Annotated in this window: 56 protein-coding genes (1 of these 56 cut by a window edge); 17 read left to right on the forward strand and 39 right to left on the reverse strand. The window is 70.3% G+C overall.

All coding sequences use genetic code 11. The features are described from left to right. Positions 1 to 86 precede the first annotated feature (86 nt). Positions 87 to 1,946, reverse strand: a complete 1,860-nt coding sequence (lepA, locus tag H7I41_RS25190) for a translation elongation factor 4 (protein WP_302916260.1) — start codon at positions 1,944 to 1,946, stop codon at positions 87 to 89. Between the two features lie 107 nt (positions 1,947 to 2,053). On the opposite strand from lepA, the gene H7I41_RS25195 reads away from it, so the two are divergent. Further along, a complete protein-coding gene (locus H7I41_RS25195; RefSeq protein WP_264015364.1) occupies positions 2,054 to 2,686 on the forward strand; it encodes a type II toxin-antitoxin system PemK/MazF family toxin in 633 nt (210 codons plus the stop codon). Here H7I41_RS25195 and H7I41_RS25200 read toward each other — a convergent pair whose 3' ends face one another. After that, positions 2,687 to 3,307 carry a GNAT family N-acetyltransferase gene (locus tag H7I41_RS25200; protein WP_264015365.1) on the reverse strand — a complete coding sequence of 207 codons (621 nt, stop codon included), beginning with the start codon at positions 3,305 to 3,307 and terminating at the stop codon, positions 2,687 to 2,689. Next, entirely contained in the window at positions 3,304 to 3,732 is a 429-nt protein-coding gene (locus H7I41_RS25205; RefSeq protein WP_264015366.1) for a CBS domain-containing protein, read from the reverse strand. Before H7I41_RS25205 ends, H7I41_RS25200 begins: the two co-directional genes overlap by 4 nt. A gap of 171 nt (positions 3,733 to 3,903) precedes the next feature. Between H7I41_RS25205 and H7I41_RS25210 the strand changes: the two genes are divergently transcribed. Continuing rightward, complete coding sequence (locus H7I41_RS25210; RefSeq protein ID WP_264015367.1) at positions 3,904 to 4,761, forward strand: ribonuclease Z; 858 nt, start codon at positions 3,904 to 3,906, stop codon at positions 4,759 to 4,761. On the opposite strand, the gene H7I41_RS25215 is transcribed toward H7I41_RS25210, so the two are convergent. From H7I41_RS25215 to H7I41_RS25225, 3 genes are read right to left on the reverse strand one after another with little or no spacing between them, the layout of a single operon-like run. Next, a complete protein-coding gene (locus H7I41_RS25215; RefSeq protein ID WP_264015368.1) occupies positions 4,745 to 5,584 on the reverse strand; it encodes a transglutaminase family protein in 840 nt (279 codons plus the stop codon). The two genes, H7I41_RS25210 and H7I41_RS25215, sit on opposite strands and share 17 nt — an antisense overlap. Continuing rightward, positions 5,584 to 6,564, reverse strand: coding sequence for an alpha-E domain-containing protein (locus H7I41_RS25220; RefSeq protein ID WP_264015370.1), 981 nt, complete (start codon positions 6,562 to 6,564; stop codon positions 5,584 to 5,586). The genes H7I41_RS25215 and H7I41_RS25220 overlap by 1 nt, the downstream gene beginning before the upstream one ends. Before the next feature lie 11 nt (positions 6,565 to 6,575). Next, positions 6,576 to 8,228 (reverse strand): circularly permuted type 2 ATP-grasp protein, encoded by a 1,653-nt coding sequence (locus tag H7I41_RS25225; protein ID WP_302471834.1) that lies wholly within the window; start codon positions 8,226 to 8,228, stop codon positions 6,576 to 6,578. 161 nt (positions 8,229 to 8,389) lie between these two features. Here H7I41_RS25225 and rpsT point away from each other — a divergent pair, with 161 nt between their 5' ends. Beyond that, entirely contained in the window at positions 8,390 to 8,650 is a 261-nt protein-coding gene (gene rpsT, locus H7I41_RS25230) for a 30S ribosomal protein S20 (protein WP_264015371.1), read from the forward strand. Between the two features lie 17 nt (positions 8,651 to 8,667). On the opposite strand, the gene holA is transcribed toward rpsT, so the two are convergent. Genes holA through H7I41_RS25245 form a run of 3 tightly spaced genes read right to left on the reverse strand, consistent with a single transcriptional unit; the run spans position 8,668 to position 12,034 of the window. Beyond that, the gene (gene holA, locus H7I41_RS25235) at positions 8,668 to 9,630 is read right to left on the reverse strand and encodes a DNA polymerase III subunit delta (protein ID WP_264015372.1); all 963 of its coding nucleotides are present in this window, start codon (positions 9,628 to 9,630) and stop codon (positions 8,668 to 8,670) included. Between the two features lie 12 nt (positions 9,631 to 9,642). Then, positions 9,643 to 11,181: a ComEC/Rec2 family competence protein gene (locus H7I41_RS25240; RefSeq protein ID WP_264015373.1), complete on the reverse strand. Its 1,539-nt coding sequence runs from the start codon at positions 11,179 to 11,181 to the stop codon at positions 9,643 to 9,645. Between the two features lie 7 nt (positions 11,182 to 11,188). Beyond that, positions 11,189 to 12,034, reverse strand: a complete 846-nt coding sequence (locus tag H7I41_RS25245) for a ComEA family DNA-binding protein (RefSeq protein ID WP_264015374.1) — start codon at positions 12,032 to 12,034, stop codon at positions 11,189 to 11,191. 156 nt (positions 12,035 to 12,190) lie between these two features. On the opposite strand from H7I41_RS25245, the gene H7I41_RS25250 reads away from it, so the two are divergent. Beyond that, the gene (locus H7I41_RS25250; RefSeq protein ID WP_264015375.1) at positions 12,191 to 13,249 is read left to right on the forward strand and encodes an NAD(P)H-dependent amine dehydrogenase family protein; all 1,059 of its coding nucleotides are present in this window, start codon (positions 12,191 to 12,193) and stop codon (positions 13,247 to 13,249) included. Between the two features lie 13 nt (positions 13,250 to 13,262). Here H7I41_RS25250 and H7I41_RS25255 read toward each other — a convergent pair whose 3' ends face one another. The 8 genes from H7I41_RS25255 to H7I41_RS25290 are packed head-to-tail and all read right to left on the reverse strand — an operon-like array spanning position 13,263 to position 20,170. Then, positions 13,263 to 14,099, reverse strand: a complete 837-nt coding sequence (locus tag H7I41_RS25255; protein ID WP_264015376.1) for a DegV family protein — start codon at positions 14,097 to 14,099, stop codon at positions 13,263 to 13,265. A 2-nt stretch (positions 14,100 to 14,101) separates the two neighbouring features. Beyond that, complete coding sequence (gene octT / locus H7I41_RS25260; RefSeq protein WP_264015377.1) at positions 14,102 to 14,854, reverse strand: diglucosylglycerate octanoyltransferase; 753 nt, start codon at positions 14,852 to 14,854, stop codon at positions 14,102 to 14,104. Beyond that, complete coding sequence (gene gpgP / locus H7I41_RS25265) at positions 14,841 to 15,515, reverse strand: glucosyl-3-phosphoglycerate phosphatase (protein ID WP_264015378.1); 675 nt, start codon at positions 15,513 to 15,515, stop codon at positions 14,841 to 14,843. Before gpgP ends, octT begins: the two co-directional genes overlap by 14 nt. Then, positions 15,512 to 15,880, reverse strand: a complete 369-nt coding sequence (gene rsfS / locus H7I41_RS25270; protein WP_264015379.1) for a ribosome silencing factor — start codon at positions 15,878 to 15,880, stop codon at positions 15,512 to 15,514. Before rsfS ends, gpgP begins: the two co-directional genes overlap by 4 nt. Beyond that, complete coding sequence (nadD, locus tag H7I41_RS25275; RefSeq protein ID WP_264015380.1) at positions 15,877 to 16,515, reverse strand: nicotinate-nucleotide adenylyltransferase; 639 nt, start codon at positions 16,513 to 16,515, stop codon at positions 15,877 to 15,879. Before nadD ends, rsfS begins: the two co-directional genes overlap by 4 nt. 48 nt (positions 16,516 to 16,563) lie before the next feature. Continuing rightward, positions 16,564 to 18,009, reverse strand: a complete 1,446-nt coding sequence (locus H7I41_RS25280) for a vWA domain-containing protein (protein WP_264015381.1) — start codon at positions 18,007 to 18,009, stop codon at positions 16,564 to 16,566. Continuing rightward, positions 18,009 to 18,896, reverse strand: a complete 888-nt coding sequence (locus H7I41_RS25285) for an AAA family ATPase (protein WP_264015382.1) — start codon at positions 18,894 to 18,896, stop codon at positions 18,009 to 18,011. Before H7I41_RS25285 ends, H7I41_RS25280 begins: the two co-directional genes overlap by 1 nt. 26 nt (positions 18,897 to 18,922) lie before the next feature. Further along, positions 18,923 to 20,170, reverse strand: a complete 1,248-nt coding sequence (locus H7I41_RS25290; RefSeq protein ID WP_264015383.1) for a glutamate-5-semialdehyde dehydrogenase — start codon at positions 20,168 to 20,170, stop codon at positions 18,923 to 18,925. Between the two features lie 84 nt (positions 20,171 to 20,254). On the opposite strand from H7I41_RS25290, the gene H7I41_RS25295 reads away from it, so the two are divergent. Both H7I41_RS25295 and H7I41_RS25300 read left to right on the forward strand, forming a co-directional pair. Beyond that, positions 20,255 to 21,148 carry a ribokinase gene (locus H7I41_RS25295; protein WP_264015384.1) on the forward strand — a complete coding sequence of 298 codons (894 nt, stop codon included), beginning with the start codon at positions 20,255 to 20,257 and terminating at the stop codon, positions 21,146 to 21,148. Next, entirely contained in the window at positions 21,084 to 21,932 is an 849-nt protein-coding gene (locus H7I41_RS25300) for an enoyl-CoA hydratase/isomerase family protein (protein WP_264015385.1), read from the forward strand. The genes H7I41_RS25295 and H7I41_RS25300 overlap by 65 nt, the downstream gene beginning before the upstream one ends. Positions 21,933 to 21,935: 3 nt before the next feature. Here H7I41_RS25300 and H7I41_RS25305 read toward each other — a convergent pair whose 3' ends face one another. Continuing rightward, on the reverse strand, positions 21,936 to 23,978 hold the full coding sequence (locus tag H7I41_RS25305; RefSeq protein ID WP_264015386.1) for an NAD(+) synthase: 2,043 nt from the start codon (positions 23,976 to 23,978) through the stop codon (positions 21,936 to 21,938). A 42-nt stretch (positions 23,979 to 24,020) separates the two neighbouring features. Between H7I41_RS25305 and H7I41_RS25310 the strand changes: the two genes are divergently transcribed. The 4 genes from H7I41_RS25310 (at position 24,021) to H7I41_RS25325 (ending at position 26,716) form a co-directional block, all read left to right on the forward strand. Beyond that, positions 24,021 to 24,560, forward strand: coding sequence for a cysteine hydrolase family protein (locus H7I41_RS25310; RefSeq protein ID WP_264015387.1), 540 nt, complete (start codon positions 24,021 to 24,023; stop codon positions 24,558 to 24,560). Between the two features lie 140 nt (positions 24,561 to 24,700). Next, positions 24,701 to 25,186, forward strand: coding sequence for an Hsp20/alpha crystallin family protein (locus H7I41_RS25315; RefSeq protein ID WP_264015388.1), 486 nt, complete (start codon positions 24,701 to 24,703; stop codon positions 25,184 to 25,186). A gap of 70 nt (positions 25,187 to 25,256) precedes the next feature. Then, on the forward strand, positions 25,257 to 26,093 hold the full coding sequence (locus tag H7I41_RS25320; RefSeq protein ID WP_264015389.1) for an NAD-dependent protein deacetylase: 837 nt from the start codon (positions 25,257 to 25,259) through the stop codon (positions 26,091 to 26,093). A gap of 8 nt (positions 26,094 to 26,101) precedes the next feature. Next, positions 26,102 to 26,716 (forward strand): hypothetical protein, encoded by a 615-nt coding sequence (locus tag H7I41_RS25325; protein ID WP_264015390.1) that lies wholly within the window; start codon positions 26,102 to 26,104, stop codon positions 26,714 to 26,716. Here H7I41_RS25325 and proB read toward each other — a convergent pair. The 13 genes from proB to H7I41_RS25390 form a co-directional block, all read right to left on the reverse strand. Beyond that, a complete protein-coding gene (proB, locus tag H7I41_RS25330; protein WP_264015391.1) occupies positions 26,713 to 27,840 on the reverse strand; it encodes a glutamate 5-kinase in 1,128 nt (375 codons plus the stop codon). The genes H7I41_RS25325 and proB overlap by 4 nt on opposite strands. Beyond that, positions 27,837 to 29,282 carry a GTPase ObgE gene (gene obgE, locus H7I41_RS25335; protein WP_264015392.1) on the reverse strand — a complete coding sequence of 482 codons (1,446 nt, stop codon included), beginning with the start codon at positions 29,280 to 29,282 and terminating at the stop codon, positions 27,837 to 27,839. The genes proB and obgE overlap by 4 nt, the downstream gene beginning before the upstream one ends. Positions 29,283 to 29,357: 75 nt before the next feature. Continuing rightward, positions 29,358 to 29,624, reverse strand: coding sequence for a 50S ribosomal protein L27 (rpmA, locus tag H7I41_RS25340; RefSeq protein WP_264015393.1), 267 nt, complete (start codon positions 29,622 to 29,624; stop codon positions 29,358 to 29,360). Positions 29,625 to 29,638: 14 nt separating this feature from the next. Continuing rightward, entirely contained in the window at positions 29,639 to 29,950 is a 312-nt protein-coding gene (gene rplU / locus H7I41_RS25345) for a 50S ribosomal protein L21 (protein WP_264015394.1), read from the reverse strand. 191 nt (positions 29,951 to 30,141) lie between these two features. Then, on the reverse strand, positions 30,142 to 33,075 hold the full coding sequence (gene rne / locus H7I41_RS25350) for a ribonuclease E (RefSeq protein WP_372503803.1): 2,934 nt from the start codon (positions 33,073 to 33,075) through the stop codon (positions 30,142 to 30,144). A gap of 310 nt (positions 33,076 to 33,385) precedes the next feature. Then, positions 33,386 to 33,796, reverse strand: coding sequence for a nucleoside-diphosphate kinase (gene ndk / locus H7I41_RS25355; RefSeq protein ID WP_264015395.1), 411 nt, complete (start codon positions 33,794 to 33,796; stop codon positions 33,386 to 33,388). Positions 33,797 to 33,814: 18 nt separating this feature from the next. After that, positions 33,815 to 34,249, reverse strand: coding sequence for a DUF4233 domain-containing protein (locus H7I41_RS25360; protein ID WP_264015396.1), 435 nt, complete (start codon positions 34,247 to 34,249; stop codon positions 33,815 to 33,817). Then, positions 34,246 to 35,655: a bifunctional tetrahydrofolate synthase/dihydrofolate synthase gene (folC, locus tag H7I41_RS25365; RefSeq protein ID WP_264015397.1), complete on the reverse strand. Its 1,410-nt coding sequence runs from the start codon at positions 35,653 to 35,655 to the stop codon at positions 34,246 to 34,248. Before folC ends, H7I41_RS25360 begins: the two co-directional genes overlap by 4 nt. Beyond that, positions 35,652 to 38,303 (reverse strand): valine--tRNA ligase, encoded by a 2,652-nt coding sequence (locus tag H7I41_RS25370; RefSeq protein ID WP_264015398.1) that lies wholly within the window; start codon positions 38,301 to 38,303, stop codon positions 35,652 to 35,654. The genes folC and H7I41_RS25370 overlap by 4 nt, the downstream gene beginning before the upstream one ends. Positions 38,304 to 38,350: 47 nt before the next feature. Next, positions 38,351 to 38,911: a hypothetical protein gene (locus tag H7I41_RS25375; RefSeq protein WP_264015399.1), complete on the reverse strand. Its 561-nt coding sequence runs from the start codon at positions 38,909 to 38,911 to the stop codon at positions 38,351 to 38,353. A gap of 101 nt (positions 38,912 to 39,012) precedes the next feature. Continuing rightward, a complete protein-coding gene (locus H7I41_RS25380) occupies positions 39,013 to 39,633 on the reverse strand; it encodes a DUF937 domain-containing protein (protein WP_264015400.1) in 621 nt (206 codons plus the stop codon). Positions 39,634 to 39,717: 84 nt separating this feature from the next. After that, positions 39,718 to 40,974, reverse strand: coding sequence for a saccharopine dehydrogenase family protein (locus H7I41_RS25385; RefSeq protein ID WP_264015401.1), 1,257 nt, complete (start codon positions 40,972 to 40,974; stop codon positions 39,718 to 39,720). A 10-nt stretch (positions 40,975 to 40,984) separates the two neighbouring features. Beyond that, on the reverse strand, positions 40,985 to 42,982 hold the full coding sequence (locus tag H7I41_RS25390) for a S9 family peptidase (RefSeq protein WP_264015402.1): 1,998 nt from the start codon (positions 42,980 to 42,982) through the stop codon (positions 40,985 to 40,987). Positions 42,983 to 43,014: 32 nt separating this feature from the next. On the opposite strand from H7I41_RS25390, the gene H7I41_RS25395 reads away from it, so the two are divergent. After that, positions 43,015 to 44,175: an FAD-dependent oxidoreductase gene (locus tag H7I41_RS25395; RefSeq protein WP_264015403.1), complete on the forward strand. Its 1,161-nt coding sequence runs from the start codon at positions 43,015 to 43,017 to the stop codon at positions 44,173 to 44,175. Continuing rightward, entirely contained in the window at positions 44,172 to 44,801 is a 630-nt protein-coding gene (locus H7I41_RS25400; RefSeq protein WP_264015404.1) for a VOC family protein, read from the forward strand. The genes H7I41_RS25395 and H7I41_RS25400 overlap by 4 nt, the downstream gene beginning before the upstream one ends. Here H7I41_RS25400 and H7I41_RS25405 read toward each other — a convergent pair. The 3 genes from H7I41_RS25405 to H7I41_RS25415 all read right to left on the reverse strand — a co-directional run bounded on the left by H7I41_RS25405 (position 44,767) and on the right by H7I41_RS25415 (position 46,179). Beyond that, positions 44,767 to 45,285, reverse strand: a complete 519-nt coding sequence (locus tag H7I41_RS25405) for a transglycosylase family protein (RefSeq protein ID WP_372503804.1) — start codon at positions 45,283 to 45,285, stop codon at positions 44,767 to 44,769. The two genes, H7I41_RS25400 and H7I41_RS25405, sit on opposite strands and share 35 nt — an antisense overlap. Before the next feature lie 169 nt (positions 45,286 to 45,454). Then, complete coding sequence (locus H7I41_RS25410) at positions 45,455 to 45,781, reverse strand: transglycosylase family protein (RefSeq protein WP_302471835.1); 327 nt, start codon at positions 45,779 to 45,781, stop codon at positions 45,455 to 45,457. A 269-nt stretch (positions 45,782 to 46,050) separates the two neighbouring features. Then, positions 46,051 to 46,179, reverse strand: a complete 129-nt coding sequence (locus tag H7I41_RS25415) for a hypothetical protein (protein WP_264015405.1) — start codon at positions 46,177 to 46,179, stop codon at positions 46,051 to 46,053. A gap of 507 nt (positions 46,180 to 46,686) precedes the next feature. Between H7I41_RS25415 and H7I41_RS25420 the strand changes: the two genes are divergently transcribed. Continuing rightward, a complete protein-coding gene (locus H7I41_RS25420; protein WP_264015406.1) occupies positions 46,687 to 46,848 on the forward strand; it encodes a hypothetical protein in 162 nt (53 codons plus the stop codon). Here H7I41_RS25420 and mobA read toward each other — a convergent pair. The 5 genes from mobA to H7I41_RS25445 form a co-directional block, all read right to left on the reverse strand. Continuing rightward, entirely contained in the window at positions 46,835 to 47,440 is a 606-nt protein-coding gene (gene mobA, locus H7I41_RS25425; protein ID WP_264015407.1) for a molybdenum cofactor guanylyltransferase, read from the reverse strand. The two genes, H7I41_RS25420 and mobA, sit on opposite strands and share 14 nt — an antisense overlap. Before the next feature lie 10 nt (positions 47,441 to 47,450). Further along, complete coding sequence (locus H7I41_RS25430) at positions 47,451 to 48,527, reverse strand: 2-oxoacid:ferredoxin oxidoreductase subunit beta (protein ID WP_264015408.1); 1,077 nt, start codon at positions 48,525 to 48,527, stop codon at positions 47,451 to 47,453. After that, a complete protein-coding gene (locus H7I41_RS25435; RefSeq protein WP_264015409.1) occupies positions 48,524 to 50,509 on the reverse strand; it encodes a 2-oxoacid:acceptor oxidoreductase subunit alpha in 1,986 nt (661 codons plus the stop codon). The genes H7I41_RS25430 and H7I41_RS25435 overlap by 4 nt, the downstream gene beginning before the upstream one ends. Before the next feature lie 343 nt (positions 50,510 to 50,852). Beyond that, a complete protein-coding gene (locus tag H7I41_RS25440; protein WP_264015599.1) occupies positions 50,853 to 51,677 on the reverse strand; it encodes a PfkB family carbohydrate kinase in 825 nt (274 codons plus the stop codon). A 108-nt stretch (positions 51,678 to 51,785) separates the two neighbouring features. Continuing rightward, the gene (locus tag H7I41_RS25445; protein ID WP_264015410.1) at positions 51,786 to 52,790 is read right to left on the reverse strand and encodes a LacI family DNA-binding transcriptional regulator; all 1,005 of its coding nucleotides are present in this window, start codon (positions 52,788 to 52,790) and stop codon (positions 51,786 to 51,788) included. Positions 52,791 to 52,885: 95 nt separating this feature from the next. On the opposite strand from H7I41_RS25445, the gene H7I41_RS25450 reads away from it, so the two are divergent. The 4 genes in view from H7I41_RS25450 to H7I41_RS25465 are tightly spaced (at most 5 nt apart) and all read left to right on the forward strand, a layout consistent with a single transcriptional unit that may run on beyond the window. Continuing rightward, positions 52,886 to 54,049 carry a phytanoyl-CoA dioxygenase family protein gene (locus H7I41_RS25450; protein ID WP_264015411.1) on the forward strand — a complete coding sequence of 388 codons (1,164 nt, stop codon included), beginning with the start codon at positions 52,886 to 52,888 and terminating at the stop codon, positions 54,047 to 54,049. Beyond that, entirely contained in the window at positions 54,046 to 55,053 is a 1,008-nt protein-coding gene (locus H7I41_RS25455) for a Gfo/Idh/MocA family protein (protein ID WP_264015412.1), read from the forward strand. Before H7I41_RS25450 ends, H7I41_RS25455 begins: the two co-directional genes overlap by 4 nt. A 5-nt stretch (positions 55,054 to 55,058) precedes the next feature. Beyond that, positions 55,059 to 55,940 (forward strand): sugar phosphate isomerase/epimerase family protein, encoded by an 882-nt coding sequence (locus H7I41_RS25460; RefSeq protein ID WP_264015600.1) that lies wholly within the window; start codon positions 55,059 to 55,061, stop codon positions 55,938 to 55,940. After that, on the forward strand, positions 55,937 to 56,350 hold the beginning of the coding sequence (locus H7I41_RS25465; RefSeq protein WP_264015413.1) for a Gfo/Idh/MocA family protein. It continues 549 nt past the right edge of the window; only the first 414 of its 963 coding nucleotides appear in the window; its start codon is at positions 55,937 to 55,939; the stop codon falls past the right edge of the window. Before H7I41_RS25460 ends, H7I41_RS25465 begins: the two co-directional genes overlap by 4 nt.

Genomic DNA, 56,350 nt, shown 5'->3' on the forward strand with positions numbered 1-56,350 from the left:
GCGGAGCCGGGCACCGGCGGCTGCGCGGGCGACGCGCAGCCGGCGAGCAGCGTCACCGCCGCCAGCACCGCCGCCGCCCGCATCGGCTACTTCTTCGGCTTGTCGCTGGCCGCGTCGGCGGACAGGGCGGCCACGAAGGCCTCCTGCGGAACCTCGACCCGTCCGATGGTCTTCATCCGCTTCTTGCCCTCCTTCTGCTTCTCCAGCAGCTTGCGCTTGCGGGTGATGTCGCCGCCGTAGCACTTGCTCAGCACGTCCTTGCGGATCGCCCGGATGTTCTCGCGGGCGATGATCCTCGAGCCGATCGCCGCCTGGATCGGCACCTCGAACTGCTGGCGGGGTATCAGTTCCTTGAGCTTGGTGGTCATCTTGTTGCCGTATGCCGGCGCCGAGTCCTTGTGCACGATCGCGCTGAACGCGTCCACAGCCTCGCCCTGCAGCAGGATGTCGACCTTCACCAGGTCGGACTCCTGCTCGCCCGCCTCCTCGTAGTCCAGGCTGGCGTAGCCACGGGTGCGCGACTTCAAAGAGTCGAAGAAGTCGAAGATGATCTCCCCCAGCGGCATGGTGTAACGCAGCTCGACACGCTCGGGCGACAGATAGTCCATTCCGCCGAGCTCGCCGCGCCGCGACTGGCACAGCTCCATGATGGTCCCGATGAACTCGCTGGGGGCGATGATCGTCGTTTTCACGACGGGTTCGTAGACGGAGCCGACCTTGCCGTCCGGCCAGTCGGAGGGATTCGTCACCACGAGTTCGGTGCCGTCGTCCTTGACGACGCGGTACACGACGTTCGGCGAGGTGGAGATCAGGTCCAGGTCGAATTCGCGTTCCAGCCGCTCCCGGGTGATCTCCATGTGCAGGAGGCCGAGGAAGCCACACCGGAAGCCGAAGCCCAGCGCCACCGACGTCTCCGGCTCCCACACCAGGGCCGCGTCGTTGAGCTGCAACCGTTCCAGCGCATCGCGCAGGTTCGGATAGTCCGAGCCGTCGACCGGGTAGAGCCCCGAGTACACCATCGGTCTGGGTTCGCGGTAGCCGGTGAGCGCGTCGGTGGCGCCGTTGCGCGCCGTGGTCACCGTGTCGCCGACCTTCGACTGGCGGACGTCCTTCACGCCGGTGATGAGGTAGCCGACCTCGCCGACCCCGAGGCCCTCGGTGGCCTTCGGCTCCGGCGAGACGATGCCCACCTCGAGCAGCTCATGGGTGGTGCCGGTGGACATCATCTTGATCTTCTCGCGGGGGTTGAGCTTGCCGTCCACCACGCGCACGTAGGTGACGACGCCGCGGTAGATGTCGTAGACCGAGTCGAAGATCATCGCCCGGGCGGGTGCCTCCGCATCGCCGACCGGCGCCGGGATCAGCCGGACCACCGCGTCGAGCAGTTCGCGGACACCGACGCCCGTCTTGCCCGACACCCGCAGCACGTCCTCGGGTTCGCAGCCGATGATGTGGGCGATCTCCCCGGCATAGCGGTCCGGGTCCGCGGCGGGCAGGTCGATCTTGTTCAGCACGGGGATGATCGTCAGGTCACGGTCGAGCGCCAGGTACAGATTCGCCAGGGTCTGCGCCTCGATGCCCTGGGCGGCGTCCACCAGCAGCACCGCGCCCTCGCAGGCCTCCAGCGCCCGGGACACCTCGTAGGTGAAGTCGACGTGGCCCGGGGTGTCGATCAGGTGCAAGACGAAGTCCTCTGGACCTGCAGGACCCTCGACCGACCACGGCAACCGCACGTTCTGCGCCTTGATGGTGATGCCGCGCTCACGCTCGATGTCCATCCGGTCCAGGTACTGCGCGCGCATGTCCCTGTCGGCGACGACGCCGGTGATCCCGAGCATCCGGTCGGCCAGCGTCGACTTGCCGTGATCGATGTGGGCGATGATGCAGAAGTTCCGAATCTGCGCCGGCGCAGTGAACGTCTTGTCGGCGAAGCTGCTGATGGGAATCTCCTGGTGAGGCTGGGTGGGACGCGCGTGGTGCGCCCCTAAAGGGTATCGACCACCGGCGGTCGCGACACAATCGCAGCTCCCGCCGGTCACTTATGCTCGATTCCATGCCTCCGCAGTGGAAGTCGTTCCAGCGGTTCGCGGGGACCGCCGCAAAGAACTTCGTGTTCAACGAGGCGCCGAAGTTCATCCGCCAGCTCCAGCAGTCCGAGAACAAGCCGCGCACCGTGCAGCAGGGACTCCAGCAGGGCCTCAAGGTCGGCCTGGAGGCGGGCCTGTCCGCCCTGGCCGGCGCCGCCGCGGCGGGTCAGCCGACCGCGGCGATCACCAGCGGCAGGCCGGTCACCGACAACAGCGTCCCGACCGCGCACCGGGCCCGCAAGGTGGTCTACGCCCCCGATCTCGACGGCCGCGCCGACCCGGGCGAGATCGTCTGGACCTGGGTGGTCTACGAGGACGACCCGACGCGCGGCAAGGACCGCCCGGTGCTGGTGGTGGGCCGTGACCGGCGAACGCTGCTCGGCCTCATGCTGAGCAGCCAGGACCACCACCACGACGACCCGGACTGGGTCGGTATCGGCAGCGGCGGCTGGGACGGCGACGGCCGGCCCAGCTGGGTGCGCCTCGACCGGGTGCTCGACGTGCCCGAGGAGGGCATCCGGCGCGAGGGTGCGGTGCTGGACCGGGACCGGTTCGAGATCATCGCCACCCGGTTGCGCGCCGAGTACTCCTGGAGCTGACTAGCGCGGCGCCCGCCACATCGGGATCATGCTGGGGCCGCCGTCCGGGAGCTTGATCTCGCCGGTGACGTCGAAACCGAATCGCTGGTAATACGCGACGTTGTCGGGGTTGCTCGACTCCAGGTAGGCCGGCGCGTGCTCGGCGTCCACCCGGTCCAGCCGGGACCGCATCAGCGCCTGCCCGAAACCGCCCCCGCGCACCGTCGGATCGCTGCCGATGACGCCCAGGTACCAGTGCGGTTCCTCGGGATGGTGCTCCTTCATCAACTCGGTGAGCTGCTGCCCGCGCGCGACGCGGCCGCGCGCCGCCCAGAGGAACCAGGGCATCATCCGGATCTCCTCGCGCCGCGAGTGCTGCCAGCGTCCCGGTGGGTCCCACAGCGCGGCTGCCCCGATGTCCTGCCCACGGCGGGCGACCTCGACGCCGCCGCCGGCCATGAAGTGATGCCGGGTCATGGCCGCGAACATCGTCGGCAGCCCTTTCGCGCGGCGCGCCGGTTCGGGCACCATCCACGCCATCACCGGGTCGTCGGAGAACGCCCGCCCCAGCGTGCGCGCCAGCGCGCGGATTTCGGCGCGCACCGGCGGCCGCACCTCGATGTCGGTCGGCACAGTGGTCATCCCTGGGTGATGTAGGCCTGCAACTGTTCGTGCTCGGCTTGCAATTCTTCCATCCGCGTCTTGACCACGTCGCCGATGCTAACGATGCCGGCGAGCCGTCCGTCCACCACCACAGGCACGTGCCGCACCCGGTTGCGCGTCATCAGCGCGCTGAGGCTGTCCACGGTGTCCTCCGGGTCGCAGGTCGCGACCACGGTCGTCATGATCTCCGACACCGGCCGCCCCAGCAGGTCCGCGCCCATCTCGTGCAGCTTGCGCACGACGTCGCGCTCGGACACGATGCCCGCGAGCCCGTCGGGTGAGACCACCACCATCGCACCGATGTTGCGCACCGACAGTTCGGTGAGCAGCCCGCTGACCGACGTCTCCGGCGTGATCGTCGCGACCGCCGCCCCTTTCGTCCGCAACACGTCCGCGATCCGCATGGGAAGCCTCCGATTGTGAGCTACGTCATATCAGGCTAGGCGGGCGGCGCACGTCGCGGAGGGTTTCGACGGCCCGGGAATGAATCGGCGGGCGCGCCGCGGCGTCGATCCGGGCGGTGGAATCCGGCCAGACCGCCCACCGGCACGTCGCCGACGCGGTAGGTATGAGCCATGATCGAGGTGACCCTGCTGGGAACCGGCAGCCCGATCCCCGACCCGCGCCGGGCCGGGCCGTCGACACTGGTGCGGGCCGGCGGCCAAACACTCCTCGTCGACTGCGGACGGGGTGTGCAGCAGCGGATGGCGGCCGCCGGCGTCGGCGCCGCCGGCCTCACGGCACTGCTGCTGACCCACCTGCACAGCGATCACATCGCCGACCTGGGTGACCTGCTGATCACCCGGTGGGTGACCACGTTCACCGAACAGGTGCCGCTGACGATCATCGGACCACCCGGGACGGCCGAGGTGGTCGATCTGACACTGAAGGCGTTCGACCGCGACATCGGCTACCGGATCGCCCACCACGCAGATCTCACCGCGCCTCCCGCCGTCGAGGTGCACGAGCGGACCGACGGCGTCGTCTGGGACCGCGACGGCGTGCGCATCCTGGTCGCACCCACCGATCACCGCCCGGTGGCGCCGACGATCGCGTTCCGCGTGGAGCATCACGGTGCGTCGGCGGTCCTCGCCGGTGACACCGTTCCGTGCGACAGCCTCGACGCCCTCGCGGCGGGCGCCGGTGCGCTGGTGCACACCGCCATTCGCCGCGACCTCATCGAATCGCTTCCTCAGCAACGCTTCCGCGACATCTGCGACTACCACTCATCGGTCGAGCAGGCCGCCGCGACCGCCGCAAGGGCCGGGGTCGGCATCCTGGTGCTCACCCACTACGTCCCGGCGATCGCGCCGGGCACGGAGGACGACTGGCGGGCGCTGGCCGCGTCGGTGTTCCCGCGCCAGATCGAACTGGGTGACGACCTGCACCGCGTCGAGGTGCATCCCGGCGTGTGCGTCAGGCCAGCCGGGTGATCTCCACGACGACGTCGAGGTCGGTGGAGCCCTCACCGGAGTAGATGCCCTTCAGCGGCGTGACGTCGGAGTAGTCGCGGCCGACGCCCACGCTGACGTACTGCTCGTTGATGCCCTTGTCGTTGGTCGGGTCGTAGTGCCACCACCCTCCGGTCCACGCCTGGATCCACGCGTGGCTCTGCCCCTCAATGGTGTCGCCGACCGCCGCCTCGCGGTTCGGATGCAGATAGCCCGACACGTAGCGAGCGGGAATGCCGATGCTGCGCAACAGGATCAGCGAGAGGTGGGCGAAATCCTGGCAGACGCCCTTGCCTTCACGGTGGGCGTCGAGGCCCGACGAGTGGACGCCGGTGGTGCCCGGCACGTACTCCAGTTCGCTGTGCACCCAGTTGGCCGCGGCGACCACCGCGTCGTGCGGGTCGTGATACTTCGCGATGCGCTGCCCCACCCGGGCCAGCCGCCTGCTGAGTGGCGTGTAGCCGGTGGGCCCGAGCACCTCGTCGAAGCGGTCGATGACCGCGATCGTCTTCAGGTCCTCCCAGCTCACTTCCTCGGCCGGTTGCTCACCGGTGTCGGTCTCCACCACCGACGACGCGGTGACCTCCAGTTCGGTGTGGGGGGCGTGCAGGTCGAACGACGTCACCGCGGTGCCCCAGTAGTCGACGTAGCGGTACTGGCGGGTGGCCGGGACGGTCTCCACCCGGTTGAGGATCACGTTCTGCCGGGAGTCCGACCGCGGCGTGAGGCGGGCCTCGTTGAACGACGCCGTCACCGGCGACTTGTAGGCGTACCCGGTCGAGTGCACCACCCGCATGCGCCACATCAGATTTCCCCTTCCTCGATCACCAGGCCGCCGCTGCGCCCGGCGTCGGTCCACGCCACCCACGGTGCGGCGTGGAAGTACTGCAGCGCCAACGCTTCTCCGACGTCGAAGCAGGTCTGCTGCAGATCGGCCAACCGGGTCTCGAGCGACTCCAGCAGCACGCCCGGTTCCAGGAATTCCAGTTCGCTGCGCGCGCGGCCCAGCAGTCGCTGCGCCTCGGCGGTCGCTCCGACGCGGTTCTGCGGCCGCTGCAGCAGTTCGTCGAGGCTGTGCTCGGCCAGCCGCAGCGAGTAGTAGATCGACCGCGGGAACAGCCGGTCCAGCAGCATGAACTCGACGACACGGCCGGCGTCGAGTGCACCGCGGTAGGTGCGCAGGTAGGTGTCGTGCGCGCCCGCCGACCGCAGCAGGGTCACCCAGGCCGGCGACGACGCACTGTCCCCGACGCGTGACAGCAGCAGCCGCACGGTCATGTCCACCCGTTCGATCGCGCGGCCCAGCACCATGAACCGGTACCCGTCGTCACGGGACAGCGTCGAATCGGCCAGGCCGGCGAACATCGCCGCGCGGCCCTCGACGTAGGAGAGGAACTCATGCGGGCCAAGGCGTTTGGCCGCGCGCTCCCGCTCGGCCAGTGCGTTGTACGTGGCGTTGAGACACTCCCAGATCTCGCTCGACGTCACCTCCCGGGCACCGCGCGCGTTCTCCCGCGCCGCCGAGATCGAGTCCACGATGGAGGTGCCCTCACCCCGGGTGTCGCGGCTGAACGCCACCAGATCGGTGAGCGACCAGACGTCGAGCGCAGTGCTCGGGGCGTCGATGCCGAGCACCCGCAGCAGGGTCCGCGACGCCCGGTCCGGGTCGACGCTCGAATCCTCGAGCAACTGGTGCACGGTCACGTCGAGAATGCGGGCGGTGTCGTCGGCCCGCTCGACGTAACGTCCGATCCAGTACAGCGACTCCGCATTTCGCGCGAGCATCCGCTATCCCCCTACTGTTGCTGTTGCTGCTGCTGGTCGAGTGTCTGACTGTCGCCGTTGCGTTCGGTCTTCGGGCCCTTGGCCGCCGAGGGCAGCGAGCGCACCACCTCGGCCGCCGCGAGTTCGCGCTCGGCGGCCGACGTGCGCGACGCCAGCACCCAGGTGTCCTTCGAGCCGCCGCCCTGGCTCGAGTTCACCACCAGCGACCCCTCCGGCAGGGCCACCCGGGTCAGCCCGCCGGGCAGCACCCACACGTCGTCGCCGTCGTTGACCGCGAACGGCCGCAGGTCCACGTGCCGCGGCGCGAGCTTGCTGTCGATCTGCGTCGGCACCGTCGACAGCTGCATCACCGGCTGGGCGATCCACCCGCGCGGGTCACTGCGGATCTTCTTGCAGATCGTGGCCCGTTCCTTCTCCGAGGCGTCGGGGCCGAACACGATGCCGTAGCCGCCCGATCCCTCCACCGGCTTGATCACCAGTTCGTCGACCCGGTCGAGGACCTCCTCGCGCTCCTCCTCGAGCCAGCAGCGGAATGTGTCGACGTTGGCCAGCAGCGGCTTCTCCCCGAGGTAGTACTCGATGATCGTCGGCACGTAGGTGTAGACCAGCTTGTCGTCGCCCACCCCGTTGCCGACGGCGCTGGAGATCACCACGTTGCCCGCCCGCGCGGCGTTGAGCACCCCCGCGACGCCGAGCACCGAATCCGGCCGGAACTGCATCGGGTCCAGGTAGGCGTCGTCGATGCGCCGGTAGATCACGTCGACCTGCCGCTCCCCCTCGGTGGTGCGCATGTAGACGGTGTTGTCGCGGCAGAACAGGTCGCGGCCCTCGACGAGTTCGACGCCCATCTGCCGTGCCAGCAGGGAGTGTTCGAAGTACGCGGAGTTGTAGACACCCGGGGTCAGCACCACCACCGTCGGATCGGCGACGTTGTTGGCCGCAGCGTTGCGCAGGGCCCGCAGCAGGTGCGCAGAATAGTCACCGACGGCGCGAACCCTGTTGCTGGCGAACAAGTTCGGGAACACCCGCGCCATCGTCCGGCGGTTCTCCATCACATAGGACACCCCGGACGGCGAACGCAGGTTGTCCTCGAGCACACGGAAGTTGCCCTGCGCGTCGCGAATCAGGTCGATGCCGGCGACGTGGATGCGCACCCCGTTGGGCGGATGGATGCCGACGGCTTCGCGGTGGAAGTGCTCGCACGACGTCACGAGCCGCCGCGGGATGACGCCGTCACGCAGGATCTCCTGCTCGCCGTAGATGTCGTCGAGGTACATCTCCAGCGCCCGGACCCGCTGGGTGATGCCGCGCTCGAGCCGCGTCCACTCGGCGGCGGAGATCACCCGGGGCACGGGGTCGAGCGGGAACGGCCGCTCCTGCCCCGACAGGGAGAAGGTGACGCCCTGGTCGATGAACGCGCGGCCGAGGGCCTCGGCCCTGGCCTCGAGTTCCGACGCGTCCGCCGGGGCCAACTCGGCGAAGATGCCCTTGTAGGGGCCGCGGACGTTGCCCTGGCTGTCGAACATCTCGTCGAAGGCCCGGTCGTACCCGCCCAGCTTGTTGTAGCCCTCGAAGACACCTTCGTGCCGTCTGGCCGCCCGGGTGGTGCTGCGCGACGAACGGGCGGACTCGGTGGGCAGGGTGCGGAGGCTCACCCCCGCCATGTTGCATGACTCCGGCCGTTTCGGCAGGCCAGTGCGGCTCGCTTTGGTCGATCGACCTGCCCGCTGGTACCCTGAGCAGTCGCTGCCCGCCGACGCGGGCCGGCGCCGAGACTTCTGGCGAACTGTTCCGAATCACCCGAGACTTACGAAGGAATTACCGCGTGGCCAACATCAAGTCGCAGCAAAAGCGCATCCTCACCAACGAGCGCCGCCGTCTGCGCAACCAGTCGGTGAAGTCCGCGCTGCGCACGTCTGTCCGCGGCTTCCGCGAGGCCGTCGACGCCGGCGAGAAGGACAAGGCCGCCGAGTTGCTGCAGACCACCAGCCGCAAGCTCGACCAGGCCGCCAGCAAGGGCGTCATCCACAAGAACCAGGCCGCGAACAAGAAGTCTGCGCTGGCCCTGGCGCTCAACAAGCTCTAAGCCCGCCCGGCCGCAGGTCAGTCGGCCACCAGTTCGGCCACCCGGCGCACCGCCGCTTCCAGCGCGTACCCGGGATCCGCGGCCGCTCCCTTCACATCCGCATTGAGCGTGGCCACCAGGCGCATCGCCTCGGCCACTGACGCGCGCGACCACCGCCGGGCCTGCTTCTGCGCCTTCTGCACCCGCCACGGCGGCATGCCGAGCTCGCCGGCCAATCGGTACGGATCCCCCGTCAACGGACCCACCCTGGCGATCGCGTGCACCGCTTCGGCCAGCGCGTCGGCCAGCACCACCTGCGGCTCCCCCCGCAGGATCGCCCACCGCAGCGCTTCGGCCGCCCCGGCGACGTCGCCGGTGACCGCCTTGTCGGCGATGTCGAAGCCCTTCACCTCGGCCTTGCCCGAGTGGTACCGCCGCACCGCGACGGCGTCCACCTCCCCGGCGGTGTCGGCCACCAACTGAGAACACGCCGCCGCCAGCTCGCGGATGTCGGAGCCGACCGCATCGAGCATCGCCGTGACCGTGTCGTCGCCCACCTTGATCTTGAGCGCGCGGAACTCGCGGCGGACGAAGTCGGCGCGTTCGGCGGCCTTGGTGATGCGGGCGCACGGATACACCTCGGCGCCGAGCTTCTTGAGCTGATCGGCCAGCGCCTTGGCCCGCCCACCACCGGCGTGCACCACAACGAGCACGGTGCCCGGCGGCAGGTCCGCGGCCACGGAGCCGATCAGCGCGACCGCGTCCTTGCCCGCCTCCGCCGCGGCCTCGAGCACCACCACCCGCGCGTCGGCGAACAGCGACGGGCTGAGCAGTTCGGCCAGTTCGCTGGTGCTGACCTCGCCCGCCCGCAGCCGGTCGACCGGCACGTCGTCGGTACCCGCCTGGTTGCGCACGTCTCGCAGCACACCGGCGACCGCGCGTTCGACCAGCAGCTCCTCGTCACCGAGCACCAGGTGCAGTCCACCGACTTCTCGACTCACCCCCCGATCGTTTCACGGCGTCCGGACATCACCCGCGGCGTGGCCCGCCACCGTCCACGCGAGCAGGCACACGGCCGCGCCGGCGCAGGCGACGCGCACCCACCGCAGCCGCCAGCAGATCACCAGCGCCAGTCCGCCGAGGGCCACCAGTCCCACACCGGGCAACCCCGACGGCACCGGGACGGCGGCGCCCGGGACGCCCGCGGCGCAACGCGCCACGTTCAGCAGCCACCACAGTTCGGGGCCGGTGAACCGGATCAGCAGCTGCCCGCCCGCCGGCCACAGCGGGCACAGCGCCGACGCGGCGGTGCCGAGCACTGTGATCGGCGGAATCACCGCGGCGACAACGAGATTCGCAGCCATCGAGACCATGCTCAACGTCCCCGAGATGCCGGCCACCAGTGGCGCCGTCACCAGCTGTGCGGCGACCGCGACACTGGTCGCATCGGCCAGCGGTTTCGGCCAGCCCCGCGCGACCAGGCGTCGCGACCACACCGGCGCCAACAGGATCAGCGCCGCGGTCGCCGACACCGACAGCGCGAAGCCGACGTCGACGGCCAGCTCGGGGGCACCGATAAGCAGGGCGACGACACTGCCCGCCAACGCAGGCACGGCGTGCCTTCTGCGGTGTGACACCACCGCCAGCAGCGTGATCGCACCCATCACCGCCGCGCGCAGCACGCTGGCCGACGGCTGCACGACCACCACGAACGCCAGCAGCACCAGCGCCGCGAGCAGCACCGCCATCCGCGGACCCAGGACACCCGCGCTGAACAGCACCGCCCCGCAGACGATCGTCACGTTGGCGCCGGAGACGGCGGTGAGGTGGGTCAGGCCCGCGGCGCGGAAGTCCGCCGTGGTCGACGCCGTGACGGCCGACGTGTCGCCGAGCACCAGCGCGGGCAGCATCGCCGCCTGGTCCGGCGGCAGCACCGTGCGCGCCTGGGCGGCGAATCCGGTCCGGATGCCGTGGGCGGCCCGCTGCACGGCCGACGCCTCACCGAGCGTCGGCTCGCCGGTCGCCGACAGCACCGCCACCGTGAGATCGCGGCGGTCGGGTGCGCCGACGCGCGCCCGGAAGGTAGCCGGCCGGCCGGCGGTCAGATCGGCGAACCCGGACACCGACGCGAACGCGACGACCCGGCCCGACGACGGCCGGCCGTCGACCGCCTGCAGCGTCCCGCGGAACATCAGCCGGCCGCCGCCCAGCGAGCGCGGGCTCTCCGTGGGGGTGACCGTGACAGTGGCGGTCCGGCCGTACAGGGCGGTGACGGGGTGGTCGTCGACCTGGTGCGTGCGCACCGCCGCGGCGACGGTGAACGCGGCACCCACCGCGGCGACCGCCGCCAGACCCGCCCCCGCAGCCCTCAAGGCCTCACCGAGGTCGCCGCGGCCGCCGCCCCACCAGACCGCGGCGGCGGTGAGGGCTAGTGCGACGAGGGTCACCAGTACCGCCGCCCCGGCGTGCCACAGCGTGGTGGTGGCGGTGACCGCCCAGCCGGTCGCCGCGGCAGGCACCAGCCGCAGGTCGAGTGGGCGGTCGCTGTCCACCCGCGGATCAGATCCGGACCAGGTCGCGCAGCTTGTCCAGCCGCGCCGGACCGATGCCGTCGACGTCGCCGAGCTGGTCGACACTGGCGAACCGTCCGTTGGCGTCGCGCCACGCGATGATCGCCGCCGCGGTCACCGGTCCGACGCCGGGCAGCGCATCGAGCTGTTCGGCCGTCGCGGTGTTGAGGTCCACCGCTTCCGGCGGTGCAGAGCCCGGATCGCGCGGCGGGGCCCCCGGCGGCGCGGCGGGAGTCGCGTCGCTCACCGAACTGCCCATCGTGGTCGGCCGGCCCGGCGGCGCCGCGATGCCGACGATGATCTGCTCGCCGTCGGTGACGCGGCGCGCGAGGTTCAGCCCGACGAGGTCCGCACCGTCCAGCGCGCCGCCCGCCCCTTCGAGGGCGTCGGCGATGCGCGCGCCCGCAGCGAGGGTGACCAGGCCCGGCTTGTGCACGAGGCCGACGACGCTGACCACCACCGGCCCGTCGTCGACGGGCGGTGCCTGCGGACCGGCGGAGGACACCGCCGCGACCGGCGGCAGTTTCGCCGCGGCCACCGGCGGCGGCTTGTCGCGGATCACGGTGAACACGGTCACCAGCACGGCGACCAGCCCGACGAGGGCGAGCGCCGCCACGCCCGCCCGGCCGGGATCGGCCCGCACCGTCGCCAGCCATCCCCGTGCCGACGCACCTCGGGAGCCGTTGTCCGACAGGTCTTCCGGCAGCCACCGCGACAGCGCGGTGTCGGACCGGTCGCCGGTGGGCCGGTCGGCATCGCCGTCGACGGGCACGGCGTCGTCCGCGCCGGCGCCGCGGGGGCGCGCCGGCCTGTCGGACTGCAATTCGGTGGGCATGCGCCGACCGTAGGTCCGGGAGCAGACCGCGACGGCCGTCACGGAGCCGTCGGGGCCGCCGCTGGGGATGAACGCGCGACTGTGGACAACTCCCTGCCGACAGTGCACACCGGGCGAATAGTGTCTACCCCACATGACTCGACGAGGAGGCACCAGATGACCGCACCGGCGGCGAACCGGCCACTGCGCGTGATCCAGTGGACGACGGGCAACATCGGGCGGCGGTCTCTGCACGCCATCATCGGCCGCAGCGACATGGAACTGGTCGGGGTATACGCGCACGGCGCGGACAAGGTCGGCGTCGACGCGGCCGAGCTGTCCGGGTGGCCGGAGCCGACCGGCGTCACGGCGACCGACGACATCGACGCGCTGATCGCGCTGAGGCCCGACGCGTGCTGCTACAACCCGTTGTGGCCCAGCGTCGACGAGCTGGTCCGGCTACTGGAGGCCGGCGTGAACGTGTGCTCGACCGCGGCGTGGATCACCGGCGGCAAGCAGACACCCGAGGACCTGGACCGGATCCGGAAAGCCTGCGAGACAGGCCGATCGACGATCTTCGGCAGCGGCGCCCACCCCGGCATGACCAACATGGTCGGCATGGTGCTTTCCGGGTCGTGCGAACGCGTCGACGAGATCCGCATCACCGAGTCCGTCGACTGCTCGACCTACGAGTCCGCGGGCACGCAGTCGGCGATGGGGTTCGGCCGGGACCCCGACACCCCCGGCCTCGCCGAGAGCGTGCGCCGCGAGAGCGAGGTGTTCGCCGAATCGGCGGCGATGATGGCCGACGCGATCGGCGCGACCGTGGACAGGATGACGTTCGACGTCGAGTTCACCGCCGCCACCGGCGACAGCGATCTGGGCTTCATGCAGATCCCCGCGGGCACCGTCGGCGGCGTGTACGGCTACCACCGCGGCTGGGTCGGCGACCGCAACGTGGTCAGCGTCGGCTTCAACTGGACCATGGGTTCGCATGTCACACCGCCGAAGCCGCTCGAGCACGGCCACGTCATCCAGGTGTTCGGGCTGCCCAACATGCGCACCGTGCTGCACTGCCTGCCGCCGAGGGACTGGACCGAGCCGGGCTTCATGGGGCTCGGCATGATCTACACAGCGATGCCGGTCACCAACGCGGTGCCCGCCGTGGTGGCCGCGCGCCCCGGCATCGTGACACTCAAGGACCTGCCACCGGTCACGGGCCGCGCGCAGCTCTGATCCGCGCTGCGGGTCACTCGCTGATCTGGACGACCACACCGACGGCGCCACCGCCGACGTGGATCGACAGCACCGGGCCCATGTCGGTCACCGTCAGGGACTCGACCTGGGGCAGCCGGCTGGTGAGCGCCGCCCCGATCTGGTCGGCGGCGTCGTGGTTGTCGACGTGGTGCACGGTGAGGGCCGCCCGCCGGTCACCGATCAACTCGGCGATCTGGTCGACCATCGCCGCGTGCGCCTTGGACACGGTGCGGATCCGCTGGGACAGCACCAGGCGGCCGTCGACGTCGAGGCACAGCAGCGGTTTGAGCGCCAGCGCGGTGCCCAGCCACGACGCGGTGGTGCCGATCCGGCCGCTGCGCCGCAGGTTGTCCAGCCGGTGCACGACGATGAACGCGTGCCCCCGCGGCATCGCCGCCCTGGCCGCCGCCTCGACCGTGTCCAGGTCTGCACCCGTGGCCGCCGCCCGCGCCGCCGCGAGGGCGACGAAGCCGACACCCATGGCCGCCGACCGGGAGTTCACCACCCGCACGGCGGGTCCGAACTCCCGCGCCGCCTGCACAGCGGAGCCGACCGTGCTCGACAGCGCCGCCGAGATGTGAACCGCCACAACGCCGTCCCCGCCGCTGTCGTGCAACGCCTGCCGGTAGGTGTCGACGAGCTCGGTGGGTGTCGCGCCGGCCGTCGTCACATGGGCGTGGTCGTGGATGTCGTAGGGCACCGGGTCGACGCCGTCGCGCAGATCGACGCCGTCGACGAGCACGTGCAGCGGCACCTGCCGGATGTCGTTCTGCTTGAGGTCGTCGGGCGCCAGCCGCGACGACGAATCGGTGACGACGATGACCGGCATCGTCAGCCCGCCGGATCCGGTTCGCCGGCACCGGCTTCGGCCAGCGCCTTGAGCATCAGCTCGGCCACCGCCTGATGTGCCTCGAAATTCCAGTGGATGCCGTCGGGGTTGCCGCGACCGCTCATCACCTCGTCGCCCACCGCCGCTTTCAGATCGACGAGTGGGACGTCGTGTTCCTGCGCCCACTCGGTCAGCGCACGCACCGTGCCGGCCCGGCCGTGGTGCGCCCTGCCGTAGGAGTCGGCGACGTGCACCGACGGCAACGATGCCACCACCGGGATGCCTGGCCTGTTGAAGTCGATGGCCCCGCGGGTCATCTCGAGATATTCGACGCTCAGGTGCGGGGGCAGGGCGGCGCGGGCGACCGGGGAGAATCGGGGCTGCACCCAGCCGTAGCCGTCGCGCACCCAGCGCCGCAGCCACGGCGGGCGGACGTAGCGGATCAGTTCGCGCAGCGCCGTGGGCAGCGGCGAGGGCAGCGAGTCCATGCCGCCGGTCGCGAAGATCACCGCTCCGGCCCGGGGCAGCGCCGCCCATGATCGCGGGTCCTGAGTGGCCGCCCACCACACGTCGCGACACGTCCAGCCGATCCGGCCGATCAGTTCGAGCTCCCAACCCAATTGCGACGCAACCAGATTGGGCCAGATCCGAGGATCGTCTGCGGGCAACCCGCCGGTCGGGCCGTAGTAGGCCAGCGAGTCGGCGAACACGAGCAGCGTCCGGTCCGGCGGTCCGCTGCGCTCAGAGGACGTCATTGGCCACCTGCGCTGAAGCGTTCCACACGTCGAGCCGCCACCGCACGGCATCCGCGTCGGGCCGGGAATGCCCGGACAGCTGGACCCAGCTGGCGTTGCCCATGCCGCCGAGCACCGGCCAGTTGTCGACGGGCAGCGCGAGCAGCGCCGCGGTGAGGGCGGCGATCAGACCGCCGTGCGCGACCAGCACCACCGGCCGGTCGGCGTCCGCGCCGTCGCGGTCGGAGCCCCAGTCCGGTTGCGCGGCGATGATCTCGTCGACCAGTGGCATGCTGCGCGCGGCGACGTCGACGCGGCTCTCACCGCCGTGCGGCGCCCACCGCGCGTCGTCGCGCCAGGCCAGCCGGGCGCCCGGCGCCGCGGCGTCCACGTCGAGGTGCGTCAGGCCCTGCCAGTCCCCCAGGTGGGTCTCACGCAGCCGCGCGTCGACACCCACCGGAACGCCGGAACGCTCGCCGAGCACCGTGGCGGTGTCCAGGGCGCGGCGTAGATCCGAGGACAGGATCAGCAGCGGCTGCCGCTTGGCCAGCACCTCGGCCGCCGCGACGGCCTGGTCGCGGCCGAGGTCGGTCAGGTCGGTGTCGAGCTGGCCCTGCATCCGGCTGCCCGCGTTGTACTCGGTCTGGCCGTGGCGCAGCATCACCAGCCGCCGGACGGTCACGGCGACCCGTCCAGATCGACGGGCACCGTCGGGCAGTCCCTCCACAGCCGGTCCAGTGCGTAGAAGTTCCGCTCGTCCTGGTGCTGGATGTGCACGACGATGTCGACGTAGTCCAGCAGCGTCCAGCGACCCTCGCGGGTGCCCTCCCGCCGGGCCGGTTTGTGGCCGGCGAGCCGCATCTTCTCCTCCACCTCGTCGACGATCGCGTTGACCTGGCGTTCGTTGGACGCCGACGCGATGACGAAGCAGTCCGTGATGACGAGCTGGCCCGACACGTCGATGACCACCACGTCGTCGGCGAGCTTGTCGGCGGCGGCCCGCGCCGCGACGGTGGCCATCTCGATCGCCTCGTCGGTTGCGCTCATCGGTTGTCTCCCTCTGTGTCGGCCGGCGCCGTGTAGAGCCCGCGCTTGGCCACGTACTGCACCACACCGTCGGGTACGAGGTACCAGATCGGCCGTTCCTCCTTCGCCCGCAGCCGGCAGTCGCTCGACGAGATCGCCAGCGCGGGCACCTCGACAAGGGTCAGCGCGTCGGGGGGCAGCTCGCGCATCGCGGCGGCGATGTGCTTGCCGTCCAGCTCATAACCCGGCCTGCTGACGCCGACGAACCGGGCGATCGAGAACATCTCCTCCCAGTTCTGCCACGACAGGATGGAGGCCAGCGCGTCGGCGCCGGTGATGAAGTACAGGTCGGCGTCCGGGTTCTGTGCGCGCAGGTCGCGCAGGGTGTCCTTGGTGTAGGTGGCCCCGCCGCGGTCGATGTCGACGCGGCTCACCGAGAACCGTGGGTTCGACGCGGTGGCGATGACCGTCATCAGGTAGCGGTCCTCGGCGGCGGTCACCTGGCGGTTGTGCTTCTGCCAGGGCTGGCCGGTCGGCACGAACACCACCTCGTCGAGATCGAACAGGTCGGCGACCTCGCTGCCGGCGATCAGGTGGCCGTTGTGGATGGGATCGAACGTCCCGCCCATCACGCCGAGCCTGCGCCGAGTTGCCACGAAAAGCGAGCTTACGGGAGCGTCACCTGCGGACAGAGTCGAAGCGCATCAGATCGGCAGCAGCGCGTCGATCACACCGGCGAGCTGTTTGGCCGACCGGCACTCGTGCATCGTGATCACCTCTTCGTAGCGCGGCACCGCCGAGTCACCGCTGCCCCACAAGTGGCGCGGCTCGGGGTTGAGCCAGTGCGCGTGCCTGCTCGCGGTGACCATCTGGGTGAGCAGATCGATCTCGGGGTTGCGGTAGTTGTTGCGGGCGTCGCCGAGCACGAGCAGCGAACTACGCGGGCTCAGCACGTTCGGGAAGCCGTGCAGGAACGACGAGAACGCGTTGCCGTAGTCGGAGTGGCCGTCGCGGGTGTAGACGCCCGCTTCGCGGGTGATGCGCTGCACCGCGACCGCCAGGTCGGCGTCCGGCCCGAACAGCGCGGTGACCTCGTCGGTGGTGTCGATGAAGGCGAACACCCGAACCCGGGAGAACTGCTGGCGCAGCGCGTGCACCAGCATCAGGGTGAAGTGGCTGAACCCGGCCACCGAGCCGGACACGTCGCACAGCACCACCAGTTCCGGGCGCGCGGGGTGCGGCTTCTTGAGCACCACGTCGATCGGCACCCCGCCGGTCGACATCGACTTGCGCAGCGTCTTGCGCATGTCGATCTCCCCGGCCCGCGACCGGCGCCGCCGCGCGGCCAGCCGCGTCGCGAGGGTGCGGGCCAGCGGCGCCACCACCCGGCGCATCTGGCGCAGCTGTTCACCGGAGGCTCGCAGGAACTCGACGTTCTCGGCCAGCTGCGGCACGCCGTACATCTGCACGTGCTCGCGGCCGAGCTGCTCGGCGGTGCGGCGCTTGGTCTCCGACTCCACCATCTTGCGCAGCTGCGAGATTCGTTGCGCCGCAAGCGCCTTGGCAATCTGTTCCTGGGTCGGCGACGGCTCGTCGCCGTAGGGTGCCAGCAATCCGGCCAGCAGCCGGCCCTCCAGGTCGTCCAGACTCATCGCCTTGAGCGCCTGATAGGAGGAGTAGGACGGTCCGCGGCTGGAGTTGTAGCGGCCGTAGGCCTCGACGATCTGCGCGATCATCGCGGTCAGCCGCTCGTCGAGATTGGCCAGGTCGGGGTTGTCGGCCAGCATCTTCACCAGCGCGTCGCGCATCGCTTCGATGTCCTCGGGCGGTAGTCCCTGCTCGTCGTCGCTCTCGCCGTCCTCGTCCTCCAGCACGGTCTTCGCGCCGAGCGCGGCGGGGAAGAACAGGTCGAACATCGCGTCGTAGGTGTCGCGGTGGTCGGGTCTGCGCAGCACCGCGCACGCGATGCCTTCGCGCAGCACCTCGCGGTCGCCGAGCCCGAGCACCGTCATCACCCGTCCGGCGTCGACGGTCTCCGACGGGCCGACCGAGATGCCCTGGCCGCGAAGCGCTTCGACGAACTCGACCAGGTGACCCGGCAGGCCGTGCGGAGCGAGCGGCTGCGGAGGGCGGACGCGGCGCGGCGGCATCAGTTCAGCCTCAGCTCTCCTGCGGCGCGCTGCTGGTCGGACTGGTGTTTGAGGATCACACCCAGGGTGGCGGCGATCATCGCGTCGTCGATGGTGTCCATGCCCAGCGCCAGCACGGTGCGGCCCCAGTCGATGGTCTCGGCCACCGACGGCACCTTCTTGAGCTGCATGCCGCGCAGCACCCCGATGATGCGGACGAGTTCCGACGCGATGTGCTCGGGCAGGTCGGGAACCCGCGAGAGCAGGATCCGCCGCTCGAGATCGGGGTCGGGGAAGTCGATGTGCAGGAACAGGCAGCGCCGCTTGAGCGCCTCGGACAGCTCGCGGGTGGCGTTGGAGGTGAGCACCACGAACGGTGCGCGCTCAGCCTTGATGGTCCCGAGTTCCGGGACCGTGACGGCGAAGTCGCTGAGCACCTCGAGCAGCAGGCCCTCGATCTCGATGTCGGCCTTGTCGGTCTCGTCGATGAGCAGCACCGTCGGGTCGGTGCGCCGGATCGCCGTCAGCAGCGGGCGCGACAGCAGGAACTCCTCGGAGAAGACGTCCATCTTGGTCTGGTCCCAGTCGCCGGCATCGGCCGCGTTGCCCGCCTGGATGCGCAGGATCTGCTTGGCGTGGTTCCACTCGTAGAGCGCCCTGGCCTCGTCGACGCCCTCGTAGCACTGCAGCCGGACCAGCTCCGAGCCGGTGCACTGCGCCACCGCGCGGGCCAGTTCGGTCTTGCCGACACCGGCGGGCCCCTCCACGAGGAGCGGCTTGCCGAGCCGGTCGGCGAGGAAAACCGCCGTGGCCGTTGCGGTGTCGGGCAGGTAGCCCGTCTCGGCGAGCTTGGCGGCGACGTCGTCGATGTCGGCGAACAACGGCGCGGGGCGTGCGGGAACGCTCACAGGTCAGTCTCCTAGGAACTCTGAAGTCAGGCGGGGCGGGTCTGACCGTCTCCCCAGACGATCCATTTGGTCGAGGTCAGTTCGGGCAGCCCCATCGGCCCGCGGGCGTGCAGCTTCTGGGTCGAGATGCCGATCTCGGCGCCGAAGCCGAACTGCTCACCGTCGGTGAACGAGGTGGACGCGTTGACCATCACCGCCGCCGCATCGACCTGCTCGGTGAACCGCTGAGCGGCAGCCAGATCCGTGGTGACGATGGCCTCGGTGTGGCCGGTGCCGTACTCGTTGACGTGCGCGATGGCCGCGTCGAGGCCGTCGACCACCGACAGCGCGATGTCCAGCGAGAGGAACTCGGCCCGCAGCTCGTCCTCGGTCGGGTCGCCGTGCACGGTCACCCCGGCGGCCTGCAGCGCACCGGCGAGGCGGGGCACCGCGTGTTCGGCGATCGACGCGTCGACGAGCAGGGACTCGGCGGCGTTGCAGACGCTGGGCCGACGGGTCTTGGCGTTGAGCACGATCCGTTCGGCGACGTCGAGGTCCGCGGCCTCGTGGACGTACACGTGGCAGTTGCCGACGCCCGTCTCGATGGTGGGCACCTTGGCGTCACGCACGACCGCGTCGATCAGGCCCGCTCCCCCGCGCGGGATCACCACGTCGACCAGACCGCGGGCCTGGATGAGGTGGGTGACGCTGGCCCGGTCGTGGCTGGGCAGCAGCGCTACGGCGTCGACGGGCAGCCCCTCGGCGGCCAGGGCGGCCCGCAGCGCCACCACGAGTGCCTCGTTCGAGTGCACCGCCGACGAACTGCCGCGCAGCAGTACGGCGTTGCCGGATTTCAGCGTCAGCCCGAAGGCGTCCACCGTGACGTTCGGCCTGCCCTCGTAGACCATGCCGACGACACCGAGCGGCACCCGCTGCTGGCGCAGCTGCAGGCCGTTGGGCAGCGTGCGTCCGCGCAGCACCTCGCCCACCGGGTCCGGCAGACCGGCGACCTGGCGCAGCCCGGCGGCGATGCCGTCGACCCGCTGGGGGTTGAGGGCGAGCCGGTCCAGCATCGCGGCGGGGGTGCCGGCTGTCCGTGCGGTGTCCAGGTCGACCGTATTGGCCGCCAGGATGTCGTGCACCCGGGCGAGCACCGCGTCGGCCGCGGCGTGCAGCGCCCGGTCCTTGGTCGCGGTGGGCAGCGTCGCGAGGACGCGGGCCGCGACCCTGGCGCGTCGGGCGGCATCGTGGACCTGCTGGCGCAAGTCGGCAACCGGCGGTGCTTGCAGACTCATCAGCCCAGCGTATCGGACCTGTGCCCGGCGCTCGACGCGTGTCAGGGACCGCGGCCGGTGGCGCTGGTCTAGCGTGAGATGACTATGACGACGCGGGTCTGCGTGGTCGGCAGTGTCAATGCCGACGTGACGTACCGGGTCTCCGCGTTGCCGCGGCCAGGACAGACGGTGCTGGCGTCGTCGACCTCGAGCGCGCCGGGCGGCAAGGGCGCCAACCAGGCAGTGGCCGCCGCGCGGGCCGGCGCCGAGGTGGCGCTGGTCGCCGCGCTCGGTGACGACGCCGCTGCGCAGTCGCTGCGGAGCCATCTGCGCGGCAACGGGGTCGCCCTCGACGGGGTGGTCACCGTGCCGGGGCCGAGCGGCTCGGCGGTGATCATGGTCGACGCGGCGGCGGAGAACAGCATCGTGGTGGCGCCGGGCGCGAACGCCGCGCTGCGGGTCGACTCCGCCGCGGTACGCGATGTCATCGCCACCGCCGAGGTGCTGTTGCTGCAGTTGGAGATCCCCGTCCAGACCGCCGTCGACGCCGCCCGCCTCGGGCGCGACACCGGCGCGGTCGTCATCGTCAACGCCTCCCCGGCCGGCGCGAAGGCCCACGAGTTGCTCGCACTGTCCGAACTGGCCGACGTGGTGGTGGTCAACGAGGCGGAGGCGGCCGACTGGCACTGGCCGGTGCCCCATCTGGTGATCACCCGCGGCGCGCGCGGCGCGAGCTATCTCGGCGACGGAGAACGCTTCGACGTCCCCGCCCCGGCCGTCCGGGCGGTCGACACCACCGGCGCCGGCGACGTGTTCGCCGGCGTGCTGGCAGCGGACTGGCTACGCGGCCACGAGACGGCGCTGCGCCGGGCGTGTGTGGCGGGCGCGCTGGCGACCCTGGTGCCGGGCGCGGGTGACTGCGCGCCGGGTTCGGATGACATCGACGACGAACAGGAAGGGAGACGGCGTGACCGACGCTCCGCGACCGCCCGAGGGTGACTGGCTGGGAACGAAGTTCCTGCGCTTCGACAGGGAGGGCCCGTTCGGCGTCTGCACGCTGGACCGCCCCGAGGCGCGCAACGCGATGACCCCGGCGATGTACTTCGGCATCAAGTACGCCGTGAAGCACGTCGACGCCGACCCGGACCTGGCCGGGCTGCTGATCACCGGGACCGGCGATGTGTTCGCCCCCGGCGGGGACATGGGCGGTGGCGGCGAGGACAACTGGCTGACCTTCGGATCCGCGCTCGGGATGGACGCGTTGCCGTTCGACACGCTGCGGCAGTCGGTCAAGCCGGTGGTGGCGGCGGTCAACGGGTTGTGTCAGGGCGGCGGGATGCAGATCGCGCTGTGCGCCGACATCGCCGTGGTGAGCGAGCGGGCGACGTTCCGGGTGCCGGAGTTGTACCGCGGCATCGCCGACACGTACTACAGCCACATGCTGGCCCGCCTGATCGGGCCGGTCCGCACCCGCGACCTGATGTTCACCGGCCGCACCCTGTCCGCCGCCGAGGCGCTCGACTGGGGCATGGTGGCCCGCGTGGTTCCCCACGACGACCTGTATGACACGGCCCGCGAGGTGCTCGCGCAGTGCTGCCGGACCGCCCCGGGCGCGCGCTCGGTGATCAAGTCGAGCATCGACGACTACGTCGGCCTGTACGACCGCATCGGCATGCAGGCCAGCCTGGGCGCACCCGAGTCGATCGAGGGCTTCATGGCGTTCAAGCAGCGGCGCTCCCCCGAGTGGGTGCATCCCGACCTGCGCATCGACGGGCGCCTGTAGCGCTCAGCGTTCCGGGACCTCGCGTTCGATCTCGTCGAGCCAGGTGCGCGCCGACATGTCCGACGGCGCCCGCCAGTCACCGCGCGGCGACAGCGAGCCGCCCGCCGACACCTTGGGGCCATTCGGCAGCGCCGAGCGCTTGAACTGGCTGAACGAGTAGAACCGCTGGGCGAAAACCTGCAGCCAGTGCCGGATCTCCTCGATCGAGTACGACGGCCGCTTGCTCTCCGGAACCCCGAACGGCCAGTCACCGCGCTCGGCATCGCTCCACGCGTGCCAGGCCAGGAACGCGACCTTCGAAGGACGGAATCCGTAGCGCAACACCTGGAACAGCGAGAAGTCCTGCAGCACATAGGGTCCGACCTTGCCCTCGCTGCTCTGGATCTCCTCGTCCTCACCGGCGGGCACCAGTTCCGGGCTGATCTCGGTGTCGAGCACCGACTGCAGCACCTCGTTGACCTCGTCCTCGAACTGGTTCGACGCGATGACCCACCGGATCAGGTGCTGGATCAGGGTCTTGGGCACCCCGCCGTTGACGTTGTAGTGCGACATCTGGTCGCCGACGCCGTAGGTGGACCAGCCCAGCGCGAGCTCCGAGAGGTCACCGGTGCCGAGCACGATGCCGCCGCGCTGGTTGGCCAGCCGGAACAGGTAATCGGTCCGCAGACCGGCCTGCACGTTCTCGAAGGTGACGTCGTAGACCTTCTCGCCGCGGCTGAACGGGTGGTCCATCTCCTTGAGCATCAGTTCCGCGGTGGACTTGATGTCGATGGTCTCGAACGTCACCCCGAGCGACTCGGCGAGGCGGATCGCGTTGTTCTTCGTCCGGTCGCCGGTGGCGAAGCCGGGCAGGGTGAACGCCAGGATGTCGCTGCGCGGGCGCTCTTCCCGGTCCATCGCGCGGGCGGCGACGATCAGTGCATGGGTGGAGTCCAGTCCGCCGGACAGTCCCAGCACGATCTTCGGGTAGTCCAGTGCGCGCAGCCGTTGTTCCAGGCCGGACACCTGGATGTTGTAGGCCTCGTAGCAGTCCTGCTCGAGGCGGGCGGGATCGACGGGCACGAAGGGGAAGCGCTCCACCTCGCGGCGCAGGCCGATGTCGCCGGTAGGCGGGTCCAGGGTGAACTCGATCCGCCGGAACGCGTCGTCGTCGATGCCGTGGTGGCGGCGGTTGTCGTCGAACGTCCCCATCCGCAGCCGGTCGTTGCGCAGCAGCTGCAGGTCGACGTCGGCGACCGACCGGCGCTCTCCCTTGGGGAACCGCTCGGACTGCGCCAGGCACACTCCGTTCTCCCAGATCATCGTCTGCCCGTCCCAGGCCAGGTCGGTGGTCGACTCACCCTCGCCGGCCGCGGCATAGACGTAGGCCGCCAGGCATCTCGACGATGCCGAACGGGCCAGCAGGCAGCGGTCCTCGGACCGCCCGATGGTGATCGGGCTGCCGGACAGGTTGGCCAGCACCGTGGCGCCGGCCAGCGCGGCCTCCGCGTGCGGCGGCACCGGGACGAACATGTCCTCGCAGATCTCCACGTGCAGCACGAAGTGCGGCACGTCGGTGGCGGCGAACAGCAGGTCCGGACCGAACGGCACCCATTCGCCGCCGAGGCGGATCTCGCCGCGTTCGTCGTCGCCGGCGCCGATCTGGCGCTTCTCGTAGAACTCCCGGTAGGTCGGCAGGTACGACTTGGGCACCACCCCGAGCACCCGGCCGCGGTGGATCACCACGGCGGTGTTGTAGACGCGGTTGCGATGCCGTAGCGGCGCCCCGATCACCAGCACCGGCAGCAGATCCGCCGACTGTGCCACCACGTCGCGTAGCGCGGCCTCGACGCTCTCCAGCAGCGCGTCCTGCAGGACGATGTCCTCGATGGAGTAACCGGACAGCGTCAACTCCGGGAACACGGCCAGCCCGACGCCGTCGTCGTGGCATTCGCGCGCCAGCCCGAGCACCGACTCCGCGTTCTTCACCGGGTCCGCGAGCGCGGTGTGATGGGTGCAGGCGGCTACGCGCACGAAGCCGTGACGGTAGGCCGAATAGAAATCCATGCCTCATTGTTGCCCGGAAACTTCGCGGGGTATGCAGCACACATGAGTGGAACCGTCCTCCTGGTCATCGACATGATGAACACCTACCAACATCCCGATGCCGAGAAGCTGGCGCCGAACGTCGAGAAGATCATCGATCCCCTGGCCGGGCTGATCGCCGGCGCACGCGACCGCGACGACGTAGAACTGATCTACGTCAACGACAACTACGGCGACTTCACCGCCGAATTCAGCGACATCGTGCGCTCGGCACTCGAGGGTGATCGCAAGGACCTGGTGGAGCCGATCGCCCCGCCGGAGAAATGCCGGCTGATGACGAAGGTGCGCCACAGCGCTTTCTATGCGAGCCCGCTGGCCTATCTACTCGGCCAACTCGCGCCCGACCGGCTGATCCTCACCGGCCAGGTCACCGAGCAGTGCATCCTCTACACCGCACTCGACGCCTACGTGCGGCACTTCCCCGTCGTCGTCCCGCCCGACGCGGTGGCGCACATCGACGCCGAACTCAGCGACGCGGCGCTGACGATGATGAAGGAGAACATGAGCGCCGAGATCATCCCGGCCGCCGAGTGCCTGGGGTGACCGGTCGAATCGGCTGACCTCGAACGGGATTCGGTTCGTGTTGGCCCGCAGTTCGTCAGCTCGCACCGCGCCCGATCCGCCGATTTCGCCTCGGCCGCGCAGGGTCGATGCCACACCACCCGACCACTGCTGGAGGAACCATGACCAAGCTCGCGGTGCAGCGCCCGTCGCGCACCTTCCTGCCTGAACTGTCCGACCTGTCGCAGCTGTTCTCCGGCTTCCCGGCGTTCCCGAACTATCCGACCATGGCCGGCCTTCGGCCGTTCTCCGACAGCCACCTGATCCGCATCGAGGACGAGGTGCTCGACGGCCGCTACGAGGTGCGCGCCGAGCTGCCCGGGGTGGACCCCGCCGAGATCGGCGTCACGGTGCGCGACGGTCAGCTGACCGTCAGGGCCACCAGGGCCGAGAAGATCGCGAGCAACGGCCGCTCCGAATTCCGCTACGGGGCGTTCACCCGGACCGTCCCGCTGCCCGTCGGCGCCGACGAGGACGCCATCACCGCGACCTACGGTCGGGGCGTGCTGACCATCGCGGTGCCGGTACACGGCGACGAGCACACCGGCAAGCAGGTCGAGGTGCAGGCCGTCGACGGCGACGTGACCGTCACCTCTCACAGCGAGTAGCACCTTTCGGAAACGGCCCCGGAGCTGCGGTTCCGGGGCCGTTGTCGGACCTGCCCCTACTCTGGTGGACGTGGAATCGCCCGAACTCGTCGCCCTGCTGCGGGGTCGGCGCGTCGCGGTGCTCACCGGCGCGGGGATGTCCACCGACTCCGGCATCCCGGACTACCGCGGCCCGGACTCGCCGCCGAGCAATCCGATGACGATCCGCCAGTTCACCGGCGACCCGGTGTTCCGGCAGCGCTACTGGGCCCGCAACCACGTGGGCTGGCGGCACATGGCCGCGACGCTGCCGAATGCCGGCCACCGCGCGCTGGCCGCGCTGGAGCGCGCCGGCGTGGTCAGCGGACTGATCACCCAGAACGTCGACCTGCTGCACACCAAGGCGGGCAGCAGGCACGTCATCGACCTGCACGGCACCTACGCGCGAGTGGTCTGCCTGGACTGCGGGCACACCATGTCCCGGGCGGCGCTGGCCGACCTCCTGGAGGCGGCCAACCCGGGCTTCCTCGAGCGGGCGGAGGCGGTCGGCGGGATCGCCGTCGCCCCCGATGCGGACGCCGTCGTCGGCGACACGTCGTCGTTCCGCATCATCGACTGCCAGCGCTGCGGCGGCATGCTCAAACCCGACATCGTGTACTTCGGCGAGAGCGTGCCCAAGGAGCGGGTGGACCGGGCGTACGCGGTGGTCGACGCGGCCGACGTGCTGCTGGTGGCGGGATCGTCGCTGACCGTGTTCTCCGGATACCGGTTCGTCCGGCACGCCGCGGCGCGCGGCATGCCGGTCGCGATCCTCAATCGCGGCCCCACCCGGGGCGACGACCTGGCGACGGTGAAGCTCGACAACGGTTGCTCGCCGATGCTGGCGCTGCTGGCCGACGAGTTGCCTGCGCTGTCCGCCTCCGCTTGACTGCCCGGGTGACTTCCGTGCTGGACCGCTGGCGTCCCGACCCAGGCCCTGCAGACGGGAGGTGGGCCGCCGGTGTCGGCGACACCCTCGCCGCCGTGCTGCGGCCCCCCGGTGTGCTCGCCGCGCCGCTGCGCCTGCTGAACCACTTCGGCGGGGTGGCCATCAGTGCCGACGCCGTCGAATTCGACGGGGATGACGTCGAGTGGTCCGACGTCGCCGACATCGAGACGGTCAGCCTGTTCGGCTACCTGTTCTCCGGCGCCCTCGACAAACAGCTGAACAAGCTGCCGCTGCCCCGCTTCCCGGGCCGCAGCCTGGTCGTCGGCGTCGCCTCGGACGCCGCGCTGACGGCGATCGTCGCCGCCACCGGTGATGCGCTGCGCAAGCTCGACGTGAAGATCCCCGCCGAAGTCAACTACCACGGGCTGGTGCGGCGCCGCACCCTCTCGCCGGGCATCCTGGCCACGCTGCTGCTCGCCGACGGCGCCGTGCGGTCGTCGCTCACAGCGACCGCCGAGGCGAAAGGCATCCGGGTCCGGCCGTCCGACGACGACCCCCTCGAGGAGGCCGAGCTGCGCGCCTCCCGGATCAAGCGGTTCGTGGGACGCCTGACGAACCGCTAGACGGCGACCAGGTCGTCGGCGTGCACGGCGGGCCTGCGCATCTCGGCGGGCAGGTCGGAGGTGGAGCGGCCGAGCATCGTCGCCAGTTCCGAATGGTCGTAGGCCACCACCCCGCGGGCCACCATCGTGGCGTCCTGTGCCCGCAGTTCGACGACGTCGCCCCCGTAGAACCGGCCCGACACCGCGGTGATGCCTGCGGACAGCAGTGAACGCCGTTGGCCGACAACGGCGCGCACGGCGCCGTCGTCGAGGGTCAAAGCGCCCGCGGCCTCCGCGGCGTAGCGCACCCAGAACCGTCGCGCCGACATGCGTTCGGCGCGTGGGGCGAAGACGGTTCCCACCGACGCGTCGGCCAGCGCGGCGGACGCGTCGGCGGCGGCGGCGAGCAGCACCGGAACCCCTGCGTCGGCGGCGAGCAACGCCGACGACAGCTTCGACGCCATGCCGCCGGTGCCGAGGTGACTGCCGCGGCCGGCGACCACGCCGTCCAGATCGTCGGGACGCGCCACCTCGGCGATGAACTGCGCGTTGCCTTTTCGCGGATCGGAGTCGTACAGGCCGTCCACATCCGACAGCAGCACCAGCGCATCGGCGCCGACCAGATGCGCCACCAGCGCCGAGAGCCGGTCGTTGTCGCCGAACCGGATCTCATTGGTGGCCACGGTGTCGTTCTCGTTGACGATCGCCACCGCGTGCAGTGCCCGCAACCGGTCGAGAGTGCGCTGGGCGTTGGTGTGCTGAACCCGCATCGAGATGTCGTGGGCGGTCAGCAGTACCTGCCCGACGGTGCGCTGGTAGCGAGCGAACGCCGCGCTCCACGAGTTGATCAGCGCGACCTGTCCGACACTCGCGGCGGCCTGCTTGGTCGCCAGATCGGCGGGCCGGCGAGACAGCCGCAGCGGTTCGATGCCGGCGGCGATCGCGCCGGAGGACACGATCACCACGTCGGAGCCCGCCTTCATCCGGGACTCGATCGCGTCGGCCAGCGTCGCCAACCGGCCGGCGTCGAACACTCCGGCCGGAGTGGTCAGCGCGGTGGTGCCGATCTTGACGACGATGCTGCGTGCGGTGCGGACGGCCTCGCGGTGCGTGGAGCGTGCGGAGCCGACCCCGTCCTGGGTCACTCGTCACCGCCGGAGCGGCGGCGCTCCCGCCTGGCGACCTTGCGCTCGGCGGCCCGGACGCGGTCGGTCTGCTCGAGGCGGATGTCGGTGCCACGGCCGGACAACGGCATGTCGATGCCGGCCGGGGTCTGCGGCTCCCAGTCGAAGGTCATGTCGCCGATCGTGACCGCGCATCCCGGCTTCGCACCGAGCTTGAGCAGTTCGTCCTCGACCCCGAGCCTGTTGAGCCGGTCTCCGAGGTACCCGACCGCCTCGGCGTTCTCGAAGTCGGTCTGGCCGATCCAGCGTTCGGGTCGCGCGCCGCGCACCACGAATCCTCCACGGCCGTCCGATTCCACGGTGAACCCGCTGTCGTTCACCGGGACCGGACGGATGACGGGGCGCCTGGGCACCACCGGTGGCTGCGCCTGCCGGTAGGCGCTGACCAGCTCCCACAGCGCGAAGGTCAACGGCCGCAACCCGTCCCGGCTCACAGTCGAGACCTCGAACACCGGCCACCCGAAGCGGCGGACCACTTCGTCGCGGACGAAGTCGGCAAGTTCGCGCGCGTCGGGCACGTCGATCTTGTTGAGCACCACTGCACGTGGCCGTTCGGTGAGGTCGCCCAGCGCCGTGTCACCCTGCAGCGTCGGGGTGTAGGCGGCCAATTCGGCTTCCAGCGCCTCGATGTCGGACACCGGGTCCCGCCCCGGTTCCAGCGTCGCGCAGTCGACGACGTGGACGAGGACGGCGCACCGCTCGATGTGTCGCAGGAACTCGAGGCCGAGGCCACGGCCCTCGGACGCACCGGGAATCAGCCCGGGCACATCGGCGACGGTGAACGTGTTGTCCCCGGCCGACACCACGCCCAGGTTCGGAACCAGCGTGGTGAACGGATAGTCGGCGATCTTGGGCTTGGCCGCCGAGATCACCGACACCAGCGATGACTTGCCCGCCGAGGGGAAGCCGACCAGACCGACGTCGGCGACGGTCTTGAGTTCCAGGGTGAGGTCGCGGACCTGACCCTTCTCCCCGAGCAGCGCGAAGCCGGGCGCCCTGCGGGCCCGTGACGCCAGCGCCGCGTTGCCAAGGCCTCCGCGTCCACCGGCGGCCGCTTCGAATCGCGTGCCCGCACCCACCAGGTCGGCGAGGACGCGGCCCTGGTCGTCGAGCACCACCGTGCCGTCGGGCACCCGCACCTCGAGGTCAGCGCCGGCGGCGCCGTCGCGATTGCTGCCCGCGCCCTGCTTGCCGGACGGCGCGACGACATGCGGATGGAAGTGGAAGTCCAGCAGGGTGTGCACCTGCGGATCGACGACCAGCACGATGCTGCCGCCACGGCCGCCGTTGCCGCCGTCGGGACCGCCGAGAGGTTTGAACTTCTCGCGGTGCACCGAGGCGCAGCCGTGACCGCCGTTGCCCGCGGTCGCGTGAATCACGACGCGGTCGACGAAGCGGGGCATTGCAGTACTCCTCCGAAAGTAACGCCGGGGCGGAAAAGCGCTCGCGAGTCCCCCGCAGCGTCACCGTCGCGAAGCTTAAGCCTCCGGGCGGGCGACCGGGACGATGTTGACGAGCTTGCGACCGCGCTTGATGCCGAACTCGACGGCGCCGGGTGCGGTGGCGAACAGCGTGTCGTCGCCGCCGCGGCCGACGTTCACGCCGGGATGGAAGTGGGTGCCGCGCTGCCGCACGATGATCTCGCCGGCCTTGACGACCTGGCCGCCGAACCGCTTAACACCCAGCCGCTGGGCGTTGGAGTCGCGACCGTTGCGCGAGCTGGAAGCGCCCTTCTTGTGTGCCATGTCCGTTCGCTCCCCTACTTGATTCCGGTGACCTTGAGCACGGTCAGCTGCTGACGGTGCCCCTGGCGCTTGTGGTAGCCGGTCTTGTTCTTGAACTTGTGGATACGGATCTTGGGACCCTTGGTGTGCTCGAGCACCTCGCCGGTGACCGCGACCTTCTCCAGCTCCTTGGCGGCGCTGGTGACGTTCGCGCCGTCCACGACGAGTGCGACGGGCAGCGAGACCGATGCGCCCGCGTCGGCGTCGAGCTTCTCGACCTTCACGATGTCACCGACGGCGACCTTGTACTGCTTGCCGCCGGTCTTGACGATTGCGTAGCTCGCCATCGATGGTCTACCTCTTCGTATCGCGGGCGCGCGCTACCCGGGGGGCGCGAGCGCGGGTCTTGGGGTGCGGGCTTCAGATGCTTGAACATCTGTTCCCGCTGCCACCGGCCCGGATTACGTGCAGCCTGGTGACAACTGGTCAAGGGTACGTGACCAGCGGGTAGAGGGTCAAACCGCCAGCGGTCTCACACTCATTCGCCTGCCGGCGGGCCCGCCGGCCGGGCCGCGGCACGTCGCCGCGGACGCCGGCTCGAGACGGAGATCACCTCGGGCTCGACGTCTTCCTCGTCGTCGGAGTCCTCGTCGTCGTCCTCGTCGGATTCGTCGTCATCATCTGAGTCGTCGTCGTCATCCGAGTCGTCGTCGGAGATGACGTCGATGTCGTCGTCGATCTCGTCCTCGTCCTCTTCATCGGCGTCGAGCTCAACCTCGTCCGAGTCCTCGTCATCGGAGTCGTCATCGTCGGAGTCGTCATCGTCCGAGTCCTCGTCGTCGGAGTCCTCGTCGTCCGAGTCCTCGTCGTCCGAGTCTTCGAAGTCCTCGTCGGCCAGTTCCTCGCCGACGGCTTCGTGCAGCTTCTCGGCGTCTCCGCGCTCGCTGCCGGCGGTGGTCTCGTCGTCCTCACCGTCGTCGGAGTCGTCGTCTTCGGGCCTGCCGTTCGCCGCCGCCATCGCCTTGAACATCGGATGCTCGCCGGCCGGGTGGCTCGGCACCTTGGCGACCGGCACCTCTTCGGGCTTGGCGCCCTTTTTTCCACGCTTGCCGCGCCTGCCGCCGCCACCGCCGGCTCCTCCTCCGCCGCCGCCGCCGCCCGAGTCGGACTTGCGCCCGCCGCCCGACGACGTGGAGTCGACCGGGTCGCCGTGCAGCAGGATCCCGCGACCGGCGCAGTGCGGGCACGCCGTGGAGAACGCCTCCACCAGCCCGGTGCCCAGCTTCTTTCGGGTCAGCTGAACCAGCCCGAGAGAGGTCACCTCCGACACCTGGTGGCGGGTGCGGTCACGGGCGAGCGCCTCGGTGAGACGCCGCAGCACCAGATCGCGGTTGTTCTCCAGCACCATGTCGATGAAGTCGATGACGATGATGCCGCCGATGTCGCGCAGCCGGAGCTGGCGCACGATCTCCTCGGCGGCCTCCAGGTTGTTCCGGGTGACCGTCTGCTCGAGGTTGCCGCCGGATCCGGTGAACTTGCCGGTGTTGACGTCCACCACGGTCATCGCCTCGGTGCGGTCGATCACCAGGGTGCCGCCCGAGGGCAGCCACACCTTGCGGTCCATCGCCTTGGCGAGCTGTTCGTCGATGCGGTGCACGGCGAACACGTCGGGGGCCGACCCGCCGTCCGCGGATCCGGCGGGCTCGTACTTCGTCAGCCGCGGCACCAGGTCGGGGGCGACGGCGTTGACATAGCTGTCGATCGTCTTCCAGGCCTCGTCGCCGGACACGATGAGGCTGGAGAAGTCCTCGTTGAACAGGTCGCGGATCACCTTGACCAGCACGTCGGGCTCTTCGTAGAGCGCCATCGCGGCGCCGGCCTTCTTGCCGATGACCTCGGCGGACTTCGCCTCGATCTGGTTCCAGCGCTCCTGCAGCCGGTTGACGTCGGAGCGGATGTCCTCTTCCTTGACGCCCTCCGACGCGGTGCGGATGATCACGCCGGCGTCCGACGGCACCACCTCGCGCAGGATCTCCTTGAGCCGCTGGCGCTCGGTGTCGGGCAGCTTGCGGCTGATGCCCGTGGACGACGCACCGGGCACGTACACCAGGTAGCGGCCGGCCAGCGACACCTGCGTGGTCAGCCGTGCGCCCTTGTGGCCGACGGGGTCCTTGCTGACCTGGACGACGACGTAGTCGCCGGGCTTGAGGGCCTGCTCGATCTTGCGCTGGGCGCCGCCGAGTCCGGCGGCTTCCCAGTTCACCTCACCGGCGTAGAGCACACCGTTGCGGCCGCGGCCGATGTCGACGAACGCCGCCTCCATCGAGGGCAGCACGTTCTGCACGATGCCGAGGTAGATGTTGCCGACCAGCGACGACTGGGCCGCCGACGTGACGAAGTGCTCGACGACGACGCCGTCCTCGAGCACGGCGATCTGGGTGTAGCGCGCGCCTTCGTGGGGAGGTTCGCTGCGGACCTTGTCGCGCACCACCATCACGCGTTCGACGGCCTCGCGGCGCGCGAGGAACTCCGCCTCGGACAGGATCGGCGGCCGGCGGCGGCCCGCGTCGCGACCGTCGCGGCGGCGCTGCCGCTTGGCTTCCAGCCGGGTGGACCCGCTGATGCCCTGGATCTCGTCGGGGTCTTTGGCGTTCTTCGCCGACTTCTCCCGCGGAGGCCGTTCGTGCACGACGGTGTTCGGCGGGTCGTCGGGAGAGCCGGACTCACCGTCGTCACCGGTGCCGGACTTGCGGCGGCGACGCCTGCGCCGGCGGCGGGTGGCGCCTTCGGAGTCCTGGCCGTCGTCGTCGCCGTTGTCGTCGTCGGAGTCGTCCCCGTTGTCCTGATCGGCGGACTCGTCCTGATTGTCGGGCTGGTCGTCGCCCTCGGAGTCACCGGCGTCGTCGTTCTGCTCGCCGCGGCCACGGCCACGGCCACGGCGTCCGCGCCTGCGCCTGCGTGCGGCGGGCCGGTCGGCCTGGTCGTCATCGGAGTCCGACGCCGTCTCGGGCTCGTCGTCCTCGTCGTCGTCGTCATCGTCGTCCGGCGCCTCGGCCGTGACCGGCTGCGGCGCGACGAACAGCGGAAGGTAGGCGGCAGGGGTGGGAGCCGTCTCCAGCATCAGCCGGGATTCCGGTTCCTCGGCGGCGGCCGGCTCGGAAGCCGCCTCGGCGGGTCGGTCCGACGGCTGATCGGTCGCAGGCGCTTCCGCGGCGCCGTCGCCCTCTGCCGATGCCAGGACGTCGCGCACGCGTTCGGCGTCGCTCTTGTCGATGGTCGAGTGCGCGCTGCGGGTGCGGCCGTCGAACTGCGCCAGCGCGTCGAGCACCCGCTTGCTGGTGGTGCCGAGCACCCTGGCCAGCGAATGGACCCTCAGCCGGTCAGGCAGGCCGTCCTGCGGCTGGGCCGGTGTCGCCGGCTCCGCCGCTGAAGGCTCTTCGGTGTGGGCTGCAAAGTTGTCACTGTCGGCCACGTATTCTCCTCGAGCCCCCGGGCGCGTCGTATCGACGCGGCCACGCGAGGGCTTGCGCTCTTGTGCCCGGCGGTCACTTCTCCGGACTTGTTGTGGTCTCGCTCCGGGCGGCCCCAGGTCAGGACCTACTCGGTGCCTGGCTGAATGACGGCTGGACGGTCTGCGCCACACCGTTCGGGACGGTGGTCGCGCTCGTCGAAGTCTTCATTCGGGTGGGCCGGCCTCGGATGAAGGCCGCTCACCCGAGACCAGTATCCCACACCATCGGCGCCCGACCGACCAAGCGCCGCAAACTCGCGGTTCGGCCGGTCTAGCCGCCCGGGAACCAGAGCTCGATCTCGCGCACCGCGGAGTCGGGCGAATCCGAGCCGTGGACCAGGTTGTCCTGGGTGACGAGGGCCAGGTCGCCGCGGACCGTGCCGGGCACGGCCTTCTCGACGGGGTCGGTTCCGCCGGCGATCTGGCGGAAGGCGGCAACGGCGCGCGGTCCCTCGACGACGGCGGCGAGCACCGGTCCGGAGGTGATGAACTCGAGCAGCGACGGGAAGAACGGCTTCCCCTCGTGTTCGGCGTAGTGCTTGCGCGCGAGTTCCTCGCTCACGGTCTTCAGCTCGAGGGCCGCGATGGTCAGCCCCTTGCGCTCGATCCTGCTCAGGATCTCTCCGACCAGGCGACGCTTCACACCGTCGGGCTTGATGAGTACCAGGGTCCGCTCAGTCACGGAATGAGAGCGTACCGGTCACTCCTGAACGCCATCGTCCGAGTCGCGTCCCTGCGGCCCGACGGCGGGCGGCTGCTGGCCCGGCAACAATCCGTGGTCCTGGCGCCGTTTCACCTCGGCCCGCAGGTACAGGATCAGCAGCCACACCCCGGCGAAGAGCACCCCGATGAATCCGATCGCGCCGTGCAGCACCGCACCGGCGATCACCGGCAGCTGCAGACCGAGGTTCGCCCAGATCGCCCACGACCGTCCCTGCAGCCCCGCCAGCAGCACCATCAGCACCGCGAGGCCGACGAGGTAGCCGATGCTCGGCGGCGTCAGGCCCGGTTCGCCGACCGCGACCACCGGCAGCGCCAGCAGCACCACGATCGCCTCGAGGATCAGCGTGCCTGCCATCACGCCGCGGAAACTGCGCCACGGGTCGGGACCCTGCGGCACGGGCTGTTCGCTCATTGCGGGTCCCGTCCGAAGAGCGTGCGGGCCGCGCCGGCGGTCACGACCGAACCGGTGATCACCATGCCCGCGCCGGACAGTCCCTCGCCCTCCTGACCGGCCTCCTCGACGAGCGCGGTGGCCGCCTCGATCGCGTCGGGCAGCGTGGCGGCGGTGAGCACCCGGTCGGGGCCGAACCGCTCCTGGGCCAGCAGCTCCAGCGCGTCGACCTCGAGGGCGCGCGGAGAACCGTTGTGCGTCACCACGATCTGGTCGAACGCCGGCTCCAGTGCCGCGAGGATGCCGTCGACGTCCTTGTCCGCCATCACCGACACGACGCCGACCAGGAACCGGAAGTCGAACTCGTCGCCCAGGGCCGACGCCAGCGCCGCCGCTCCGGCCGGGTTGTGCGCGGCGTCGATGAACACCGTCGGCGCGTTGCGCATGCGCTCCAGCCGGCCGGGGCTGGACACCGCGGCGAATCCGGCCCGCACCGCCTCGACATCGAGCTGGCGTGACGCGCCCGCCCCGAAGAACGCCTCCACCGCGGCCAGCGCGAGCACCGCGTTGTGTGCCTGATGTTCGCCGTGCAGCGGGAGGAAGATGTCGGAGTACCGGCCGCCCAGCCCCTGCAGTTCCAGCAGCTGCCCGCCGACGGCCACCTGGCGGCTCAGCACCGCGAACTCGGAATCCTCCCGGGCGACCGCGGCGTCGGCGCGCACCGTCTGCTCCAGCAGCACCTCCATGGCCTCGGGCGCCTGGCGGGCGATCACCGCGACGGTGTCGGTGGGCACCAGGTCGTCCTGGTCCTGCCGAACGATGATGCCCGCCTTCTCGGCGGCGATCTCAGCGATGGTTCCGCCGAGGTAGTCGGCATGGTCGAGGCCGATCGGGGTGATGACGGCGACGGGCGCGGTGACGACGTTGGTGGCGTCCCAACGCCCACCCATGCCGACCTCCACCACGGCCACCTCGATCGGCGCGTCGGCGAACGCCGCGAACGCCATCGCGGTGAGCACCTCGAACTTGCTCATCTTGGGGCCGCCGGCGGCCTCGGACTGCTGGTCGACGAGCTCGACGAACGGTTCGATCTCGCGGTACGTCTCGACGTACTGCGCCGGTGTGATCGGTGCGCCGTCGATCGAGATGCGCTCCACCGCCGACTGCAGGTGCGGGCTGGTGGTGCGTCCGGTCCGGCGGTGCAGGGCCGTGAGCAGGGCGTCGACCATGCGGGCCACCGAGGTCTTGCCGTTGGTGCCTGCGATGTGGATCGACGGGTACCCGCGCTGCGGCGAACCGAGCAGTTCGAGCAGCGCGCTGATGCGCGTCGTGCTCGGCTCGAGCTTGGTCTCCGGCCAGCGCTGGTCGAGCAGGTGCTCGACCTGCAGCAGGGCGGCGATCTCGTCGGGGGTCGGCTCGGCCGTCATCGCAGGGCAGCCAGACGGCCCGAGATCCGCTCGACCTCTTCGCGGGCCAGCTGCTGACGGGACCGGATCTTCTCGATCACGGCTTCGGGCGCCTTCGACAGGAAGGCGTCGTTACCGAGCTTGCCCGTGGTCTGCGTCAGCTCCTTCTCGGCGGCCGCCAGGTCTTTCTGCAACCGCTTGCGCTCGGCTTCCACGTCGACGGTGCCGGAGGTGTCGAGTTCGACGACGACCGTGCCGCCGGAGAGCCGCACCTCGACGGCGGCCGAGGCGGTGAACCCCGCTTCGGCGTCGGTGAGCCAGGCCAGCGACCGCACCGCGGGCACCTGCGCGTCGAGACCGGCCGTGGAGACGCCGGACAGCCGGGCGGGAACCCGCTGGCGGTCGCCGAGCCCCTGATCGCTGCGGAACCGGCGCACCTCGGTGATGAGCCTCTGCATGTCGGCGACGCGTTGCGCAGCAACCGCATCGGGGGCGAATGCGGAGGGCTTCGGCCAGTCCGCGATCACCAGCGACTCCCCGTCGGTGAGCGCCTTCCACAGCACCTCGGTGACGAACGGCATCACGGGGTGCAGGAGTTTGAGCAGGGTGTCGAGCACCGCGGCGAGCACCGCCGTGGTGTGTGAAACGCCCTCGCCGAGTTGCACTTTCGCGAGTTCCACGTACCAGTCGCAGAATTCGTCCCAGGCGAAGTGGTACAGCGACTCACACGCTTTGCTGAACTCGTAGCTGTCCAGCGTTGAATCCACCTCTGCCCGAACCTCTTCGAGTCGGCCGAGGATCCAGCGGTCGGCGTCGGTGAGCGCGGCGGCATCGGGCAGCGGGGCCGGGGCGGCACCGTTCATCAGCGCGAACCGGGTGGCGTTGAACAGCTTGGTGGCGAAGTTGCGCGACGCCCGGGCATGGTCCTCACCGATGGACAGGTCGCCGCCGGGGCTGGCGCCGCGGGCCAGGGTGAATCGCAGCGCGTCGGCGCCGAAGATCTCCACCCACTCCAGCGGGTCGATGCCGTTACCGCGGGACTTGCTCATCTTGCGGCCGTGCTCGTCGCGGATCAGGCCGTGCAGGAACACGTTCTCGAAAGGCACCTGCGCACGCCGCTGCCCGTCGAGGGTGATCGCCGGATCGTCGGCGACGAAGGTGCCGAACATCATCATCCGGGCCACCCAGAAGAACAGGATGTCGTAGCCGGTGACCAGCACGGTGGTCGGATAGAACGTCTCGAGTTCGGCGGTGCGCTCCGGCCACCCCAGTGTGGAGAACGGCCACAGCGCCGAGGAGAACCAGGTGTCGAGGACGTCGGGGTCCTGTTCCCAGCCCTGCGGCGGGGTCTCGTCGGGGCCCACGCACACCGTCTGGCCGTCGGGGCCGTGCCAGATGGGGATCCGGTGGCCCCACCACAGCTGCCGGGAGATGGTCCAGTCGTGCATGTTGTCGACCCAGGCGAACCACCGGGGCTCCAGGCTGGGCGGGTGGATCACGGTGTCGCCGTTGCGTACGGCGTCACCTGCGGCCTTGGCCAGCGATTCCACCTTCACCCACCACTGCAGGCTCAACCGCGGCTCGATCGGTTCGCCACTGCGCTCGGAGTGTCCGACGCTGTGCAGGTACGGCCGCTTCTCGGCGATGACGCGGCCCTGCGCGGCGAGCACCTCGCGCACCCGCACCCGCGCTTCGAATCGATCCATGCCGTCGAATTCGGTTCCGGTGTCGGCGATCCGGCCCGTGGTGTCCATGATCGTCGGCATCGGCAGCTGGTGGCGCAGCCCGATCTCGAAGTCGTTCGGATCGTGCGCGGGGGTGATCTTCACGGCGCCGGTGCCGAATTCGGGGTCGACGTGCTCGTCGGCGACGACGATCAGCTCGCGGTCGACGAACGGGTGCGGCAGGGTCCGGCCCACCAGATGGCGGTACCTGTCGTCGTCGGGGTGCACGGCGATCGCGGTGTCGCCGAGCATCGTCTCCATCCGGGTGGTGGCCACCACGATGTGGGGTTCGTCGTCGTTCATGGAGCCGTAGCGGAACGACACCAGCTCGCCCTCGACGTCCTCGTACTTCACCTCGAGGTCGCTGATCGCGGTCTGCAGCACCGGTGACCAGTTCACCAGCCGCTCGGCCTGGTAGATCAGTCCGGCGTCGTAGAGCCGTTTGAAGATGGTGCGCACCGCCCGTGACAGGCCGTCGTCCATGGTGAAACGGTCCCGACTCCAGTCCACTCCGTCGCCGAGGCGGCGCATCTGGCCGCCGATCGTGCCGCCCGATTCGCGCTTCCAGTCCCAGACCTTGTCGATGAACAGTTCCCGGCCGAAGTCCTCCTTGGTCTTGCCGTCGACGGCCAGTTGCTTCTCGACCACGGTCTGGGTGGCGATACCGGCGTGGTCCATGCCGGGCAGCCACAGCACCTCGTAGCCCTGCATCCGCTTGCGCCGGGTCAGCGCGTCCATGAGCGTGTGGTCCAGGGCGTGGCCCATGTGCAGGCTGCCCGTCACGTTCGGCGGCGGCAGCACGATGGAGTACGGCGGCTTGCCACTGGACGGGTCGGCCCGGAAGTAGCCGGCTTCCACCCATCCCCGGTACAGCTCGTCCTCTACCGCGGCCGGGTCCCACTGTTTGGGCAGGGCGTCGGCTCGAGCGTCAGGGGTGGCGGTCACCGGTCAATTCTAGGGATCGACGTGCACGGAGGCCCCACGGGTCCTGGTCAGTCCCAGGCGCGGCTGAACTTGTACCACGGGCCTGTGAACGGCGTCTCAATGCTGTTCAACTCACCCTGGTGCTCGGACTCGGACGGCCCGTCCGGCAGATACGCCAGTCCGTTGGTGCCGAGGAACCCACCCGGGATGGTGAAGTACACGTCACGGCCGTACGTGCTGATCTGACTGATCCGGTACGTCCCGATTCGGCCGGCGAACCGCGCGGGATCCGCGCCGCCCTCGATCGAGGTGACGGCGTGCTCGAAGCCGGGTCGCGCCTGGGCGAAGCGCAGACGCGCAGGCGCGTCCACGCCGATGAGGACCGCGGTGGCGCCGAAGATCAACGGCACGACGAGGGTTCGGGCGAAGAAGCGCCTGGCGGTGATCGCACTGGCGACGGTCCGGAAGAGCCAGCAGGCGACCACGACGGAAGTGGCGCCGAGGGCCAGCAGCGCGGTGCCGAACGCCGTCCCCAGTGAACTGTTCGCCCAGCAGAAGGCGGCGGCGCACAGCAGTGCGGCGCCGGCGAGCAGCCACCCGGGCGGCCGACGCAGGAAGCGGCTGATCAACGACTGCTGTGCGGCCCGCGGTGCATACGGCGGCGCGCCGTACGGGTTCGGCCCGTACTCACCCGGCGCCGGTGTCCAGTTCGGGGGCGGCGGTGGTGCGCCTATTTCTTGCCGCCCAGCATGCCGCCGAGGATCTCGCCGATCACGTTGCCCTGGTTGCCGCCGCCCTGGTTGCCGCCGAGCACGCTGCCCAGGATGCTGCCCAGCGGGTTGTTTCCGCCGCCGCCACCGGAGCCGCCGAGGATGCTGCCCAGCACGTCGCCGAGCCCTCCGCCCGAGGACTGCTGCTGCGGCGCCTCCGCGGGGGCGGACTGCTTCTGGGAGAGCTGCTTGCCGATGTAGGCGAGCACGATCGGGGCGAGGATGGGTAGGAGTTGCTTGATCAGATCGCTGCCGCCGGCGCCCTTGCCCCCGAGCGCCGAGGCGACCGCGCCGCTGTCGTTGCCGCCGAAGATGTTCGCGACGATCTTGTCGCCGTCCTTCTTGTCGACCTGGTCCACGCTGACACCGCCGTCGAGCAGCCCGCTCGCGGCCTGCTGGTGGACCGCGGACTCGAGCTCACTGGAGTCGATGCTGTCCGCCTGCACGTTCTCCTGGACGCCACCCACGAGTGCGGGCACCAGCGTGCGGACGGCGTTTTCCACCTCACCCTGATCCGCGCCGAGTTGCCTGGCAATGTCCTGAACCGGGATCTGTGCGAAGAGTTCGTCGAGGCCTGCCATGTTTCCCACCTTCGTCGCTGAAGCGCCAATGGTGGTCACCCTAGTTGACCTGATCTTGTCCAACGGCTGTTCGGCCGGGCCGGCTCAGCCCAGCCGCGACGTCTCCAGCGAGACCTCGGCCACCGGGAACCTGGCCAGCAGGGCGTCGCCCATCGCCGCCGCCGGGGTGAGCACTCCCCGCAGGTCGGACAGCTTGTCACGGTCGAACGCCAGCGCCAGCCCGCACTCGCCGAGCAGCACCGACGTCGCCTTGTAGCCGGGATCGCCCTGCTGGGACATCCGGCTCACGTAGCGGGCGCCGCTGGTGGTCGTGGTGTAGGTCTCCACCGTGTAGTGGCCCTGCTCCCGGGCTTTCTCGCTCGGCCCGGTGCCCGCCTTGGGCAGCACGCGCTCGACGGCCTTGCGGGGCAGCTTGTCGAAGAAGCGCGTGCCCAGCGCGAACACCGCGCCGTTGACTCCCGCGCCGAGCGCCGCGGCGGCGGGAGCGGCGACCGACCGGCCCACGCTCATCACCTCGCCGTACTCGAACCGGCGGCCGTAGGGGTATTCCAGCAAGGCGTTGCTGCGCCGCACGATCCGGGTGTTGGCCGCCGCCATCACGAACGCCGTGGTCCAGTACCCGGCCAGTTCGGGGGCGATCTCGGCGCCGCGCCGCCACCGCAGGTCGGGTTGGGCGCCGAGTTCCGGTTCGGCGGCGCGGTCCGGAGTCAGGGTGTACGGGTCGATCATCTGCCGCCGGGCATCGGGGTCCGAGGCCGCCGTGCGCATCACCTCGGTCATCGATGCGAGCGTCCCCCCGGACACTCCGCCGGCGAACGAGCGGACCACCAGCGTGGTGTCGCCGAGGTCGCCCGCGCCGTCCTCGACGGCCTTGCGATACAACGCGTACACCGTGAGATCGGATGGCACGGAATCGAATCCGCAGGAATGCACGATGCGCGCACCGGTGTCGGCGGCCTGCTTGTGGTAGTGGTCGATGCTGTCGCGGATGAACATCGTCTCACCGGTCAGGTCGGCGTAGTCGGTGCCCGCCGCGGCACAGGCCGCGACCAGGGGCAGGCCGTAACGGGTGTACGGGCCGACGGTCGTGATCACCACGCGGGTCTGCGCGGCCATCGCGTCGAGGGTCGACGGCTGCGAGGCGTCCGCGCTGATCAGCGGCCAGTCCGCGGCGTTCGGGCCGAGCGAGTCGCGGACCGCGAGCAGCTTGTCCTGCGATCTCCCGGCCAGCGCGATGCGCGCGTCTCCGCCGGCGCGGGCCAGATACTCGGCGGTGAGCCGGCCGGCGAAGCCGGTGGCCCCGTACAGGACGATGTCGAATTGACGCTGTTCCTGGCTCATGTGCCCGACGCTACCCGAGCAGTTCCGGCCGCTCGACGTGCCGGCCGAGCACGTGCTGGTCCAGGAATGCCAGCACCACCTGGTACCAGAGTTTGGCGTGCGCGGGGTTGAGCACCCAGTGATTCTCCGTGGGGAAGTACAGGAACCGGTGCGCGGTGTCGCCGTGCTCGTCGGCAGGTAGTGCGGATTCGGTGAGCAGTTCGTACCACAGCCGCAACGCCTCCCCAATCGGCACGCGGTAGTCCTTGTCGCCGTGGATGACCAGCATCGGCGTCCCGATGCCGGCGACGTGGTGGTGCGGGGAGTTGGCGGCGGCCATCTCGGGGGTCATCTCCCGCGCCCACCAGTAGGCGCCGTCGGTGGTGGGGCCGAACTGGTCGAGCGCCCACAGGCTGGCGTGCGTCACCACGGCGGCGAACCGGTCGGTGTGGCCGGCGATCCAGTTCGCCATGTAGCCGCCGAATGACCCGCCCATGACTGCGGTCCTGGTGCCGTCGACGCGCGGGTGGGCGCATGCCGCGTCGGTGGCCGCCATCAGGTCGGTGTAGGGCGCGGATCCCCATGCTCCCCAGCCACGTTGGACGAAGTCCTGTCCGTAGCCGGTGGACAGCGCGGGATCCGGCAGCAGCACCGCATAGCCCTGCGCGGTGAGCAACCACGGATTCCACCGCCAGTGCCAGGTGTTCCAACTGCCGAGCGGGCCGCCGTGCACCCACAGCACCAGCGGCGCAGGCGCCGCGTCGGGCGCCGTGTCCGGCAGCGTCAACCAGGACCGGACGGTTGCGCCGTCGGCGGCGGTGGCCGTCACCTCGGTGAGCGTGCCGGGCAACGGGGGCGTGTCGACGGCGGCGAGGACGGTGACCGTGCCGTCGGCGGATATGCGCACCGGATGCGGCGGCGCGGCATAGGAACTGCGCAGCGCGTACATCACTCCGCCGGGCGCGGTGCGCACATCGGTGTAGGTGTGGTCGTCGCCGGTGATGCGGTCCACGGCGCCGGTCGCCGGATCGACGCGGAACACCGGCCCGCGGCCGGCGTCGTCGGCCGTGACGATCAGCGCTGCGGAGTCCGCGGTCCAGGTCACCGAGGACGGCCACCGGTCCCAGTCGGCGGTCAGCTCGATGAAATGTGTGTCGTCGAATCTGAGCAGGCACAACGTGATTCGTGGCGCCTGCGTCGGCGTGGAGTACGTCTCGCGGGTGAACGCCACCGCGGAGCCGTCCGGCGCGATGGCGGGCAGGTCCAGGTCCGCACCGGCGTCCTCGGCGAGCCGCGTGCGCTCCCCCGTCGCGACGTCGACGCGCACCAGCATTCGGCGCACCGATGCGCCGGGTCCGCGCACATCCCACGTGGTCACGACGAACCTGCCGTCGGCGCTCACGTCGAAGGTGCAGTCATTGAGCGCCGCACCGGGTTCGGGTGTGAGATCGCGCGGGCCGGCGGTATCGAGAAGGTGGGGGTGATCCGGCCCCAGGTCGTGGTCCCAGTGACGCACCGGGTACCCGCTGTGCAGCACGGCCGTCACCTTGCTGTCCTTGCGAAGCGCCCGCAGCCTCGCGTCGTCGCCGATGTCGGTGGCCGCGGTCAGCAGCGGCACGGTGACGATGGTCGTGTCGGCTCCCCGGGCGGTGCGCACCCCGGCCACACCGCCTGCCGGCGCGAGCACTTCGACCGCCTCTCCGCCGGCTGCGGGCAAGCGCCACAGACGCGCGGGCGGGCTGTCGTCGCCGGGTGCGGGGCGCGCCGCCACGAACAGTAGATCGCCCTCGGCGGTGAACGCCGGTGCCGACTCTCCTTTGGCCCCGCGGGTGAGCCGTCTCGCCGGCTGCTCGCCGGCCGGATCCAGTTCCCAGATCGCAGAGACGAATTCGGTGCGGTTCTTGTCGAGTTCGGCGATGGTGGTCACCACCCGGCGCCCGTCCGGGGACACCGCGAGGCCGGACACCCGCGGCAGCGCGAGGTACTCGTCGAGGTCGGCGAAGGGCGTCGTGTCGGCGGCGGCAGTCATGTCCCGTTGGTAGCACACGCTACGTTCGACCGATGGCGCAGCGGATACTGATCGTCGGCGCCGGCATCGCCGGCCTGGCCACCGCGGTGGCCCTGCAGCAGCGCGGACACGACGTTGCGATCGCCGAGGCGAAGACCGACACCGCCACCGGGGCCGGCATCAGCATCTGGCCCAACGCGCTGGCGGCGCTCGACGAGATCGGCCTCGGCGACGCGGTGCGCGAAGCGGGCGGGCGTGTCACCGCGGGCGCGATGCGCTGGAAGGACGGGTCGTGGCTGCGCCGCCCCGCCGCCGAGCGCATGGTGCGTGCGCTTGGCGAGCCCCTTGTCGTGATCCGGCGCAATGCGCTCACCGAGATCCTGGCCGGGGCGCTGCGCCCGGGCACCGTCGAGACCGGACTGTCGGCCGACGAACTGGTCCTCACCGCCGCCGGCGTGCGGGTCGTCCTGTCGGATGCGACGGCGCGCGACGTGGACGCCGTCGTCGGCGCCGACGGCGTCGGGTCGGTGGTGGCGCGCCACCTGAACGGGCAGCTGAACCACCGCTACACCGGCTACACGGCGTGGCGGGCGATCGCCGGCTACCCTCTCGATCCCGATCTCGCGGGCGAGACGATGGGTGCGGGGCGTGAGGTCGGCCACGTGCCGCTGGGCCCCGACCACACCTATTGGTTCGCCACCGAGCGGGCAGCCGAGGGCGGCACGGCGCCGGGAGGTGAACTCAACCACCTCAGGCAACGGTTCGCCTCGTGGGCGGAGCCGATCCCCGCGCTGTTGGCCGCGACGGTCGAGGGTGACGTGCTCCGCAACGACCTTTACGACCGCGACTTCGCGCGTCAGTGGTCACGGGGCCCTGTGGTGCTGGTCGGTGACGCCGCCCATCCGATGCGGCCGCACCTGGGCCAGGGCGGCTGCCAGGGCCTCGAGGATGCGGTGGTCCTCTCCGGGATGGTGCACCGGTGCGCCGACCTGCCGACGGCGTTCGCGGAGTACGCGCGGTTCCGGCGGCCGCGGACGCGGGCACTGGTGCGCGAGGCCGCGATGATCGGCCGGGTGATCAACCTGCGTCCCGCGCTGCTCAGCGCCGCGGCCAGCCGGGCCTCGGTGCTCATGCCGGAAGCGGTGCTGGCCCGTCACCTGGCATCGGTCGCAGCCCGCTCGGCGTTCGCGATGCCCGGCGATCCGCCGCGGTGAGCGTCGTCCTCGGCCCGATCGCGGTCGACGCAGCAGACCCGGCGGCGCTGCGCGAGTTCTGGGCGGGCGTGCTCGGCGTCCGGCAGCAACAGCGGTGGCTGCACTTCCAACCGCAGCAGCAAGGCCCGAAAGCGGTGAAGAACCGCGTGCACCTCGATGTCCGCGTCGACGATCCGGACCGTCTGATCGCACTCGGCGCCCGGCTGATCGCCGCTCATCTGCCCGGCTGGGTCACGCTCGCCGACATCGAGGGCAACGAGTTCTGCGCCTTCCCGGAGCCGGCGCTGCCCCCCGACGCGCCTGCGGAGGCGTTCGCGGTGTGTACCGACAGCGACCGCCCCGAGGCACTGGCGGCGTGGTGGGCGCCGCTGGTTGGTGCTCGTGTCGATGACGGGCCGGACGGCACGCCGCGCTGGCTGCGGGGCTGTGCGGGCTGGGAGGGTCTGATCTGGAAGTTCGTCCGGGTGGATGACGAGCGGGTCGGGCCGAACCGCTGGCGGCCGACGGTCGTGCGGGGCGCCGGCCACCTGGTCGCCGCCGGCGCGGTCGAGGACGGGCCGGATCAGCTGTTCGACCCGCAGGGCAACGAGGTCAGCGTGGCACGCTCAGCGACGTCAGCGGGCTGAGCACCGACGAACACAGCCGGCGCAGGTCGAACAGGCCGAACACGCTCCCGGTGCGGATCGCGTCGCAGCCGCCCGCGGCGGGCGCGGGGGCAGGACCGCCGACAGTCCAGATCGCCGGCGCACCGCCACGGGGACCGCACTTGGGCCAGGCGCCGATGCCCTGCTTGGCGAGCACCCGTTCGGCCACCCGGATCTGCTCGGACCGCGGGGCGGTCGCCGGGTTACCCATGCCGCCATGTGCTGCCCAGGTCGACGGCTTGAACTGGAGGCCGCCGTAGTGCCCGTTGCCGGTGTTGGTCGACCAGTTGCCGCCCGACTCGCATTCGGCGATCGCATCCCAGTTCAGCGAGTCGGCATTCGCCGTCGCCGGGGACAGCAGCATGGGCGCCATGGCGATCGCCGCCGCTATGGCGGTGAGCCAGCCGACCCGGACCAGCACTTTTCGCAGTGCGCCGATGATGCCGTTCGTGCAGATGACGGTCATAGCGGTCCTTCCCCGACCTCGTGACTTATCCGGTGAGTCGTGTGACCGGCGTCACGCGTTACAGGAGGGGCCGAAGTTCTCAGCGGGGCGGAACGCAGTAGAGGTGCTGGAGAGAAGAAAGTGGCGGTGCCGGGGTATGCCCGGCACCGCCACCATCAGCTGCGATGAATCAGCCCTGCCCACCGCACACCGGCCATGCGCCGATGCCCTGGCTGTTGAGCACGTTCTCGGCCACGCGGATCTGCTCCTCGCGCGAGGCATGGTGCGGCATGCCGGAGCCGCCGTTGCCCTTCCAGGTGCCCAGGGCGAACTGCAGGCCGCCGTAGTAGCCGTTTCCGGTGTTGGTCGACCAGTTGTTGCCGGACTCGCAGGAGGCAACGGCGTCCCAGTTGACGCCGCTGTCCGCATTCGCGGTACCGGTCGCCAGTGCCATCGGGGCCACGGCGAGCGCCCCGGCGATGGTGGCCAGCCCAAACGTCTTGCGGATGTTCTTCAAGTTCGATCCTTTCGCCAAGCGCGCGCCGGCGACGGCCCCGGAAGGGTCGCGTCGCCTCACAGGAGGCTGGGAAGCCGGGGCGTGCCGTCTCGGTCAGGCACGCCAGGGGCGGCGATCTCGCCCCGCCGGGTGGATCCCGGCGGCCGCGGGGTGTCCCCACCCGTACGCGGACCCGCTCACACGCAGGTTCTCGGTGTTGAAATTATTTGCTCCAATTCCGAAGCCGGGTCGAACCGTACAAAACCGATTCGAGAGAAGTCATATCGTCCTCACACCGATCCCGGTTTGATCACGGACAGATCACGACGCCGACCCAGCGCATGCTTGTGCAGGTCAGCGGCGGTATCGACGCGGACCGCAATATCGTTACGCTCGCGAATGATCGTGAGGCAGTTCACGCACAAAATGTGACCTGGGTTACCCGCTTCGGGAGCAATCGGCGGCCGAATCGGGTTTGTGCGGCAACATCAACGGGTATCGGATCGGCCTTCTGCCGCCAAAACCGGGCACTTCGTGGCGAGCCGGTTCGCTGACGGCTGTTGTGTGTGCAAAAGCGGATGCTGTAGGAGTCGTGCTGTCGCACAACGTGATCGGCCATGAGCCGTCGGTGCTCCAAGCGCGACGACACCGGCCGGAGCCGGAGGGCACGCCGGCCGAAGGCGGCCGGGTGCCCCCGGCACGCAACGGGTTTCGGCATCTCTCGAAATCTCGCGAGGGGATGCCTCACTCGGTCCCGTCCGCTGGGTCCGGCACCGTCACCGGGCGGATCCAGGACCGACCCCTCGTCACGACATCGCCCGGACAGACGCGTCGTCCTGCACGCGCCTCGGGAAACGTCTTCCCGGCAACGACATCAACCGCAGGTCAAGCGAAATTCCGTACGGCGCAGGCACATCGGATCCCCCGTGCCGCCGCAGGGCGGTAATTCGACCGCCGAAACATTGAAATTGCCGCCACTGAATAACGGCACCGAATCCGGCGCATTCGACGATGACGGCGAAATAGGAGCGTCCGGGCTGTTGAATTCAGCTATTCACGGCAATTTGCTGGAGTTCACTGGTGGCTGAGTCGGCCGAGATCGGAGGAGGTGTTGACGTTGGTCAGCGCCCGTTGTTCCGGCATGACGATGCGCTGGGTGTCGACGCGGTCCACCAGAGCTCGCATGCTACGTTCCCCGGCCGCCACGAGTGTCGAGATGCGCTCGTGCAGTGCGGTCCGGTACACGCCTGCCAGGTAGTGGTCACGGCCGTCCCAGGGCAGCACGACGTCGGGGCGCAGCCGTGCCGCCGGGCCGGCGAGGGCGTCGATGAGATCGACCGAGAGGTATGGCATGTCCACCGCGCAGACGAAGGCCCACTCCAGCCCCGCCTCGGCGGCGGCACGCAGGCCGCGGCCGGTGGCCAGGAGGGGTCCGACGCCGCGTTCCTCGTCGCGCAGCACCGACGGCTCGGGTGCGATGTCGAATACGGGCAGCCGCTGGCCGGGAGCCGCCATGACCAGCACCGGCGCACAACGACCGCTGACAGCGGCCACCACGGTCTCGACCAAAGTGGCGGGTCCCGCCGGGCCGTCGATGACCAGAGTGGCCTTGTCGCGTCCCATCCGCCGGGACGCTCCGCCGGCCAGTACGACTGCGGCGAGCGGCACGGCGGGCGTCACCTCTGCGACGTTAGTCGACGGTCCAGGTGTCCCTGCCGCGAAGCAGCGATTGCAGTGCGGCCGTGTCGTGCGGGCGCGCCTCGCGGGCCGCACGGACCTGCCCGCGGGCGGCATCGTCGTACGTGGGCCTGCTGACCTGGCGGAAAATGCCCATCACCATGTGCTCGAGGTTCTGCTCACTCAACCGCGACAGGGCGAAGGCGTACGCAGGATCGTCGATCTGGGCGTTGTGCACCACGATCTCGTCGGCGGACACGTCGGCGGTCTTGGCGACCTCCAGGCCGTATCCGGACTTGACCACGCAGTACTCCCCGTCTGCGCCGAAGACGATCGGCTCGCCGTGGGTGAGGTTGATCAGGCGCTCTTCGGCGCCCTCCTTGCGCAGCGCGTCGAACGAGCCGTCGTTGAAGATCGGGCAGTCCTGCATGATCTCCACCAGGGCTGCACCCCGGTGCGCAGCGGCGCCGCGGAGCACCTCGGAGAGGCCCTTGCGGTCCGAGTCGAGCGCCCGGCCGACGAAGGTGGCCTCGGCGCCCAGTGCGAGTGACACCGGGTTGAACGGGTAGTCCAGCGAGCCCATCGGCGTCGACTTGGTGATCTTGCCGACCTCGGAGGTCGGCGAGTACTGGCCCTTGGTCAGACCGTAGATCCGGTTGTTGAACAGCAGGATCGTCAGGTTGATGTTGCGGCGCAGCGCGTGGATCAGGTGGTTGCCACCGATCGACAGCGCATCGCCGTCACCGGTCACCACCCACACCGACAGGTCCTCGCGGGCCAGTGCCAGGCCGGTGGCGATGGTCGGCGCCCGGCCGTGGATCGAGTGGAACCCGTAGGTCTCCAGGTAGTACGGGAACCGGCTCGAGCAGCCGATGCCGCTGACGAAGGCGATGTTCTCCCGCCGCAGCCCGAGTTCGGGCAGGAAGTTCCGGATCGTGTTGAGGATGACGTAGTCACCGCAACCGGGGCACCAGCGGACCTCCTGGTCGCTGGTGAAGTCCTTGCCCTTCTGCGGCTGGTCCGTCGTCGGCACATGAGCCGTCTTGGACAGCGGGGTCAGGTTCAGATCGGATCCGACTAGGTCGGTCATGCTTTCACTCCCACACCGGTCGCATCGGTTTCCACGTCGTCCTGCCCGGGGCCCTCGATGGTGGCCGCGGCCAGTCGTGCGAACTTGGCCTTGTCGATTTCCTTCTCCGCGAGTGTGCCCTCCAGGGCGGCGTCGATGATGCCCTCGACCTCGTCGGCCAGGAACGCCATGCCCTCCACCTTGGTCACCGACTGCACGTCGATGAGGAACTTGGCGCGCAGCAGCATCGCGAGCTGGCCCAGGTTCATCTCCGGCAGCACCACCTTCGGGTAGCGACGCAGCACGTCACCGAGGTTGGCGGGGAACGGGTTCATGTGCCGGATGTGCGCCTGGGCGACACTGATGCCGTTGCGCCGCGCCCGCCGGCACGCCTCGCCGATGGGGCCGTACGAGCTGCCCCAGCCCAGCATCAGCAGTTCGGCGTCCCCGCTGGGATCGTCGACCTCGAGGTCGGGCACCGCGATGCCGTCGACCTTGGCTTGGCGCAACCGCACCATCAGGTCGTGGTTCTTCGGCTCGTAGGAGATGTTGCCCGAACCGTTGGCGGCTTCCAACCCGCCGATGCGGTGCTCCAGACCGGGTGTGCCGGGGACCGCGAACTGGCGGGCCAGCGTCTCGGGATCACGGGCGTACGGCTGGAACGGCTCGCCTGTCTTGGCGAAGGTGTGCTCGATCGACGGATAGGTGGTGATGTCCGGGATCCGCCACGGCTCCGAGCCGTTGGCGATCGCGCCGTCGGAGAGGATGACCACCGGGGTGTGGTAGCCGATCGCGATCCGGACGGCCTCGACGGCGACGTCGAAGCAGTCCGACGGAGAGCGCGGTGCCAGCACGGCGACCGGTGACTCACCGTTGCGGCCATAGAGCACCTGGAGCAGATCGGCCTGTTCGGTCTTGGTCGGCAGACCGGTCGACGGACCGCCGCGCTGCACGTCGATGACGATCAGCGGCAGTTCTGTCATCACGGCCAGACCCATCGCCTCCGACTTGAGCGAGATGCCCGGGCCGGAGGTGCTGGTCACACCGAGTGCGCCGCCGTAGGAGGCGCCGATGGCCGCGCCGATGCCTGCGATCTCGTCCTCGGCCTGGAACGTCAGCACGTTGAAGTTCTTGTGCTTGGACAGTTCGTGCAGGATGTCCGAGGCCGGGGTGATCGGGTAGGTGCCGAGCACCACCTGCAGGTTGCTGAGCTGTCCGGCCGCCACGATGCCGTAGGCGAGCGCGGTGTTGCCGGAGATCTGCCGGTAGTCGCCGGACTTGAGCTTGGCGGGCGAGACCTCGTAGGTGGTGGCGAAGGCCTCGGTGGTCTCACCGAAGTTCCAGCCGGCCTTCAGCGCGAGCACGTTGGCCTCGGCGACGTCGGGCTTGCGGCCGAACTTCTCCCGGATGAAGGCCTCGCTCTGATGCAGTTCGCGGCCGTACATCCAGGACAGCAGGCCGAGGGCGAACATGTTCTTCGCGCGCTGGCCGTCCTTCTTGGTCGCGCCGATCGCCTCCACCGCGCCGAGTGTCAGGGTGGTCATCGGAACGGCCTGCACGACGTAGTCGGACAGCTCGTCGTTCTCCAGCGGATTGGCCTCGTAGCCGACCTTGGCCAGGTTGCGCTTGGTGAATTCGTCGGAGTTCGCGATCACCAGACCACCGCGCGGGAGGTCGCCCACGTTGGCCTTGAGCGCCGCGGGATTCATCGCGACCAGGACGTCCGGGCGGTCACCCGCGGTGAGGATGTCGTAGTCGGCGATCTGGATCTGGAACGACGAGACGCCGGGCAGCGTGCCCTGAGGTGCACGGATCTCGGCGGGGTAGTTCGGCTGCGTCGCGAGGTCGTTGCCGAACAACGCCGCCTCGGAGGTGAACCGGTCACCGGTCAACTGCATGCCGTCGCCGGAGTCACCGGCGAATCGGATGACGACTTTCTCCAGCTTCTGCCGTGGCTGTGCTGGACTGGCTGCCGGACCAGCTGCGTTGCCGTTCGAGCCCATCCCCCTGCCTTTCCCGGGTCGTGGTGCTGTGATCGAGTCGCGGTCAATGACTACCCGCCGCCGGGCGGAACCCACGGAGGTCTCGGCTTCGCGCAGCGGCGCGTCGCCGTTTGATGTCACTGTCAGTACCGATTATTGCACTTCTCTTAGGCGAGGCTTTACCACACACACCCGCAGGTCGCCGGGCCACGTCGGTAGTATTCGCTGCTCAGTGACGTGAAAGACAAGTTGACACCCGTCAATGTGTGTCGTTGGTCACGTTTTCACGTGTTGTCATTTCTAAGGAAAAGTTACCCATCGGTAGCACCTGGCTAGCACTGCTGAGCAGCTGCTCAGCAGCACGTCAGGGCCGTCCGACGGGTTCTTTCTGGCGGCGCTTGTCGAGTTCGCGCGCCACCAGCTCACTGGCCAGCGCGACGGCCTCGTGGGGAACCGCGCCCGCCGACCTGTTCGCGGTGTAGCAGGCGGTGAACATGTCGCCGGCGCCTGTGGTCTGCACGCCGCTCACCTGCCACGCCGCGGGCACCCTGATCACCGAACCGTCGGTGTAGACGTCGCAGCCCTCGGACCCGAAGGTCACCAGGATCTCGGGCACTCCGAGCCGTTCGGCGGTCGACGCGTCGAACTCGCCGTCCGCGACGATCACCGCCTCGTCCTCGGCGAGCTTGAGGACTGCGAGGTGCGGCAGCATCTCCTCGCTGAAGTGCCGGTCCAGCGTCAGCGGTCCCAGCCGGTCGGCCCGCACCAGCCCCTGTCCGTCGTAGACGATCCGGTGCCCGCGGCGGGCGAGCAGCGCGAGCGTCTCGGCGGGGAAGTCCCCTCGCAGCAGCGGGGCGAGATGGATCCAGGTGGTGTCCGGGTCGGCGGCCGCGATCTCCGCCTCACCCCACACCGGCCCGATGGCCTCGACGGTCATCGTGCGGTGGTCGACGTCCACGTAGTCGAGCCGGAAGCTGCTGGTGCGCCGTCCGGGCAGGACGCGGAGGAAGGCGCCGAACCGGTCGACCAGCGGATCGAACAGCGCGTGGTCGCGCTCGGCGGCCATGCCGATGATGCGTCCCGGCCCCGCCATCGCCTCGAGGGCGACGCCGGCGAAGGACGCACAGCCTCCCGGGCTCGGCGCCGCGCCGTTGATCACGTCGACGGCGAGGTTCCCCATCACGGTCACCCCGCCGACGAGCTGTCGCACCGCTGCCCCTCCCCGTTCACCCTGTGGCCACCTCGGGCCGTGGCGCGAAATGTTATCGGGGATTGTCTCCCGACGACGACTCCATCGTCACACCGGCAGGTTGAAGGGGGTGACGACCTGGATGGGCGCCGGCCGCACGGGTTCGGCGGGCAGCGCTCCCCGCTGCGCCAGGATCGACCGGATCGCCAGCCGCGCGTCGGCGCGCAGGTCGTTGTGCAGGACCACCGAGATCCTCCCGTCCCGCAGCAGCCGCAGGTTGTCGGCGTCGAGGTCGTGGGCGATGAACGCCCGGCAGCGCCGGCCGACCTTCTCGAACGCCGCCACCGTGGCGGTGTTGCCGCCGCCGACCGAGTACACCGCCTCGATGGCGGGGTGCCGGTCGAGCGCCTCGAGCACCAGCCGCTCGTTGGTCGCGTCGATACCGTCGCTGTCGCTGACCTCGACGATGCCCCGGCCCGAGCCGCGCAGGGCCGAGCGGAAGCCGACCTCACGTTCGCCTTCGCCGCGGAACACCGTGCGGCTCAACGTGATCAGTACGTCGGATCGCGACGCGCCCAGCCACTGGTCCATCAGGTAGGCCGCGGTCACCCCCGCGCCGTGGTTGTCGATGCCGACGTACCCGGACCGCGCGCTGGCGGGCACGTCGGTGGCGTAGGTGACCACCGGGACGCCCGCGGCCACCAGCCGGTCGACGGCCGCGGCGACCTCCGGATCGTCCTGCGCCTTGAGCACCACGCCGTGGCTGCCACGGATGCGGGCCAGCGCGTCGACCATCTGTGCGGTCTCCCCCGACTCCCACAGATGGAAGCGCGCCCGCACCATCGCCGGCGCGAAGGCGGGCAGTTCCGCCTCGACGGCCGTGCGGAAGGCGTCGGAGAACCGCCGAGGGGTCTGCATCACCACGTCGATCAGGTAGCGCCTGCCGTTCAGCCGCAGCTGCGCCCGCTGCTTGTCCAGGTCGGCGATCGCCTGCGCCACCTCCGCGCGGGTGTTCTCCCGGACGCCGGCACGGTTGTTGAGCACGCGGTCGACGGTCGCCTCGCTCAGCCCGGCCTGCTGGGCGATCTCGCGGACCTTGTAGCGGTGCGCCATGGGTCTGGGTCCTCTTTTCCCGCGCAGATCAATGAGGGTTTTTTGAGGGCTTTTTGCCGTTGATTGCGGGGTGGGTCACCGCAAGACTATCGGACATGACCGCCTCAGTGACCACCACGGACGGCGCGTGGATCGAGGACGCCGACTGCCGCCTCGACGACTTCCATGCGCAGGTCTCGCGGACCACCGATCCGGCCGACTATCCGCTGGCCGGCGACGTCCGGGCCGGCGTGCCGGTGTACCCGGCCGACGCGCCGGCGCACCCGGACCGCCGTGCGCTGCAGGCCGAACTGATCCGGGCACTCGCCGACGGGCCCGGAGTGGTGGTGTTCACCGACGCCTTCGCCCACGACGTGGTGGACCGCGCGAGTGCCGCGTTCACCGCGCTGATCGACGCGCAGCGCACCGAGGGCGCCGCCGCGGGCGACCACTTCGGCGAGGCCGGCGCGAACGACCGCATCTGGAACGCCGCCCAGAAGTTGGCCCTGTTCGCCCCCGAGGTGTTCGCCGAGTACTACGCCGCCGACGCGCTCGCCCTGGTGTCGCAGGCCTGGCTCGGGCCGCGCTACCAGGTCACCTCGCAGGTCAACGTCGTCAATCCCGGTGGTGCGGCGCAGGTTCCGCACCGCGACTACCACCTCGGATTCGTCGACGCCGACCAGCTGACCCGCTATCCGGCGCACCTGCACCGGCTGTCGGCGGCCCTGACGCTGCAGGGTGCGGTGGCGCACTGCGACATGCCGCTCGAGAGCGGGCCGACCATGCTGCTGCCGTACTCGCAGCGGTTCGCCGGCGGCTACGTCGCCTTCCACCGACCCGAGTTCATCGACTACTTCGCGGCGCATCACGTGCAGGTGCCGCTGCGCAAGGGCGACGCGGTGTTCTTCAATCCGGCGCTCTACCACGGTGCCGGGTCCAACACGTCGGCCGACATCCGCAGGATGGCCAACCTGCTGCAGGTCTCCTCGCCGTTCGGTCGGGCGATGGAGTCACTCGACCGCACCGCGATGGTGCGCGCCGTCTACCCGGCGCTGCTCGCCATGAAGGCCGCGGGCCGCTCCGAGCGGGAGCTGACCAACGTCGTCAACGCCACCGCCGAGGGCTACGCGTTCCCCACCAACCTCGACCGGGATCAACCCCTCGGCAACCTCGCGCCGGCGAGTCAGGTCGACGCCGTGCTGGCGGCCCTGGCCGACGGATTGCCCCTCGCCGCACTCGACACCGTGCTCGACGCCCACAACGATCGGAGAACCCCATGACCACCCTCGGAGTGATCGGCCTCGGCCGGATCGGCGCCTTCCACACCGAAACGCTCTGCGCCATAGACGGAATCGACGGCCTGGTGATCACCGACGAGCGCACCGACGTGGCCGCGGCCGTCGCGGCCCAGCACGGGGTCAAGGCCGTCGACAGCGTCGCCGAACTGCTCGCCTCCGGCGTCGATGGCGTGGTCGTCGCCGCCGCGACACCCGCCCATGCCGAGCTCACCCTCGCCGCCGTGGAACGGGGCATCCCGACGTTCTGCGAGAAGCCGATCGCCTCGACCGCCATCGAGAGCGCACGGGTCGCCGAGTTGATCGCGCGCTCCGGCGTGCCGGTGCAGGTCGGCTACCAGCGCCGCTTCGACGCAGCGTTCGCCGCGGTGAAGCGGGCGGTCGACGACGGTTCGGTAGGGACCCTGCACACCGTGCGGAGCACGACCATGGACCCCGCTCCCCCGCCGATGGACTACATCAGGGGCTCGGGCGGCATCTTCCGTGACTGCGCGGTGCACGACTTCGACGTGCTGCGCTGGGTCACCGGCCAGGAGGCGGTCGAGGTCTACGCGACCGGAACCCGGCAGGGCGATCCGCTGTTCGCCGACTACGGCGACGTGGACACCGCCGCCGTGGTGGTGACCTTCGACGGAGGCGCCATGGGCCTGGTCTCGGCCGCGCGGTACAACGCCCGCGGGTACGACTGCCGCCTCGAGGTGCACGGCTTCGACGACACTGTGGTCGCCGGCTGGGACTCCGGGGCGCCAGTACGGAACCTCGACCCGCACAGCGACTTTCCCACCGGCAAGCCGCACCACTTCTTCATGGACCGGTTCACCGAGGCCTTCCGCACCGAGCTGGCGGCATTCGTCGACGTCACCAGGGGCGGCCCGATCCGGGGAGCGACGGTCGCCGATGCCGTCGAGGTGGCGTGGCTCGCCGAGGCCGCCACCGAGTCCCTGCACAAGAACGCGCCGGTGCGCGTCGAGGAGGTCCGTAACCGATGAACTCCATGAATCCGATCAAGATCGCTGGAGCGCCGATCTCGTGGGGAGTCTGCGAGGTGCCGGGCTGGGGCCATCAACTGGATCCCGACCGCGTGCTGGCCGAGATGCACGACGTCGGGCTGACGGCGACGGAACTCGGCCCGGAGGGTTTCCTCCCCACCGACCCCGCTGCGCTGCAGGCCACGCTGCGCACCCACGCACTGGAGTGCGTCGGCGGCTTCGTGCCGGTGGTGGCTCACGACGCCGCTCAGGACCCGATCCACGACCTCGCCGGTCCGCTCGAGGCACTGGTCGACGCGCACGCCGGCGTCGTGGTGCTCGCCGCGGCCACCGGCGCCGACGGATACGACTCGCGGCCCGTCCTCGACGACGACCAGTGGCGCACACTGCTGACCAACCTCGACCGGCTGGCCGCCGTCGTTGCCGCGCGCGGGCTGCTCGCGGTACTGCATCCGCACGTCGGGACGATGGTCGAGACCCGCGCCGACGTCGAGCGGGTGCTATCGGGCTCGGCGATCCCGCTGTGCCTGGACACCGGGCACCTGCTGATCGGCGGCACCGACCCGCTGCGGCTGGCCCGCGAACATCCCGACCGGATCGCGCACACCCACCTCAAGGACGTCGATGCGGCGCTGGCGGCGCGGGTGCAGTCCGGCGAACTCACCTACACCGAGGCCGTCCGGATGGGTATGTACACCCCGCTGGGCGCCGGTGACGTCGATATCGCCGGTATCGTTACGACGCTGCGCGCCAACGGTTTCGACGGCTGGTTCGTGATGGAACAGGACACCATCCTCGACGGCGAGCCGACGGGGGCCGGGCCGGTCGCCGACGTCCGCGCCAGCGTCGACTTCCTTCAGGACGTCTGCCGCGCGGTCACGGTGTGACGCTGCGCATCGGTGTCCTCGGCGCCTCCCGGATCGCCGAGTTCGCCATCGTCGACCCGGCGCGGGAACTGGGTCACCGGCTGGTGGCCGTAGCCGCGCGCGACCCCCACCGCGCGCGGGCGTTCGCCGACAAGCACGGCATCGAGCGGGTGGCAGGCACCTACGCCGACGTGGTCTCCGATCCGGAGGTGGACGTCGTCTACAACCCGCTGGCCAACGCGCTGCACGCCCCGTGGAATCTGGCGGCCGTCGCAGCCGGCAAGCCGGTGCTGACGGAGAAGCCGTTCGCCCGCAACCACATCGAGGCGCGTCAGGTTGCCGATGCCGCCCGCACCGCCGGGGTCACGGTGATGGAGGGCTTCCACTATCTATTCCACCCGGTCACCCAGCGGGCGCTGCAGCTCGCGGCC

It is taken from the genome of [Mycobacterium] manitobense (genome assembly GCF_025821665.1).
Classification (GTDB): Bacteria; Actinomycetota; Actinomycetes; order Mycobacteriales; family Mycobacteriaceae; genus Mycobacterium; species Mycobacterium arseniciresistens.

Coding starts and splice junctions, on each gene's coding strand:
- H7I41_RS25195 (WP_264015364.1), top strand. CDS start 2,054: ATGCCTCCGCAGTGGAAGTCGTTCCAGCGGTTCGCGGGGACCGCCGCA.
- H7I41_RS25200 (WP_264015365.1), bottom strand. CDS start 3,307: ATGACCACTGTGCCGACCGACATCGAGGTGCGGCCGCCGGTGCGCGCC.
- H7I41_RS25205 (WP_264015366.1), bottom strand. CDS start 3,732: ATGCGGATCGCGGACGTGTTGCGGACGAAAGGGGCGGCGGTCGCGACG.
- H7I41_RS25210 (WP_264015367.1), top strand. CDS start 3,904: ATGATCGAGGTGACCCTGCTGGGAACCGGCAGCCCGATCCCCGACCCG.
- H7I41_RS25215 (WP_264015368.1), bottom strand. CDS start 5,584: ATGTGGCGCATGCGGGTGGTGCACTCGACCGGGTACGCCTACAAGTCG.
- H7I41_RS25220 (WP_264015370.1), bottom strand. CDS start 6,564: ATGCTCGCGCGAAATGCGGAGTCGCTGTACTGGATCGGACGTTACGTC.
- H7I41_RS25225 (WP_302471834.1), bottom strand. CDS start 8,228: ATGGCGGGGGTGAGCCTCCGCACCCTGCCCACCGAGTCCGCCCGTTCG.
- H7I41_RS25245 (WP_264015374.1), bottom strand. CDS start 12,034: ATGCCCACCGAATTGCAGTCCGACAGGCCGGCGCGCCCCCGCGGCGCC.
- H7I41_RS25250 (WP_264015375.1), top strand. CDS start 12,191: ATGACCGCACCGGCGGCGAACCGGCCACTGCGCGTGATCCAGTGGACG.
- H7I41_RS25255 (WP_264015376.1), bottom strand. CDS start 14,099: ATGCCGGTCATCGTCGTCACCGATTCGTCGTCGCGGCTGGCGCCCGAC.
- octT (WP_264015377.1), bottom strand. CDS start 14,854: ATGACGTCCTCTGAGCGCAGCGGACCGCCGGACCGGACGCTGCTCGTG.
- rsfS (WP_264015379.1), bottom strand. CDS start 15,880: ATGAGCGCAACCGACGAGGCGATCGAGATGGCCACCGTCGCGGCGCGG.
- H7I41_RS25280 (WP_264015381.1), bottom strand. CDS start 18,009: ATGCCGCCGCGCCGCGTCCGCCCTCCGCAGCCGCTCGCTCCGCACGGC.
- H7I41_RS25290 (WP_264015383.1), bottom strand. CDS start 20,170: ATGAGTCTGCAAGCACCGCCGGTTGCCGACTTGCGCCAGCAGGTCCAC.
- H7I41_RS25295 (WP_264015384.1), top strand. CDS start 20,255: ATGACGACGCGGGTCTGCGTGGTCGGCAGTGTCAATGCCGACGTGACG.
- H7I41_RS25300 (WP_264015385.1), top strand. CDS start 21,084: ATGACATCGACGACGAACAGGAAGGGAGACGGCGTGACCGACGCTCCG.
- H7I41_RS25305 (WP_264015386.1), bottom strand. CDS start 23,978: ATGGATTTCTATTCGGCCTACCGTCACGGCTTCGTGCGCGTAGCCGCC.
- H7I41_RS25310 (WP_264015387.1), top strand. CDS start 24,021: ATGAGTGGAACCGTCCTCCTGGTCATCGACATGATGAACACCTACCAA.
- H7I41_RS25315 (WP_264015388.1), top strand. CDS start 24,701: ATGACCAAGCTCGCGGTGCAGCGCCCGTCGCGCACCTTCCTGCCTGAA.
- obgE (WP_264015392.1), bottom strand. CDS start 29,282: ATGCCCCGCTTCGTCGACCGCGTCGTGATTCACGCGACCGCGGGCAAC.
- rpmA (WP_264015393.1), bottom strand. CDS start 29,624: ATGGCACACAAGAAGGGCGCTTCCAGCTCGCGCAACGGTCGCGACTCC.
- rplU (WP_264015394.1), bottom strand. CDS start 29,950: ATGGCGAGCTACGCAATCGTCAAGACCGGCGGCAAGCAGTACAAGGTC.
- H7I41_RS25360 (WP_264015396.1), bottom strand. CDS start 34,249: ATGAGCGAACAGCCCGTGCCGCAGGGTCCCGACCCGTGGCGCAGTTTC.
- folC (WP_264015397.1), bottom strand. CDS start 35,655: ATGACGGCCGAGCCGACCCCCGACGAGATCGCCGCCCTGCTGCAGGTC.
- H7I41_RS25380 (WP_264015400.1), bottom strand. CDS start 39,633: ATGGCAGGCCTCGACGAACTCTTCGCACAGATCCCGGTTCAGGACATT.
- H7I41_RS25385 (WP_264015401.1), bottom strand. CDS start 40,974: ATGAGCCAGGAACAGCGTCAATTCGACATCGTCCTGTACGGGGCCACC.
- H7I41_RS25390 (WP_264015402.1), bottom strand. CDS start 42,982: ATGACTGCCGCCGCCGACACGACGCCCTTCGCCGACCTCGACGAGTAC.
- H7I41_RS25395 (WP_264015403.1), top strand. CDS start 43,015: ATGGCGCAGCGGATACTGATCGTCGGCGCCGGCATCGCCGGCCTGGCC.
- H7I41_RS25405 (WP_372503804.1), bottom strand. CDS start 45,285: ATGACCGTCATCTGCACGAACGGCATCATCGGCGCACTGCGAAAAGTG.
- H7I41_RS25430 (WP_264015408.1), bottom strand. CDS start 48,527: ATGACCGACCTAGTCGGATCCGATCTGAACCTGACCCCGCTGTCCAAG.
- H7I41_RS25435 (WP_264015409.1), bottom strand. CDS start 50,509: ATGGGCTCGAACGGCAACGCAGCTGGTCCGGCAGCCAGTCCAGCACAG.
- H7I41_RS25445 (WP_264015410.1), bottom strand. CDS start 52,790: ATGGCGCACCGCTACAAGGTCCGCGAGATCGCCCAGCAGGCCGGGCTG.
- H7I41_RS25450 (WP_264015411.1), top strand. CDS start 52,886: ATGACCGCCTCAGTGACCACCACGGACGGCGCGTGGATCGAGGACGCC.
- H7I41_RS25455 (WP_264015412.1), top strand. CDS start 54,046: ATGACCACCCTCGGAGTGATCGGCCTCGGCCGGATCGGCGCCTTCCAC.
- H7I41_RS25460 (WP_264015600.1), top strand. CDS start 55,059: ATGAATCCGATCAAGATCGCTGGAGCGCCGATCTCGTGGGGAGTCTGC.